The sequence below is a fragment of the Methylobacterium sp. Leaf94 genome, from assembly GCF_001426045.1.
GTDB lineage: Bacteria > Pseudomonadota > Alphaproteobacteria > Rhizobiales > Beijerinckiaceae > Methylobacterium.
Genome location: NZ_LMRM01000006.1, coordinates 55850 through 112441 on the forward strand (window position 1 = coordinate 55850; position 56592 = coordinate 112441).

51 protein-coding genes, 1 tRNA gene and 2 pseudogenes (2 of these 54 only partly in view) are annotated in these 56592 nt (G+C 69.8%); 27 read left to right on the forward strand and 27 right to left on the reverse strand.

Annotated elements, in window-relative coordinates:
- Positions 1 to 275, reverse strand: partial view of a response regulator gene (locus ASG63_RS05235; protein WP_056189093.1) — the 5' portion only. 196 nt of this gene lie to the left of the window's left edge; the window shows 275 of its 471 coding nt (coding positions 1–275); its start codon is at positions 273 to 275; its stop codon lies beyond the left edge, outside the window.
- A gap of 379 nt (positions 276 to 654) precedes the next feature.
- On the opposite strand from ASG63_RS05235, the gene ASG63_RS26775 reads away from it, so the two are divergent.
- Positions 655 to 1419 carry a cold-shock protein gene (locus ASG63_RS26775; protein ID WP_056212801.1) on the forward strand — a complete coding sequence of 255 codons (765 nt, stop codon included), beginning with the start codon at positions 655 to 657 and terminating at the stop codon, positions 1417 to 1419.
- A gap of 128 nt (positions 1420 to 1547) precedes the next feature.
- Entirely contained in the window at positions 1548 to 1820 is a 273-nt protein-coding gene (locus ASG63_RS05245) for a hypothetical protein (protein WP_056212803.1), read from the forward strand.
- Between the two features lie 95 nt (positions 1821 to 1915).
- Here the strand turns inward: ASG63_RS05245 and rpsD are convergent, their stop codons facing one another.
- Together rpsD and murI are read right to left on the reverse strand one after the other, a co-directional pair.
- A complete protein-coding gene (rpsD, locus tag ASG63_RS05250) occupies positions 1916 to 2533 on the reverse strand; it encodes a 30S ribosomal protein S4 (RefSeq protein WP_055953400.1) in 618 nt (205 codons plus the stop codon).
- Between the two features lie 207 nt (positions 2534 to 2740).
- Positions 2741 to 3619 carry a glutamate racemase gene (gene murI / locus ASG63_RS05255; protein WP_056212805.1) on the reverse strand — a complete coding sequence of 293 codons (879 nt, stop codon included), beginning with the start codon at positions 3617 to 3619 and terminating at the stop codon, positions 2741 to 2743.
- A gap of 213 nt (positions 3620 to 3832) precedes the next feature.
- Between murI and egtB the strand changes: the two genes are divergently transcribed.
- Together egtB and egtD are read left to right on the forward strand one after the other, a co-directional pair.
- Positions 3833 to 5104 carry an ergothioneine biosynthesis protein EgtB gene (gene egtB / locus ASG63_RS05260; protein WP_056212891.1) on the forward strand — a complete coding sequence of 424 codons (1272 nt, stop codon included), beginning with the start codon at positions 3833 to 3835 and terminating at the stop codon, positions 5102 to 5104.
- 43 nt (positions 5105 to 5147) lie between these two features.
- On the forward strand, positions 5148 to 6122 hold the full coding sequence (gene egtD, locus ASG63_RS05265; RefSeq protein ID WP_056212807.1) for an L-histidine N(alpha)-methyltransferase: 975 nt from the start codon (positions 5148 to 5150) through the stop codon (positions 6120 to 6122).
- A 112-nt stretch (positions 6123 to 6234) separates the two neighbouring features.
- On the opposite strand, the gene ASG63_RS05270 is transcribed toward egtD, so the two are convergent.
- From ASG63_RS05270 to ASG63_RS05285, 4 genes are all read right to left on the reverse strand, one after another.
- Positions 6235 to 6498 carry a hypothetical protein gene (locus tag ASG63_RS05270; RefSeq protein ID WP_056212809.1) on the reverse strand — a complete coding sequence of 88 codons (264 nt, stop codon included), beginning with the start codon at positions 6496 to 6498 and terminating at the stop codon, positions 6235 to 6237.
- Positions 6499 to 6739: 241 nt separating this feature from the next.
- Positions 6740 to 9211 carry an ATP-dependent Clp protease ATP-binding subunit ClpA gene (gene clpA, locus ASG63_RS05275; protein ID WP_056212811.1) on the reverse strand — a complete coding sequence of 824 codons (2472 nt, stop codon included), beginning with the start codon at positions 9209 to 9211 and terminating at the stop codon, positions 6740 to 6742.
- Between the two features lie 23 nt (positions 9212 to 9234).
- Positions 9235 to 9663 (reverse strand): ATP-dependent Clp protease adapter ClpS, encoded by a 429-nt coding sequence (gene clpS, locus ASG63_RS05280; protein ID WP_244472762.1) that lies wholly within the window; start codon positions 9661 to 9663, stop codon positions 9235 to 9237.
- Positions 9664 to 9965: 302 nt separating this feature from the next.
- On the reverse strand, positions 9966 to 10415 hold the full coding sequence (locus ASG63_RS05285; RefSeq protein ID WP_082501215.1) for a phasin family protein: 450 nt from the start codon (positions 10413 to 10415) through the stop codon (positions 9966 to 9968).
- Positions 10416 to 10713: 298 nt separating this feature from the next.
- Here ASG63_RS05285 and ASG63_RS05290 point away from each other — a divergent pair, with 298 nt between their 5' ends.
- Positions 10714 to 12210, forward strand: coding sequence for a D-alanyl-D-alanine carboxypeptidase (locus tag ASG63_RS05290; RefSeq protein ID WP_056212813.1), 1497 nt, complete (start codon positions 10714 to 10716; stop codon positions 12208 to 12210).
- Between the two features lie 129 nt (positions 12211 to 12339).
- Here ASG63_RS05290 and ASG63_RS05295 read toward each other — a convergent pair whose 3' ends face one another.
- The 3 genes from ASG63_RS05295 to ASG63_RS05305 all read right to left on the reverse strand — a co-directional run bounded on the left by ASG63_RS05295 (position 12340) and on the right by ASG63_RS05305 (position 14491).
- A complete protein-coding gene (locus tag ASG63_RS05295) occupies positions 12340 to 13017 on the reverse strand; it encodes a J domain-containing protein (RefSeq protein WP_056212815.1) in 678 nt (225 codons plus the stop codon).
- The gene (locus tag ASG63_RS05300; protein ID WP_056212817.1) at positions 13014 to 13268 is read right to left on the reverse strand and encodes a hypothetical protein; all 255 of its coding nucleotides are present in this window, start codon (positions 13266 to 13268) and stop codon (positions 13014 to 13016) included. Before ASG63_RS05300 ends, ASG63_RS05295 begins: the two co-directional genes overlap by 4 nt.
- Positions 13269 to 13333: 65 nt before the next feature.
- Positions 13334 to 14491: a S1C family serine protease gene (locus tag ASG63_RS05305; RefSeq protein WP_056212819.1), complete on the reverse strand. Its 1158-nt coding sequence runs from the start codon at positions 14489 to 14491 to the stop codon at positions 13334 to 13336.
- A 436-nt stretch (positions 14492 to 14927) separates the two neighbouring features.
- Between ASG63_RS05305 and ASG63_RS05310 the strand changes: the two genes are divergently transcribed.
- On the forward strand, positions 14928 to 15143 hold the full coding sequence (locus ASG63_RS05310; protein ID WP_055953370.1) for a hypothetical protein: 216 nt from the start codon (positions 14928 to 14930) through the stop codon (positions 15141 to 15143).
- Positions 15144 to 15629: 486 nt separating this feature from the next.
- Here ASG63_RS05310 and galU read toward each other — a convergent pair whose 3' ends face one another.
- A complete protein-coding gene (galU, locus tag ASG63_RS05315) occupies positions 15630 to 16496 on the reverse strand; it encodes a UTP--glucose-1-phosphate uridylyltransferase GalU (protein ID WP_056212822.1) in 867 nt (288 codons plus the stop codon).
- Positions 16497 to 16664: 168 nt separating this feature from the next.
- On the opposite strand from galU, the gene galE reads away from it, so the two are divergent.
- The 3 genes from galE (at position 16665) to ASG63_RS05330 (ending at position 20344) form a co-directional block, all read left to right on the forward strand.
- Complete coding sequence (gene galE, locus ASG63_RS05320; protein ID WP_056212823.1) at positions 16665 to 17654, forward strand: UDP-glucose 4-epimerase GalE; 990 nt, start codon at positions 16665 to 16667, stop codon at positions 17652 to 17654.
- 29 nt (positions 17655 to 17683) lie between these two features.
- Complete coding sequence (locus tag ASG63_RS05325) at positions 17684 to 18868, forward strand: lytic murein transglycosylase (RefSeq protein WP_082559185.1); 1185 nt, start codon at positions 17684 to 17686, stop codon at positions 18866 to 18868.
- Between the two features lie 72 nt (positions 18869 to 18940).
- On the forward strand, positions 18941 to 20344 hold the full coding sequence (locus ASG63_RS05330; RefSeq protein WP_056212825.1) for an SGNH/GDSL hydrolase family protein: 1404 nt from the start codon (positions 18941 to 18943) through the stop codon (positions 20342 to 20344).
- Between the two features lie 66 nt (positions 20345 to 20410).
- Here ASG63_RS05330 and gor read toward each other — a convergent pair whose 3' ends face one another.
- The 10 genes from gor to ASG63_RS05380 all read right to left on the reverse strand — a co-directional run bounded on the left by gor (position 20411) and on the right by ASG63_RS05380 (position 32962).
- A complete protein-coding gene (gor, locus tag ASG63_RS05335; protein ID WP_056212827.1) occupies positions 20411 to 21808 on the reverse strand; it encodes a glutathione-disulfide reductase in 1398 nt (465 codons plus the stop codon).
- Positions 21809 to 21958: 150 nt separating this feature from the next.
- Complete coding sequence (rpmG, locus tag ASG63_RS05340; protein WP_018044575.1) at positions 21959 to 22126, reverse strand: 50S ribosomal protein L33; 168 nt, start codon at positions 22124 to 22126, stop codon at positions 21959 to 21961.
- Positions 22127 to 22233: 107 nt separating this feature from the next.
- On the reverse strand, positions 22234 to 23415 hold the full coding sequence (locus tag ASG63_RS05345; protein WP_056212829.1) for an MFS transporter: 1182 nt from the start codon (positions 23413 to 23415) through the stop codon (positions 22234 to 22236).
- 84 nt (positions 23416 to 23499) lie between these two features.
- Positions 23500 to 24774, reverse strand: a complete 1275-nt coding sequence (locus tag ASG63_RS05350; protein WP_056212831.1) for an efflux RND transporter periplasmic adaptor subunit — start codon at positions 24772 to 24774, stop codon at positions 23500 to 23502.
- Positions 24775 to 24838: 64 nt separating this feature from the next.
- A complete protein-coding gene (locus ASG63_RS05355; protein WP_056212833.1) occupies positions 24839 to 28063 on the reverse strand; it encodes an efflux RND transporter permease subunit in 3225 nt (1074 codons plus the stop codon).
- Positions 28064 to 28430: 367 nt separating this feature from the next.
- Entirely contained in the window at positions 28431 to 28655 is a 225-nt protein-coding gene (locus tag ASG63_RS05360; protein WP_056212834.1) for a YbdD/YjiX family protein, read from the reverse strand.
- 5 nt (positions 28656 to 28660) lie between these two features.
- Positions 28661 to 30727 carry a carbon starvation CstA family protein gene (locus ASG63_RS05365; RefSeq protein ID WP_056212837.1) on the reverse strand — a complete coding sequence of 689 codons (2067 nt, stop codon included), beginning with the start codon at positions 30725 to 30727 and terminating at the stop codon, positions 28661 to 28663.
- Positions 30728 to 30885: 158 nt separating this feature from the next.
- Positions 30886 to 31518, reverse strand: a complete 633-nt coding sequence (locus ASG63_RS05370; RefSeq protein ID WP_056212840.1) for a TPM domain-containing protein — start codon at positions 31516 to 31518, stop codon at positions 30886 to 30888.
- Complete coding sequence (locus tag ASG63_RS05375; protein WP_056212842.1) at positions 31508 to 32317, reverse strand: TPM domain-containing protein; 810 nt, start codon at positions 32315 to 32317, stop codon at positions 31508 to 31510. Before ASG63_RS05375 ends, ASG63_RS05370 begins: the two co-directional genes overlap by 11 nt.
- A 6-nt stretch (positions 32318 to 32323) precedes the next feature.
- Entirely contained in the window at positions 32324 to 32962 is a 639-nt protein-coding gene (locus tag ASG63_RS05380; protein ID WP_056212844.1) for a LemA family protein, read from the reverse strand.
- A gap of 219 nt (positions 32963 to 33181) precedes the next feature.
- Between ASG63_RS05380 and ASG63_RS05385 the strand changes: the two genes are divergently transcribed.
- From ASG63_RS05385 to ASG63_RS05405, 5 genes are all read left to right on the forward strand, one after another.
- A complete protein-coding gene (locus ASG63_RS05385; protein ID WP_056212846.1) occupies positions 33182 to 33499 on the forward strand; it encodes a SelT/SelW/SelH family protein in 318 nt (105 codons plus the stop codon).
- Positions 33496 to 35733 (forward strand): sensor histidine kinase, encoded by a 2238-nt coding sequence (locus ASG63_RS05390; protein WP_082559186.1) that lies wholly within the window; start codon positions 33496 to 33498, stop codon positions 35731 to 35733. The genes ASG63_RS05385 and ASG63_RS05390 overlap by 4 nt, the downstream gene beginning before the upstream one ends.
- Positions 35734 to 36310: 577 nt before the next feature.
- Entirely contained in the window at positions 36311 to 37684 is a 1374-nt protein-coding gene (locus ASG63_RS05395) for a methyl-accepting chemotaxis protein (RefSeq protein WP_056212848.1), read from the forward strand.
- Positions 37685 to 37788: 104 nt separating this feature from the next.
- Positions 37789 to 39330: a class I adenylate-forming enzyme family protein gene (locus ASG63_RS05400; RefSeq protein WP_056212850.1), complete on the forward strand. Its 1542-nt coding sequence runs from the start codon at positions 37789 to 37791 to the stop codon at positions 39328 to 39330.
- Between the two features lie 171 nt (positions 39331 to 39501).
- Positions 39502 to 39593, forward strand: a tRNA-Ser gene (locus ASG63_RS05405).
- 237 nt (positions 39594 to 39830) lie between these two features.
- Here the strand turns inward: ASG63_RS05405 and ASG63_RS05410 are convergent.
- From ASG63_RS05410 to nthA, 3 genes and pseudogenes are all read right to left on the reverse strand, one after another.
- The gene (locus tag ASG63_RS05410; RefSeq protein ID WP_056212852.1) at positions 39831 to 40175 is read right to left on the reverse strand and encodes a nitrile hydratase accessory protein; all 345 of its coding nucleotides are present in this window, start codon (positions 40173 to 40175) and stop codon (positions 39831 to 39833) included.
- A pseudogene (gene nthB / locus ASG63_RS05415) lies at positions 40172 to 40849 on the reverse strand (nitrile hydratase subunit beta). Before nthB ends, ASG63_RS05410 begins: the two are co-directional and overlap by 4 nt.
- Positions 40846 to 41487 (reverse strand): nitrile hydratase subunit alpha, encoded by a 642-nt coding sequence (gene nthA, locus ASG63_RS05420; protein WP_056212854.1) that lies wholly within the window; start codon positions 41485 to 41487, stop codon positions 40846 to 40848. The pseudogene nthB and the gene nthA overlap by 4 nt, the downstream one beginning before the upstream one ends.
- A gap of 1254 nt (positions 41488 to 42741) precedes the next feature.
- Between nthA and ASG63_RS05430 the strand changes: the two genes are divergently transcribed.
- From ASG63_RS05430 to ASG63_RS05450, 5 genes are all read left to right on the forward strand, one after another.
- Entirely contained in the window at positions 42742 to 43698 is a 957-nt protein-coding gene (locus ASG63_RS05430; protein ID WP_056212858.1) for a LysR family transcriptional regulator, read from the forward strand.
- A 134-nt stretch (positions 43699 to 43832) separates the two neighbouring features.
- A complete protein-coding gene (locus ASG63_RS05435) occupies positions 43833 to 44201 on the forward strand; it encodes an HU family DNA-binding protein (protein WP_082559187.1) in 369 nt (122 codons plus the stop codon).
- A gap of 206 nt (positions 44202 to 44407) precedes the next feature.
- The gene (locus ASG63_RS05440; RefSeq protein WP_156394075.1) at positions 44408 to 45421 is read left to right on the forward strand and encodes an ABC transporter substrate-binding protein; all 1014 of its coding nucleotides are present in this window, start codon (positions 44408 to 44410) and stop codon (positions 45419 to 45421) included.
- An 80-nt stretch (positions 45422 to 45501) separates the two neighbouring features.
- Complete coding sequence (locus ASG63_RS05445; protein WP_082559188.1) at positions 45502 to 46479, forward strand: FecCD family ABC transporter permease; 978 nt, start codon at positions 45502 to 45504, stop codon at positions 46477 to 46479.
- A complete protein-coding gene (locus ASG63_RS05450) occupies positions 46476 to 47252 on the forward strand; it encodes an ABC transporter ATP-binding protein (protein ID WP_056212901.1) in 777 nt (258 codons plus the stop codon). The genes ASG63_RS05445 and ASG63_RS05450 overlap by 4 nt, the downstream gene beginning before the upstream one ends.
- Here the strand turns inward: ASG63_RS05450 and ASG63_RS05455 are convergent.
- On the reverse strand, positions 47249 to 48319 hold the full coding sequence (locus ASG63_RS05455; RefSeq protein WP_056212860.1) for a substrate-binding domain-containing protein: 1071 nt from the start codon (positions 48317 to 48319) through the stop codon (positions 47249 to 47251). The two genes, ASG63_RS05450 and ASG63_RS05455, sit on opposite strands and share 4 nt — an antisense overlap.
- Before the next feature lie 286 nt (positions 48320 to 48605).
- Between ASG63_RS05455 and ASG63_RS05460 the strand changes: the two genes are divergently transcribed.
- From ASG63_RS05460 to ASG63_RS05475, 4 genes are all read left to right on the forward strand, one after another.
- Entirely contained in the window at positions 48606 to 49163 is a 558-nt protein-coding gene (locus tag ASG63_RS05460) for a hypothetical protein (RefSeq protein ID WP_056212862.1), read from the forward strand.
- A gap of 296 nt (positions 49164 to 49459) precedes the next feature.
- Complete coding sequence (locus ASG63_RS05465; RefSeq protein ID WP_056212865.1) at positions 49460 to 50536, forward strand: catalase family protein; 1077 nt, start codon at positions 49460 to 49462, stop codon at positions 50534 to 50536.
- A gap of 58 nt (positions 50537 to 50594) precedes the next feature.
- Positions 50595 to 51101, forward strand: coding sequence for a cupin domain-containing protein (locus ASG63_RS05470; protein WP_056212867.1), 507 nt, complete (start codon positions 50595 to 50597; stop codon positions 51099 to 51101).
- A 73-nt stretch (positions 51102 to 51174) separates the two neighbouring features.
- Positions 51175 to 51573, forward strand: a complete 399-nt coding sequence (locus ASG63_RS05475; RefSeq protein ID WP_056212870.1) for an MAPEG family protein — start codon at positions 51175 to 51177, stop codon at positions 51571 to 51573.
- Between the two features lie 16 nt (positions 51574 to 51589).
- Here the strand turns inward: ASG63_RS05475 and ASG63_RS05480 are convergent, their stop codons facing one another.
- The gene (locus ASG63_RS05480; protein ID WP_056212873.1) at positions 51590 to 52609 is read right to left on the reverse strand and encodes a zinc-dependent alcohol dehydrogenase family protein; all 1020 of its coding nucleotides are present in this window, start codon (positions 52607 to 52609) and stop codon (positions 51590 to 51592) included.
- A 268-nt stretch (positions 52610 to 52877) separates the two neighbouring features.
- Here ASG63_RS05480 and ASG63_RS05485 point away from each other — a divergent pair, with 268 nt between their 5' ends.
- Both ASG63_RS05485 and ASG63_RS05495 read left to right on the forward strand, forming a co-directional pair.
- Complete coding sequence (locus ASG63_RS05485; protein WP_056212875.1) at positions 52878 to 53870, forward strand: catalase family peroxidase; 993 nt, start codon at positions 52878 to 52880, stop codon at positions 53868 to 53870.
- A 566-nt stretch (positions 53871 to 54436) separates the two neighbouring features.
- Positions 54437 to 55537 (forward strand): catalase family protein, encoded by a 1101-nt coding sequence (locus ASG63_RS05495; RefSeq protein ID WP_056212879.1) that lies wholly within the window; start codon positions 54437 to 54439, stop codon positions 55535 to 55537.
- Between the two features lie 80 nt (positions 55538 to 55617).
- Here ASG63_RS05495 and ASG63_RS26780 read toward each other — a convergent pair.
- Positions 55618 to 55815: pseudogene (locus ASG63_RS26780) on the reverse strand (PQQ-dependent dehydrogenase, methanol/ethanol family); the annotation flags it as partial.
- 302 nt (positions 55816 to 56117) lie between these two features.
- On the opposite strand from ASG63_RS26780, the gene ASG63_RS05500 reads away from it, so the two are divergent.
- Positions 56118 to 56345 carry a hypothetical protein gene (locus ASG63_RS05500; RefSeq protein ID WP_156394074.1) on the forward strand — a complete coding sequence of 76 codons (228 nt, stop codon included), beginning with the start codon at positions 56118 to 56120 and terminating at the stop codon, positions 56343 to 56345.
- Between the two features lie 143 nt (positions 56346 to 56488).
- Positions 56489 to 56592, forward strand: partial view of a hypothetical protein gene (locus tag ASG63_RS05505; RefSeq protein WP_056212881.1) — the 5' end (the start) only. The gene runs 184 nt beyond the window's last position; the window shows 104 of its 288 coding nt (coding positions 1–104); its start codon is at positions 56489 to 56491; its stop codon lies off the right edge, out of view.

The window sequence follows — 56592 nt, forward strand, 5'->3', positions numbered from 1 at the left end:
ATCAGGATGATCGGCACGGTGGGGGACGGCGAGGTGGTGGGCGTGCGCGCCAGGCGGATGAACTCCTCGCCCGAGAGGATCGCCAGGTCCCAGTCGATGATGGTGAGGTCCGGCTTGCTCTCGGCCAGGACGCCCAGGGCTTCGGCCCCGTCCGGCGCCTCGAGCACGCGCTTGATCCCGACCCGCATGAGCATGTCGCGCACGATACGGCGGATGTAGAGACTCTCGTCGACCACCAGTGCCGAGAGGTCCGGAAAACTCGGGGTGGCGATCATGGATGCGGCGTCGGGCCCGGCGGCTCGGGGCGGACATGCCCCGTCGGCACCCTACCGTCCGGGACTTTGCGCTTTGCTAACATCGACCCGCAAATCGATTCGATCGTCTGGCGCGAGACAGGCCTCGGCGGCGGGGGCGGGCCGCCCCCGCCGCCGGGGTGCGCTAAAAAGCTACGCATTTTGCCGCAGGAAAGTTACGGAACTCTCGCCAACCGGGGCAGAAGCATCTTGCGATCAAGGCGGCTTTCAGTCAGGACTAAGGCGTTATTCTTGGTCACCGCTGCTGGGAGTAATGATAGAGCGGAGCGTGGGCTGTCTGGGATGGCGCGCACGCGGTTATCGAAACTGATGGTCGGCGGACGGTTTTTGCGAGCTTTCTATGGGACGTGGTCGTGATTTTCGGGGGCCGCAGAAGCGCGGCTTCGATGAGGGTGGAGCCGAGCCGCGTTGGCCGGATCAGGCTCCTCCGAGCGGCGGTGGCTACGGTGGTGGTTTCGGCGGTGGCGGCGGTTTCGACCGTGGTCCGTCGCGCGCCGCTGCGGCACCCTCTGGACCGGAGCGCGATGCGACGGTCAAGTGGTTCAACAAGGAGAAAGGCTTCGGGTTCGTCGAGCTGGCTGACGGTTCGGGCGATGCCTTCCTCCACATCCGCGCCGTCGAAGCTGCCGGCCATGCCGACCTCCTCCCCGGCACGCGCCTGACGGTTCACACCGCCCAGGGCCAGAAGGGTCCGCAGGTGACCGACGTCACCAGCGTGGATACCTCCACGGCCGAGGCCGCGCCCATGCGCGACGCGCGTCCGCCCCGCAGCGGCGGCTTCGGTGGCGGCGACCGCTTCGGCGGTGGCGGTGCCGGCGGTTACGGCGGCGGCGGTGGTGGTTACGGCGACCGCGGTGGCGACCGTGGCGGCGGACGCTTCGCCAGCGGCCCGTCCACCGAGATGACCGGCACGGTGAAGTGGTACGACCCGGCCAAGGGCTTCGGCTTCGTCTCCGTCAACGACGGCGGCAAGGACGTGTTCGTGCACCGTTCGGCCCTCTCCCGCGCCGGCCTCGACTCCCTGGCCGAAGGCCAGCAGGTCGTCCTCGGCGTCGTCGAGGGTCAGAAGGGCCGCGAGGCCCAGAGCATCAACGTCGACGATTGATCGACCCGGGGCTGGCCGCGCTGCGGCAACCTTTCACGGCATGACTGAAGCGGCGGCCCCTTCCGGGCCGCCGTTTCGCGTTTTGAGACATGACCTTTCGAGACACGACCTTGCCTCCGGAGATCGGAATGCGGACCACCCTCCTCGCGCTGATCGGCCTGGCCGGCCTGGCGGCGCCTGCGCCGGCCGCGGCCGAGGACTTCACCGGCTTCTATGCCGGCGTGAATGCGGGCTACGGCTTCGAGACGGGTGGGCGGGACGGACGCGGCTTCGTGCCGGGTGCGCCGGGCGACGCGCCGGGATCTGCCGCCGACACCGGACTTCCGCCGAGCGCCCGGGATGCGTCCCGTGCCCTGCAGTCGCGCAATCGCGCGTCCCCGGGTAGCGCCCTCCCCCGCTGAGACGGGGCGGCCGTTGCGCTGAAGCCGTCGCCCCAACGAGAAAAGGCCGCCCTCGCGGGCGGCCCTTTCGCATCTTCGACGATGATCCAGTGGGATCAGCGCGAGTAGAACTCGATCACGAGGTTCGGTTCCATCTGGACCGGGTAGGGAACCTCGCCGAGGTTCGGCACGCGGGTGACCCGGGCCGTCATCTTGGAGTGATCCACCTCGATGTAGTCCGGCACATCGCGCTCGGCGAGCTGCGCGGCCACGACGACGATCTCGAGCTGCTTCGAGGAATCCTTGACCTCGATCAGGTCGCCCGGCTTCACGAGGTAGCTGGCGATGTTGACGCGCTGGCCGTTGACCTTGACGTGGCCGTGGTTGACGAACTGACGCGCCGCGAACGGGGTCGGCACGAACTTCGCGCGGTACACGACGGCGTCGAGGCGGCGCTCGAGCAGGCCGATCAGGTTCTCGCCGGAATCGCCGCGCAGGCGGATCGCCTCGGCGTAGTAGCGGCGGAACTGCTTCTCGGTGATGTTGGCGTAGTAGCCCTTGAGCTTCTGCTTGGCGCGCAGTTGCGTGCCGAAGTCGGACATCTTGCCCTTGCGGCGCTGGCCGTGCTGGCCGGGGCCGTACTCGCGGCGATTGACGGGGCTCTTCGGGCGGCCCCAGATGTTCTGGCCCATGCGGCGATCGAGCTTGTGCTTCGCCTGAATGCGTTTTGACATCGCGGTTCCTCTCGCAATGGAGATCTATCGAGGAACGCGCCCTCCTCTCTCCGCCGGGCCCGGGAGCCTGGAGCGGAGCGACAGGACGGACATGGCCGCCCACGGGTGCGCTTGAAAAGCATCGGGGCCCCTCGTCGGAGCCCCGTTACCGGCGTCTCGTTAGAGCACGAAGCCGCCGTCGTCAATGCCGAGCCGGCTGCCGGTCGCCTATTGCAGGCCGAGTGGCATCGCCTCCACCGCCACGCGTCCGATCCCGCGCGATTCGAGGGAGCGGCGCAGGGGCGCCGTGAGGCCGGCACCGCTCGTGAAGGCCCCGAGCACCGGCGCATCGTCTCGGCCCAGGGCGCGGGGGCTCGGCCCGATCAGCTGCGTCACCCGCCGGGCGATGGCCGGGGCCGGGTCGATCCAGGTCACGGGCCAGGGGGCGAGGGCCTGGAACCGGGCGAGGAGCAGGGGGTAGTGGGTGCAGGCGAGGCAGACCACGTCGGTGCGCCGGCCGTCCTCCAGGGTGACGAAGCAGGGTGCGATCTCGCGGGCCAGGGCCGCGTCGTCCACGGGCTGGCCGGCCAGCTCCGCTTCCGCGAAACCGGCGAGATTCGGGGCGCCCACCAGGGTGACGGCGCAGGCATTCGCGTAGGTCTCGACGAGTTCGTGGGTGTAGGCGCGCGCCACGGTGCCGGGGGTCGCCAGGAGGCTGACCACCCGCGAGCGGGTCGCCTCCGCGGCCGGCTTGATCGGCGGTACGACGCCGACGAAGGGGGTGGCGAAGCGCTGGCGCAGGGCGGGCAGCACCAGGGTCGAGGCGGTGTTGCAGGCCACCACCACGAGGTCCGGCGCGTGCAGGCCGATCAAGCGCTCCATGACGCCGAGCACCCGCTCGACCAGCACCGGCTCGGACAGGCGGCCATACGGGAAGGCGGCATCGTCGGCGGCGTAGACGTAGGCGGCATCCGGTCGGGCGCGCCGGACCTGCTCCAGCACCGTCAGCCCGCCCAGCCCGGAGTCGAACACCAGGATGGTGGGCGCCGGCGCCACGCTCCGTGCCACGGCCGCCGTGGTCGCTCCTGCCATGAGATCGATCCGCATCCGAGTCCGGCCCGACTGTCCCGCGTGAACGGCGAAGTGTCGGCCCCGGACGGTTAAGGGGAGGTCACCGTGGCCGGAAAAAGGCGATCGATCCGGCGGTGCGAGCGTGGCCGCGACGAAGGACCCCGCTCGGCCTCCGTTGCCGAATGCCGCCGCGGCCATATCTCCCCTCTCACGTTCAGGTTTGCGGGTTCGGATATGGGAGTGGCCGCCATGGCAGCGACGGCAGCGTTTCGCGAGACCTCTGCGGCCGAGGCCGTTCGATCGGCCTTCCCGCCCCCGCCCCTCTCGGCGACGCCGGTGGATCGCGCGGCCTGGATCGCGGCCTTCCACCACGTCCGCGACGAGACCGAGCGCCGGGCGGCACCGCTTTCGCCCGAGGACCAGCAAATCCAGTCGATGGCGGATGCCAGTCCGACGAAGTGGCATCGCGCGCACACGACATGGTTCTTCGAGCAGTTTCTGCTGCGCGAGCACCTGCCGGGCTACGCCATCTACGACGAGCGGCTGCACTACCTGTTCAACTCGTACTACGTCGCCGCCGGCCCCCGTCAGCCGCGGATCATGCGCGGGCTGATCACCCGCCCGACGGCGGACGAGGTCGCCGCCTACCGCGCGCATGTCGACCGCTCGGTCGACGCCCTCCTGAGTCAGGCGTCCGCCAGCGCCCTCGAGGCGGTGCTTCCGGTCCTCGAGATCGGGCTCTATCACGAGCAGCAGCATCAGGAATTGCTGGTCACCGACATCCTGCACGCCTTCGCCCAGAATCCCCTCGGACCGGCCTACGACGCGGATTGGCGCTTTCCCCGGCCCCAGAGCGCAGGGGGACGCGCGGAGCTGCGCCGGGGCATCGTGCCCATCGGTCATGCCGGTGAGGGCTTCTCCTTCGACAACGAGTCGCCGCGCCACGATGCGCTGATCCAGGGCGGCACCATCGACCGGGCCCTGGTCACCAACGGGCAGTGGCGCGACTTCATGGCCGATGGTGGCTACGCGCGGCCGGAGCTCTGGCTCTCGGATGGCTGGATCGCCGCCCAGGCCGAAGGATGGGAGGCGCCGGGCTACTGGCGCGAGGCCGAGGGCGGGTGGGCGAGCATGACGCTCGCCGGCATTCGGCCGGTCGATCCCGACCTGCCCGTCACCCATATCAGCTACTACGAGGCCGATGCCTATGCCCGCTGGGCCGGGCGTGACCTGCCCACCGAGTTCGAGTGGGAGGTGGCGGCCCGTGAGGACCTGCTGCCCGACGCCTTCGGGCTGGTTTGGCAATGGACCCGCAGCGCCTACACCGCCTACCCGGGCTACCGCCCGGTGGATGGCGCGCTCGGCGAGTACAACGGCAAGTTCATGTCGAACCAGTTCGTCCTGCGCGGCTCCTCGGTGGCGACCCCGCAGGGCCATGCGCGGGTCGGCTACCGCAACTTCTTCTATCCCCATCAGCGCTGGCAGTTCACGGGCCTGCGCCTGTCGGACGCCCGGTCCTGATCCAAGACCCGTCCCTGAATCGTCGCGTAACCGGAGACGTTCCTTGACCATCAACCCCGTCTTCACGGACGCGACCCCGATCGCGGCCATCGATGCCGAGCGTCAGTTCCTGGACGATGTCCTGGCTGGTCTCTCGGCACCCCAGAAATTCCTGTCGGCGAAGTACTTCTACGACGCGGTGGGCTCGGATCTGTTCGAGGCCATCACGCGGCAGCCGGAATATTATCCGACCCGCACGGAGCTCGGCATCCTCGACGCTCAGGGGGCGGCCATCGCCGCGACCCTCCCGGACCGGGCGAACCTCGTCGAGCTCGGCAGCGGCTCGACCGTGAAGGTCCGGCGCCTGATGGTGCACCGGCCGGACCTCGCCGCATACGTTCCGGTCGATGTCTCGGAGAGCTTTCTCCGGAGTGAGGCCGAGGCCCTGGCCCGGGACTTCCCGAACCTGACGATCACCCCCGTGGCGGCCGATTTCACCCGCGCCTTCACCCTGCCGGCCGGCCTGTCGGATGGCCCCGTGGCCGGGTTCTTCCCCGGCTCCACCATCGGCAATTTCGAGCCGCCGCAGGCGACCCGGCTGCTCGCGCATTTCGGGCGGGTGCTCGGGGCCGGCGCCACCCTGATCATCGGCGTCGACCTCGTGAAGGAGAAGGCGGTGCTGGATGCCGCTTACGACGATGCGGCCGGCGTGACCGCGGCCTTCAACCGAAACCTGCTCGTGCGGATGCGCAGCGAACTCGGTGCCGAGGTCGATCTCGACGCCTTCGCCCACCGCGCCTTCTTCAACCCCGAGGCCTCCCGCATCGAGATGCACCTCGTCAGTCTGAAGGCGCAGACCATCCGCATTGCGGACCGCGACATCGCCTTCGCCGAGGGTGAGACGATCCACACCGAGAACAGCTACAAGTATACGGTCGAGCGCTTCCGGGCCCTGGCGGCCGAGGCAGGCTGGCGCGCCGAGGCGGTCTGGACCGATCCCGGCCGGCTGTTCTCGATCCACGCCCTGCGGCGGAGCTGATCGCCCGAGCTCGATGCCGGCGATTCCCTCGGGAAGCCGGCGTCGGTGCTTCGCACGAGCGCCGCGCAGGTCAGGAGGATACCGGCGCCGGTTCGATCGACCGGCGTCCGTATCAGCTTCGCTTCTCCATCATCGCCTTGACCTGCATCAGCTGGTCCCAGAGCTGGCCCGGTGAAGTCCCGAGGAAATCGAGGCTCGCGGTCACGCCCCAGTAGATCCCGAAGACGATCAGCGGAACCAGGATCCAGCCCAGGATCTCCTCGCCGCGGCGCCGGCGCCGGCGCCGCAGCCGGCGCTGCTCCCGAGCCGTGAGTTTCGGTGAGGGGGCCTGCTTGGTCGCGATGGGCGTGAGGGGACCCTCATGCAAGTCGTTCATCGGGGACGCCCCTCCTCAACCGATCTCAGCGATGGGGAAGCGTATCCGGCCAGTCTCTCGCAGTGCCCGCTCTCCATTCCCGCGCTTGCTAACCATCCAGCGCCCGCGTGTCGACCGCCGGATGCGGTTTTCCGCCGCCCTGAGGACGTGAAAGAACGGCCCCTCCCGTCGGGGAGGGGCCGCTTCGACTGGGCCTGTCTGCCCTAGCCAACAGACCTGGCGGATCTCAGGCCCCGACCTTTCAGGCCTTGACCAGCGGCACCTTCGGAACGGTGCGGACGCCGGAGCCGCCGCTCGGGCCACCCTTGTCGTCGCGCTTGTCGTTCGTCTTGCGCGCCGAGGCCTTGGCCTTGGTGCGCTTGTGCTTCTTGGCTGCGTTGGCCACGTCCTTCTCGGGCTTCGGCGTGACCGGACCGGCCGGAAACTCGAAAGCGAGGCCGTCCTTCTCCGCGCCCTCGCCCTTGCGCAGGACGACCTGCACAGCGCCGCCGTCCTTTAGGCGCCCGAACAGCACCTCGTCGGCCAGCGGGGTCTTGATGGTCGACTGGATGAGTCGGGCCATCGGACGGGCGCCCATCGCGTCGTCGTAGCCGTTCTCGGTCAGCCACTCCCGCGCCTCGTCGGAGAGCTCGATGGTGACGTTGCGGTCGGCGAGCTGGGCCTCGAGCTGGAGGACGAACTTGTCGACCACCTTCGCCACCACATCCTTCGGCAGGTGCCCGAAGGAGATGATTGCGTCGAGACGATTGCGGAATTCCGGCGCGAACAGCTTGTTGATCGCCTCGACATCGTCGCCCGTGCGCTTGGCCTGGGTGAAACCGTAGGCCGAGCGCGCGAGGTCGGAGGCGCCCGCATTCGTGGTCATGATGATGATCACGTTGCGGAAATCGACCTGCTTGCCGTTGTGGTCGGTGAGCTTGCCGTGGTCCATGACCTGCAACAGGATGTTGAACAGGTCCGGATGCGCCTTCTCGATCTCATCGAGCAGCAGCACGCAATGCGGGTGCTGGTCGATGCCGTCGGTGAGCAGGCCGCCCTGGTCGAACCCGACGTAGCCGGGGGGCGCGCCGATGAGGCGGCTGACCGTGTGCCGCTCCATGTACTCCGACATGTCGAAGCGCAGCATCTCGACGCCGAGGGACGCGGCGAGCTGCTTGGCGGCTTCGGTCTTGCCGACGCCGGTCGGTCCCGCGAACAGGTACGAGCCGATCGGCTTGTCGGGATCGCGCAGGCCTGCGCGGGCCAGCTTGATCGCCGAGGTCAGCGCGTCGATGGCGTTGGGCTGGCCGTAGACCACGCGCTTCAGGTTCTCGGTGAGGTTCTTGAGAACCACCGCGTCGTCCTTCGAGACGGTCTTCGGCGGGATGCGGGCCATCGTGGCGATGGTCGCCTCGATCTCCTTGACGCCGATGGTGCGCTTGCGGCGCGCCTCCGGCACCAGCATCTGCGAGGCGCCGGTCTCGTCGATGACGTCGATCGCCTTGTCCGGAAGCTTGCGGTCGTTGATGTAACGCGCCGACAGCTCGACCGCGGCCTTCACGGCCTCGGTGGTGTACTTGAGCTTGTGGAATTCCTCGAAATACGGCTTCAGACCCTTCACGATCTCGATCGCGTCGGGGATCGACGGCTCGTTGACGTCGATCTTCTGGAAGCGGCGCACCAGGGCGCGGTCCTTCTCGAAGTACTGGCGGTACTCTTTGTAGGTGGTCGAGCCGATGCAGCGCAGGGAGCCGTTGGCCAGGGCGGGCTTCAGGAGGTTCGAGGCGTCCATCGCCCCGCCGGAGGTCGCCCCGGCGCCGATCACCGTGTGGATCTCGTCGATGAAGAGCACCGCGTTCGGGTGCGCCTCGATCTCCTTCATCACCTGCTTCAGCCGCTCCTCGAAATCGCCCCGGTAGCGGGTGCCCGCCAGCAGGGTGCCCATGTCGAGGGAGAAGACCGTGGCCTCGATGAGGACCTCGGGCACCTCCTTGTTGATGATCTTGCGCGCCAGGCCCTCGGCGATGGCGGTCTTGCCGACGCCGGGCTCGCCCACGAGGAGCGGGTTGTTCTTCTGGCGGCGGCACAGGATCTGGATCGTGCGCTGCACCTCCGCCTCGCGGCCGATCAGCGGGTCGATCCGCCCGTCGCGGGCCTTCTTGTTCAGGTTGACGCAGTAGGCCTCGAGGGCATCGCCCTTCTTCTTCGCGCGGCCCTCGCCCTCGTCGCCGCTCGGACGCTCGGAGGCGGATTCCTCGTCCGCGCCGCGCACGGGCTTGGCCTCGGAGGCGCCCGGCCGCTTGGCGATGCCGTGGCTGATGTAGTTGACCGCGTCGTAGCGCGTCATGTCCTGCTCCTGCAGGAAGTACGCGGCATGGCTCTCGCGCTCGGCGAAGATCGCCACCAGCACGTTCGCGCCGGTGACCTCCTCGCGCCCGGAGGACTGCACGTGGATCACGGCACGCTGGATCACGCGCTGGAAGCCGGCCGTCGGCTTGGCATCCTGGCGGCCGTCCCCGATGAGGTTCGACAACTCGGTGTCGACGTACTCGACGAGGCTGCGCTTGAGGGTGTCGACCTCGACGTTGCAGGCCCGCATGACCGCGGCCGCGTCCTGATCGTCCACGAGGGCGAGCAGGAGATGCTCCAGCGTCGCATATTCGTGCCGGCGCTCGCCGGCGAGCGCCAGGGCGCGGTGGAGAGCTTGTTCTAGGCTGCGAGAGAAGCTGGGCAAAGCGTGGCCTCTGTGTGGGGTGCCTATTTCTTTTCCATAACGCACTGGAGAGGATGTTGGTGTTTGCGGGCGAAGTCCATGACCTGCGTCACCTTGGTCTCCGCAACTTCGTACGTGAAGATCCCGCACTCGCCGACACCGTTGTGGTGTACGTGCATCATGATCTGAAACGCGACTTCCTGCGACTTGTTGAAGAATTTCTCGACGACGTGGACGACGAACTCCTGGGGAGTGTAGTCGTCGTTCAGCAAGAGAACCCGGTAGAGGCTCGGTCGCTTGGTCTTCGGCTTGGTGCGGGTGATGATGGCGGTTCCGGACCGGCCGTCATCCGTACCACCCGGTTCGCGTGGCTCGTCCGTCGCCCGCACATCGGTGACGCGACGCTGGAGCGTGAAGGTCTCGGGGCCGTCCGCGCGTGAGGATTCGCTGCCCCGTATCAGGACGTCGGTCATCTGAATCGCATCGACCCCTTGGTGCGGCATGCTGCTTGGTGGCTGCTTCATCCGCGGGTCGCGCCGGCGAGGCGCGCTCGCATCGCTGATAATCTATAGGGCCATCGGCTGCTTCGCCAGTCGGCTGCGCGCACTTGTCCGAGACGGCCGCGGACCGGCGTTCCGAACCGCCCGGACGGTGCTCCGCGATCGCCCGGTCCCGAACACGAAAATGGCCCCGTGCGATCGATCGCACGGGGCCGGACTGGCAAAACGTCTGGGCTCGCGGCGGGACCGTTCGCCCGACGCGGGAAAGCCGTGTGTCAGGCTGCCTTCTGGTCGGGCGTGGAGAAGCCGGGAAGCTTTGGGAAAGCCTTGAGATCGAAGGCCTTCGGATTGAAGAACGTCTTCGGATCGAACAAGGTCTTCGGATCGAAGAAAATCTTGAGGTCGAACGGCGCCTTGGTCTGGAGCGGCGCGCCGACCTCCTGGGCGAGGCCCTGGTACAGGTCGGTCATCACCTTGGCCTGGTTCTGGAGGCGCTCGTAGGACGCCTTGAGGTACTCGGCCTGGATCTCCAGGGCGGACTGGAGCGTGCGCGCGGTGGCGAGCTTCTTCATCGCCGCGGCGCCGGCGCTGTAGGATTCCTTGGCGAAATCGGCCATCTCGATGCTGGCGGTCTGATGGGTCTTGGCGAGCGAGGAGACGCTCTTCATCACAGTGGCGAGGCCGGCCTTGTTCATTTCGGCGGCCTTCTCGTACATCTGCGTCATCTGACGATCCTTCCGCCCCCGCGGGGCTACCCTGATGTGTCGGGCCATTGCCCGCGAGGCCGAGACCGGCCGGGGCCTTTTGTGTGCGATGCAACATAAGACGTCAAGCGATATATTGCATCACAATATGACGGTCGGATCCGGCGAATTGGTCTCGCTGCATTAACCGGGCCGTAACTGCGTCCACCTAGCCTGATTGACAGATGTTGCGGGGTTACGGCGGCACGGCCGCACCCCCGCCGAGATGTTGCGGTGCAAGCCGGCCCGCGGGTCGTGCATGTCGAGGCAGTGAGTCGTGATGCGTAGCCATACTCCCCGCGTCGGCCGGGTGCCTGCCCTCTCGGCCGCGATCGCCGCAGCCGCCGTCCTGGCCGCCCTCGCCTCCCCGGCCGAGGCGCGACGTGGCCATCATCACCGCGGTGGCGGCGGTGGCGGCGGTGGCGGCTACAATCCGCCCTACGCCGCCATGGTGGTGGACGTGAAGACCGGCAAGACGCTGCACGCGATCAACGAGGATTCGCTGCGCCACCCGGCCTCCATCACCAAGGTGATGACGCTCTACATGCTGTTCGAACAGCTGGAGCGCGGACGCTACACCCTCGAGTCGCCGCTCACCATCTCGTCCTTCGCGGCCTCCCAGGCCCCCTCGAAGCTCGGCCTGCGGCCGGGTTCCACCATCGAGGTCGAGGACGCGATCAAGGCGATCGTGACGAAGTCGGCCAACGATGTGGCCTGTGCCATCGGCGAGAACATCGCCGGCTCGGAACCCCGCTTCGCCGAGATGATGACGCAGAAGGCCAAGGCCCTCGGCATGAGCCGCACCCACTACGCCAATGCCTCCGGTCTGCCGGATGCCGACCAGATCACCACGGCGCGCGATCTCACGATCCTCGCTCGGGCGATCCAGGATCGCTTCCCGCGCTATTACAAGTACTTCCAGACCCGCTCCTTCGCCTTCCGCGGCCGGGTCATCGGCAATCACAACCGCCTCCTCGGCAATGTCCAGGGCGTGGACGGGATCAAGACCGGCTACACACGCGATTCCGGCTTCAACCTGATGACGGCGGCCAAGCTCGACGACCGTCAGATCGTGGCGATCGTGCTGGGCGGCAAATCCGGCGCCAGTCGCGACCGGATCATGGCCGACCTCGTCCGCCAGTCCCTGCCCCGCGCCTATGCCGGTGCCCGCCAGGCTCCCTCGACCATCGAGGTCGCGGAGCGCGCCCGCCCGGCCGTGGTCGCCGACGGCGCCTCGCGCACCCGGACGCAGGTGGCTTCCGCCGACGACGAGGATGTTGAGACCACGGCGTCGACCCTGCGCGCTGGCCAGCCTCTCGATATCAGCCCCGCCCGCACCGCCACCACGACGCCCGGCAGCGCCAGCATGAGGTGGCGCTCCGGCGCGCTCCCGGCCTCGGCGCAGGCCTATGCGCCGGCGGGCGGCCAGGCCGCCTTCCCGGCCGGCGGCAAGACCGATGCCCGCTTGGCGTCCATCGACGGTCCTCGCGCCGAGGCGGCGAAACCGGTTTCCGGCGCGCGGATCACCCCCACGGCCTGGGTCATCCAGCTCGGCGCCATGGACGACGAGGACAAGGCGAAATCCATGCTGTCCGAGGCCCGCAGCCGGGCCGGCGGCGCACTCTCGAAGGCTTCGCCCTATACGGTGAAGGTCGAGCATGGCGGCGCGACCCTGTTCCGCGCCCGGTTCTCGGGCTTCGCCGAGCAGGACAGCGCACAGGATGCCTGCAACGCGCTGAAGCGCAACGGCTTCAATTGCTTCGCCACCCGCAGCTGAGTTCGCGCTGACGGGTTCGCAAGGGACCGGCGCCCCTTCGGGCGTTCCGGCTCAGGACACGGGCGCCCGGTTCGTATCGCCGGACGGCCGTACTCTCGACATTCCCTGTCTGACAACGCGCGTGGAGTATCAGCGATGTCGGTTGTTAAGCCTGTCACGGGCCGCGTTGACGCGGGCCGCCTGCTCGGCCGTGCCTCCTTGGTCGGGGTGCAGCCGCTTCATCAGCGTCCGGTGAGCCGCGCGGACCTGCTCCAGGGACGCCCCGCGCTCAAGCCCCAGGATCTCATAGGCCTCCTGCTCCGTCATCGCCCCTGGATACGCCGCGCGGCGCGGCCCCGGGTCGGGATTGCCCTGAGCGTCTACACGCCAACCGGGATGCCGGCGGTCGAGATACGCCTCTAGCCGACGGGCGGTGTCGGCATCGCGTCCGAACAGGGCGACGAGGGCGGGCAGCGGAATCGCCGACAGGGGTTGGCCGGCATAGGGACCTGCCAGGGCGATCCCCTCCCCCGCCGCATCGAAGCGGATGGTGGCCCCCGAGAGTCGGCGCGGATCGTAGCGGGCGGCAAGGCCCCGGACCCGGCGGTTCAAGCCCGCCGACCCCTCCAGCAGCCAGATGGCACCGCCCCCGAGCAGGATGGCGAACTCGAGCCGGCCCCGCACCAGGAAGAGGGCCGCCAGCGCGAGGGCGGCGTAGCCCCCCACCTGCCGCAGGACGCGCGCCGTCAGGGCCGGATGGCGGATCTTCAGGTTCCGCCCGAACCACCACAGGAGAAGGAGCGCGACCGCTCCGGCAAGGAACGTCACCGGGCGAACCCGTACTCGGCACCGATCCGGCCGCCGACGCGCAACTTCACCCCGCCGACGTCACGGAACCCCTGGCTGTCCGGCGCTGCCGGCTTCGGGCCCGCCACGCCGCAGCCGGGCTGGGGCGGCAGGCGGACGCCCTCGGGGGCATTCTGCGGGCAGAGATGGGGCTTTGTGCGCTCGGCGGCACCGGCGGCGAGGACACCGGCCAGCCAGAGCAGGACGGCGCAGGAGGGACGGTGGCTGACCATGGGTCACTTTCACTGGGCGATGGGTCGCTTTAGCGAGCGCCGCGCGGCGTGACGAGGGCCCGGCCTCAGAGCCGGCTCTCCGCCACGTCCGTGGTGGTGACGCGGACCCGGCGCGTGCGCCCGTCCCGCTCGACGATCAGGTCGATCGAGGCGCCGAGACCGGCCGCCTCCATGGCGGCGGTGAGATCGGCGAGGCGGTGGACCGGCCGGTCGCCGGCCCCCACTATGATGTCGCCGATCTCGCCCGTCTGCGCGTCGACGCCCTGCAGGCCGGCCGCGGCGGCCGGAGAGCCGCGCAGCACGCGCAGGACCACCACCCCGTCGATTCCGAGGCGGGCCGCGGTCGCCTCCTGCCCCGCGATGATGCCGATGCCGGGATTGCGCGTCCGTCCGTTGCGGATGAGCTCGGGCACGACCCGGTTCACGACATCGACCGGGATCGCGAAGCCGATGCCGGCGCTCGCCCCGGAGGGCGAGAAGATGGCGGTGTTCACGCCGATGAGGCGCCCGGCGGAGTCGAGGAGCGGACCGCCGGAATTGCCCGGGTTGATCGCCGCATCGGTCTGGATGACGCCGGAAAGCTCGCGTCCCGCGCTGGTGGGCAGGCGACGCTGCAGGGCGCTGATCACGCCGGTGGTCAGGGTGTGGTCGAGGCCGAACGGGTTGCCGATGGCGAAGACCGACTGGCCGACCTTGAGGTCGGCCGAAGTGCCGATGGCCAGGGGCTGCAGGGCCACGGTGGTGCGCCCCAGGCGAATGACGGCCAGATCGTAGCTCGGGGCGGCGCCGACGAGGCTCGCCGACACGACCTCGCCGGAGGACAGGCGGACCGCGATGGCACCCCCACCCTGCGCAGCCGCCGCGACCACGTGGTTGTTGGTGACGATGTGCCCGGCCGCATCCCAGATGAAACCGGTCCCGGTCTGCGAGCCCCCGCCCGGCTCACCGCCCTCGTTGTCGACCCCCATCAGGGCCCGCCCCTGGGCCGCGGCCTGCACGAAGACATGAACCACGGACGGGCTGGCGCGGGCGAAAAGCTCCACCGTCGCCGTCTCGGCGGGCGCCAGATCGCCGCGGGCGGTGATCGCCCGCGCGGTGTCCGCCGAAAACAGGAAGCCGGTCAGGTAGGGCTGCGCCACGAAGAGCGCGAGCAGGCCGAGGGCTGCAGCAGCGGCCCAGCGCAGGAAGCGATCCGCCGGCCGCGGGGGAGACCGATCGGGCATGTGTCATCCTCTTCACCATGCTGCGAAAACCGCATCGCGTCGCATCGCCATTAACTGGGCGGTGACGCAATGGCCTTCAACTGGCTCGGTACCGTGACGGGCCAGGGTGCGTCAGCACACCGAAACCCGTTTTGGCGAAAGATAAACAACGGCTCGACATGGTCAGCCGAGGCGACAAACAGAACGAGAGGGCGTCCAAAAGCAGCCATATTCTGCGCGCTGATCAGCAACGGCGCGCTTTGTATGAGGGAGGGAGCGTTCAGGTGCGGATGAGCATTTCATCCCTGTCTGAAATGACCTCAAAGCTGCCTTAGAGATGCTTCCATTCACCCGGATAGACGTCCCGCAGCAAATGTTCAGGTTCGAGGTCGTACAGACCTTTCGCCGGGCAGCCGGCATCGCGGGGAACGACCCTCACGATCAAAGGAACACACACATGGAAACCCAAGCCCTGGAACGTCCCGCCGATCTGACGATCTGGCGTACCGCTCCGGTTCCGGCTCCCCTCGCTCAGCCCGCGCGCTACCGGACCCTGCGTGAGGCCATCGAGGCTGCCGCCGGCGCCCTGTCCGATCCGGCCAAGCAGCCCTGGATCATCACGGAGGATGGCGAGGTGCTGTCACCGAACTGGATCCGGACCTACCTGAACTGAACCGACCCGCCGGCGCCGTCGCGTCCGTCGTCCCGCGAGCCGACCGCAGCCCTAGGCGCGGCCGGCTCCGCCTCCCAGAGGCGCCTCCACCGATATCCTGCGGCCTGAGGCCGAGCCCTCGCTCCGCGATCCCGAATGCCGGATCGCGTGCAAATCCTTCCACCCGTTTCACAGGCATGCGTGTGCGCGTGATCGCGCGCCCGAACCCCGGGTCGCGCGCGGAGCCCAAGGCGCGTCGTGCCTGGGGCGTCCGTCTGCACCGTCCGGAGCAGGTACAAAAAAAGGCCGCTCCGAAGAGCGGCCCGAAGTCTAGGGAGGAAACGCCCAAGAAGGGCTGCCGAACCGCGACGCCATCGCGGTCCCGCAACGCACAATCTAAAGTGCGACGCACAAAAATCAAGGCCTTTGCACGTCGTTCAACCCGTTTTCTGGAGCTTGAGTTCGGCGTTCCCTGAGGCACCGAGCAGGCCGCGCCGGGGCGCGATCTCAGTGCTCGCTCAGAAGCTGCGCGATCTCGGCCTTGAGGGCCTCCGAGAGGTCCTTGCGCTCGAGGGCGTAGGCGATGTTCGCGGTGAGGAATCCGAGCTTCGAGCCGGTATCGTAGGTCCGGCCCTGGTAGTGCATGCCGAAGAAGGCCTGGTCCTTGGCGAGCTTGATCATGGCGTCGGTGAGCTGGATCTCTCCGCCGGCGCCCGTCTCCCCCGCCGACAGGATGTCGAAGATCTCGGGCTGGAGGATGTAGCGGCCGGAGATGATGAAGTTCGAGGGCGCGGTACCGGCCTTCGGCTTCTCCACCATGCCGTTGATCTCGAAGGTCTGGCCGAAGGTCTGGCCGACGCCGACGATGCCGTACTGGTGCGTCTCCTCGGGCTTCACCTCCTCGACCGCGATGACGTTGCCGCCGTGGCGCTCGTAGGCGGAGAGCATCTGCTGCATGCAGCCGCGGCTCAGCATGTCGGGCAGCAGCACCGCGAAGGGCTCGTCGCCCACGATCTCGCGGGCGCACCAGACGGCGTGCCCGAGGCCGAGCGGCGATTGCTGGCGCGTGAAGCTGGTCTGGCCCGCGGCCGGGAGGTCGCGCTTCAGGGCCTCGTAGGCCTCGGTCTTGCCCCGCTCCTGCAGTATCCGGTCGAGCTCGAAGGCAACGTCGAAGTGGTCTTCGATGACCGCCTTGCCGCGTCCCGTGACGAAGATGAAGTGCTCGATCCCCGCTTCGCGGGCCTCGTCGACGACGTGCTGAACGACCGGCCGGTCGACGACGGTGAGCATCTCCTTCGGAACGGCCTTGGTGGCCGGAAGGAAGCGGGTGCCCAAGCCGGCGACGGGCAGGACGGCTTTGCGAATCGGTTTCATCAAGCGAGACCCGGTAGCGAGGGGAGGTGAGGAAAACCCCGAGTGGATTGACGTTGCCTCGGTACAGCCTCCGCCCAGGGAAGGCGATAGAGCCATCGACGTAACGGGCATAACCGACAAGCTCGTTTTCCGATATATCGTCAGTGAAACGTTTGGGGAGAAGGTGTCATGGCGGTTCTTGTGACGGGCGGTGCGGGCTATATCGGCAGCCACATGGTGCTGGCACTGCTCGACGCCGGGCACGAGGAGGTTGTGGTCCTCGACGACCTTTCAACCGGGTTCGACTGGGCGCTTCCACCTGAGGTGAAGCTCGTCATCGGCGATGTCGCCGACCAGTCGCTCCTTACGGAAGTCATCCTCCAGCATCGTATCGACGCCATCGCGCACTTCGCCGCGCGCATCGTCGTGCCGGATTCGGTCGCGGATCCCCTACAGTATTACTTGGCCAATACCGTCAAGACCCGGGCCTTGATCGAAACGGCGGTTCGCTGCGGGGTCAAGCACGTGATCTTCTCCTCGACGGCTGCGGTCTACGGCGAGCCGGAGGTCGTGCCGGTGCCGGAGGATCTGCGGCCGTCGCCGATCAATCCGTACGGACGCTCTAAGCTGATGAGCGAGTGGATGATCGCCGATGCGGCCAAGGCCCACGGCTTCTCCTACGTCATCCTGCGCTACTTCAACGTGGCCGGAGCCGACCCGCGGGGCCGCACGGGGCAATCGACGCCCAACGCCACCCACCTCATCAAGGTCGCGACCCAGGCCGCCCTCGGGCAGCGGACGCATCTCGAGGTCTTCGGCACCGATTACCCGACGCGGGATGGTTCGTGCCTGCGGGACTACATCCAGGTTTCCGACCTCGCCGAGGCCCATCGCGTCGCCCTGAACCACCTGCGGTCCGGCGGCGAGAGCCTGACCCTGAACTGCGGCTACGGGCGCGGCTACTCGGTCCTCGAGGTGATCGACGTGGTCAAGCGGGTCTCGGGGCGCGACTTCGAGGTTCGGCTCTCGCCGCGCCGTCCCGGCGATCCGGCCCAGATCGTCGCCGAGGCCCAGCGGATCCGCGATCTCGGCTGGACGCCGCAGAACGACGACCTCAACCGGATCGTCGCCCAGGCTTTCGCCTGGGAAGAGACCCTGACCCGGCGCAACCGTCTGTGAGGGGCTGGGCGCCGCTCGCCCTTGCGGGCATGCTCGGGGCCGGCCCGGTGCTGGCGGCGGGCGGTCAGCCTGTACCGGCCGCAACGACGGCGGAAGCACAGTCCCGCTTCGCCGCCTTCATCGCCTCGCTGCGACCGGAGGCCGAGGCGCGGGGCGTCTCGGCCCGGACCTTCTCGGCGGCCTTCGCGGGGATGTCCGGACCCGATCCCGACATCCTCGCCCGCACGCGCAAGCAGGGCGAGTTCGGGCGTCCGGTCTGGGACTACCTCGTCGGCGCAGTCTCGCCCGGCCGGATCGCCCGGGGGCAGGCCCACGCCAAGCGGCTCGCGTCCGTCCTCGCGCGGATCGAGGCGCGCTACGGCGTGCCGCGCTGGATCGTGCTGGCGTTCTGGGGCGTCGAGTCGGATTTCGGCGCAAGCGGCGGCAGCGTCCCGACGATCCGGGCCCTCGCGACCCTGGCGGAGGCGCGGTTCCGCGGCACGCTGTTCCGCGATGAACTCCTGGCCGCCCTCACCATCCTGGAGCGGGGCGACGTCACGCCGGAGCATATGAAGGGTTCCTGGGCCGGGGCCATGGGGCAGGTGCAGTTCCTGCCGTCCAGCTTCCTGGCCCACGCGGTGGATTTCGACGGCGACGGGCACCGCGACATCTGGGGATCGGAAGCGGACGCCTTGGCCTCCATCGCCGCCTACCTCAAGACCCTGGGCTGGAACCCGGCCTTGTCCTGGGGCTACGCGGTCACCCTGCCGGCGGGGTTCGATCTCGCCCGTTATCGCGGCGGCCTCGCGGATTTCGCCCGGCGCGGGGTTCGACGCACCGACGGTCAGGCCCTGCCGGATGCGGGCACCGCCAGCCTGTTCCTGCCGGGCGGCCTCGGGGGGCCGGTCTTCCTGATCACCGACAATTTCGAGGTGGTCCGCGCCTACAACACCTCGGATTCCTACGCGTTGGCGGTGGGGCATCTCGCCGACCGACTGGCCGGTGGGCCGGTCCTCGCCGCGCCCTGGCCGGTCCGCGACGCACGCCTCGACAAGGCGGGGCTGCAAGCCCTCCAGGCGGGCCTCACGGAGCGCGGCCTCTACGCGGGCGAGGCGGACGGGCGCGCCGGACCGAAGCTGCGGGAGGCGGTGCGGCAGTACCAGATCGCCGAGGGCCTGCCGGCGGACGGCTACGCGACGCCGCGGTTGCTGGAACACCTGCGGGGGCGGCCTTAGACCTCGGCGGCATCCTCCTCTAAGGTGTCGGCCACCCGACCGGTCCTCCGGTCCGATTGATCGAGGCGTCCCATGACCTTGCCGGCATCACGCGCGGCCTGGTGTTTCCTCTCCGGTCTGTCCCTGCTCCTCGCCGGCGCCGGGCCGGCCTGTGCGCAATGGGGCGATTCCTACGACGCGCCCCGGGGCGGCGACTACCAATCCCCCCGCCGCCGGGCCCGGGACTATTACCGGGACGACGACGGCTACGCCGCCCGACAGGCGAACCGGCGCTACGCGCCTCCGCCCCAGGAGGCGCCGCGCCAGTTCTACTGGCCCTGGGAGGATCGCCCCGCCCCGCCCCAGGTCGCCCCCGTGCCGAGCGCCCGCCCGGCGCCGCCGCGCAATCGGGGCTATGCCGATGACGGGCGCTCAAGCCACGATGACGGGCGCGCCGTCCGACGCCGTCCCCGCCCGGCCCCGGTCGTGGCCCAGCCGAAGCCGGTCGCGCCGAAGGCCGAGCCGACGACGCGGATCGCGGTCTTCGGCGATACCCTGGCCGGCCACCTCGGCGGCGGCCTGTCGAACGTCTTCGAGGACAATACGGAGATCGGCGTGGTCGATCGCTCGAAGGCCGATAGCGGCCTCGTGCGCAAGGACGTGGTCGACTGGCCGAAGGCCGCCGAGGAGTTCCTGAAGGCCAACCCGAAGACCACCTATGCCCTCGTCATGATGGGATCGAACGATCGCCAGCCCATCCGGGAGGGAGACCAGACCCTCGATCCCTTGAGCGACCGCTGGCGCACCCTCTATGCCGAGCGCGTCGACGCCCTGATCAAGGTGTTCACGGACGCGAAGATCCCGCTGATCTGGGTCGGGGCTCCGCCCATGCGCAGCGAATCCCTGACGAAGGACATCGCCGCGATCAACGACATTTACCGCGAGCGCGTGGCCAAGGCCGGCCAGACCTACGTCGATATCTGGCCCGGCTTCGTCGACGACCGCAACCGCTACACCGCGACGGGGCCCGACCTGGAAGGTCAGGAAGCCAAGCTGCGCACGGCGGACGGTGTCCACTTCACCAAGGCGGGCGCGCGCAAGATGGCGCATTTCGCCGACGTCGAGCTGAAGCGGATGATGGGCACGGGGGCGCCGCCGGCCCAGCCGGCGCTCGCCGCCCCCGTGGCGGTGGCGCCGCAGCCGCCGCTGGAAGGCGAGGCGGCCAAGCTCGACGATGCCGCCGCCATCGACCGGCAGATCACCGCGATGCTCCCGAGCCTGCCGGAGCCGCCCGGCATCCCAGCCCTGCCGGTCAAGCCCCTCGCCGGCCCGGTGGTGCCCCTCGGCCGCGCCGAGGTGACGCCGGGGGGGACGCTGATCAGCGGACGCCCCCGCGACACCGATCCCTCGGGCACCGTCGAGCGCGCCCTGGTGCGGGGCGCCGCCCCCCTGCCCCAGCCCGGCCGGGCCGACGACTTCAAGTGGCCGCCGGGCTGACCGCTCGTCCATCCTCCAACCTGTCCAGGTGGCGGATCGGACGCGGGGATCTCGGCCCCCGGGGCGCTAGCCGACCCCCACCGGATGCTTCGTCACCACGGGGCTGCGCATGGTGACGAGTTCCTCGCCGGCCGTGGGATGCACCGCGATGGTGCGGTCGAAATCCGCCTTGGTGGCGCCCATGGTGACGGCGATGCCCACGGCCTGGATGATCTCGCCGGCATCGTGGCCGAGGACGTGGACGCCGACGACCCGGTCGCTGGCGCGGTCCACCACGACCTTCATCAGCACGCGCTCGTCACGGCCGGACAGGGTCGCCTTCATCGGGCGAAAATGCGAGCGGTATACGTCGATGGTGCCGTAGAGGTCACGGGCCACATCCTCGTTGTGGCCAACGACCCCGATCTCCGGGGTCGAGAAGACGGCCGTGGGGATGAGGCCGTGGTCGACGCACCACGGTTTGTCGCCGAATACCGTGTCGGCGAAGGCGTGGCCCTCGCGAATCGCGATCGGGGTCAGCGCGGCCCGGTCGGTGACGTCGCCGACCGCGTAGATCGACGGCACGCGGGTCCGCGAGAAGGCGTCGACCGGAATCGCGCCGCGGGCATCGGGGGCGATCCCGACCGCCTCGAGACCGAGGCCGGCGATGTTGGGGCGCCGGCCCGTGGCGGTCAGGACCTGATCGACCTCCAGGGTGCTGCCGTCGTCGAGGGTGACGCGGATGCCGCTCCCGGCCCGGTCGAGGCGCTCCACCGTGCGGTTGAGGCGCAGGTCCATGCGCTTGGCATAGGCTTCGCCGAGGGCGTTGCGGAGCTCGTCGTCGAAGCCCCGCAGGAGCCGGTCGCCCCGGTGCAGCAGGGTGGTGCGGCTGCCCAGATGGGCGAAGACGCCGGCGAACTCGACGGCGATGTAGCCGCCGCCCACCACGAGGATGCGCTCGGGCAGCGTTTCCAGTTCGAAGACCTCGTTGGAGGTGATGGCGAGCTCGGCGCCCGGGATCAGCGGCTCCTTGACCGGATGGGCCCCGACCGCGACGAGGATGAAGCGGGCGGTGACGCGGCGGTCCGATCCGACGAGGCGCACGGTGTGCGCATCCTCGATCACCGCCCGTTCGGGGATGACGGTGACGCCGGCCCGGCCGAGATTGGCGTCGTAGATGCCCTCCAGGCGCGTCACCTCGGCATCGCGCCGGGCCTTCAGGATGTGCCAGTCGAAGCGCGGCTCGGGCACCGACCAGCCGAAGCCGGCGGCATCCTCGAATTCGTCGGCGAAGCGCCCGGCATAGACCATGAGCTTCTTCGGCACGCAGCCGCGGATCACGCAGGTGCCGCCGACCCGGTACTCCTCGGCGAGCTGGACCCGGGCGCCGTAGCCGGCCGCGATGCGGGCCGCCCGGACGCCGCCGGAGCCGCCGCCGATGACGAACAGATCGACGTCGAAGGTGCGGTCCAGATCGTCTGCCATGAACTCATCCTGCGGGTGGGAGCGCCGAGGGCTCTCCATCGCCCGAACGGGGCGGCACATCAACCGTCCCGCGGCGCAAACGAAAAGGCCGCTTCCCCACCCGGAGAAACGGCCTCGAAGACACCGATGCGGCGCGAGGCGCCGGCGGGCTTACTTGATCTTGGTTTCCTTGAAGTCGACATGCTTGCGCACGACGGGGTCGTACTTCTTCATCGACAGCTTCTCGGTCTGCGTACGGGAGTTCTTCTTGGTGACGTAGAAGTAACCCGTGTCGGCGGTCGAGATCAGCTTGACTTTAACGGTGACGGCCTTGGCCATGGACGCGGCGCTCCTGTGATCGCGGCATTCCGCATCAGCGAAACGCAAAAGGGCCGGCGGTGGCCGGCTGAATACCGGCGGGTGATTGCCCCATCGGCCGGGATTCGTCAAGGCGCCTCATACGTCGGATGCCGGACGATGCCCAGGGCGACGACCATCGCGTAGCCCAGGAACAGCAGGCAGAGGCTGTAGGCGAACCCCTGGGGCGGGATCAGGTCCATCCCCCCGCCGATGAGCGGCGGACCGAGCATCAGACCGACATTGTAGAGGACTACGAAGGCGGCGTTGGCCCCCGCCAGTTCCGGCCCCCGCACGGTGGCGCCGAGATGGGCGAGGCCCACGGTGTAGAGCGTCCCGGCGATGCCGCCCCATAGGAACAGCAATCCGAGGAGGGCCGGAAACCAGGTCGACGCCAGGGGTATCAGCATCGACCCGAGGGCCCCGCCGAGCCCGGCCATGAGCAGGACGAGGCGCCGGTCGACCCGGTCGGCGAGCCAGCCGAAGGGGATCTGGAAGAGGACGTTGCCCAGCGCCAGCGCACTGACGAGGCCGGCCGCCGTCTCGGCGTCGTAGCCGAGGCGCAGGCCGTAGAGGGGCAGGATCGCGAAGCCGCCGGTCTCCACCGCCCCGTAGACTAGGGCCGCGGCGGTGGCGGCGGGCGCGAGGCGCAGATAGGCGTGGAAGGGGCGCGACGCGCCGTGCCCGATCACCGGGGACAGGCCCCGGGCCAGCAGGAGGGGGACCAGGGCGACGAGGAACAGGCCGGCCCCGCCGAGATAGGGCGCGTAGCCCTGCGTCCCCAGGACGGTGAGCAGGGTCGGTCCCACCGCGAAGCCCAGCGCCAGGACCGTGGCGTAGACGCCCATCACCAGGCCGCGCCGCTCCGGCGGGGCCGCCGCGTTGATCCAGAACTCCGAGAGCACGAACAGGGCGCCGAGGCTCGTGGAAAACACGAAGCGCAGCACGAACCACCAGGCGATGCCCTGGAGGAGCTTGAAGGCGACGAGGCAGAGGGCGCCGAGGACGATGGCGCCCACGAGGAGCGGCAGCACGCCGAGCCGGGCCGCCAGGCGCGGTACGAACGGCACCGTCAGGATGGCCGCGAGGCCCGCCACGGCGGTGTTCACCCCGATCAGGGTGCTCGACGCGCCCATGCGCGCCATCTCGATGGAGAGCAGCGGGATCGTCAGGCTAAGGCCGATGCCGACCACCGCCACGCAGGTGATGGCCGCGGCGATCGAGGCGAAGCGGGAGCCGTCGCGCGACTCGGCGTGGGGAGGGGCCGGCATGAAGGGGTCCGCTGCGGGTCGCTGGCGCGACGCCGGGACCGCCTTGTCTACGCCGGGGCGGGCCGGCGCAACCGGGGCCTGCCCTCAGCGCGCGGCCGATTTCAGCGGCTTGCCGTCGGCGGTCGGCGGCTTGCGCTCGATCTTCTGGCCGTCCTGCAGGTCGGCGGGGGGGCTGAGTACGATCTCCTCGCCGCCCTCCAGGCCCTGGTCGAGCTCCACCGTGGTACCGAGGTCGCGCCGGATCGTCACCGTGCGCCACTGTGCCGTGCCGTCGTCGCGGGCCACCGCCACCTGGGTGCCGCGCTGGTTGAAGACGAGGGTCTCGGCCGGCACCCGCACGTTCGGTTCGGTGCGCGGCACCTTCAGGGTGACGTAGACGTAGAGCCCGGCCCGCAGGGCGCCGTCGGTGTTCGGGACGTCGACCTGCGCCGTCAGGGTGCGCGACGAGGTCAGCAGCGCCACCGAGCTGCGCTCGACCTTGCCCGAGAAGGTCCGGTCGGCGATCTGCGGCACCTTGATGGACGCATCCACCCCCGGCTTCACCCCGACGGCGACGTTCTGGGGTACGTTGACCGAGACGCGCAGGATGTCGTCGCGGTCCATGGAAAGCAGGGCGGTCCCTGTGCCGTCGGCGTGCACGAGGTCGCCGACATCGACGCCGCGCTGGGTCACCACGCCGTCGAAGGGCGCGATGATGTCCTTGAAGCCGGTGAGCGCCCGCAGGCGCTCCACCGTGGCCGCCTGGGCCTTGATGTTGGCCTGGGCCACCTTCACGCCGGCTTCCGCCGAGGCGAGGGTCGCGGCCTGGCTGAGCACGCTGGCCTGGGAATTGTCCGCGTTCTGCTTCGAGGCCCAGCCCTGCCCCGCCAGGGTGGAGGTGCGGCTGTTGGTGACGTTGGCGAGGTTCACATTGGCCTTGGCCTGGTCGACCATGGACCGGGCCTGGAGGAGCGCGGCCTCGAGCTGTCCCGTCTGCGCCTCCGCCTGGGCCAGCTGCTGGTCGAGGTCGGGCGCCGCGATGCGCATCAGGATGTCGCCCTGGCGGACACGGCTGCCGATATCGACCCGGCGCTCGGCGATGTAGCCGGTGGCGCGGGCGTAGAGGGCCGCCTTGGCGAAGGCGTCGGTCTGCCCCGGCAGGGTGATGTCGATGGGCTTGTCCGCCCGCTCCGCGGTGGCGGTGCGCACCACCGGCACGAAGCTGTTCACCTTGCGCTGGGTCTCGGAGGCGGCGGCGCGCCGCTGCATCTGGCCGTAGCCGCCCCAGGCGAGGAGGCCGATGGCCGCCAGGGCGGCGATCACGAACGGTGCCTTGCCGGGCGGCGGCTGGATGTCGGACGGATCGTGGGTCTGATGCATCACGCCTGTCCCATCGCCGAACCGGGCCTCATCCTGCCATCCCTGTTCCAGACCCGCCAACGGCTCACGCGTAATCCTCCAGCGGCTTGACCGCGCCCCGGCGCAGGAGCGTGTACAGGAACGGCACGAAGAGCAGCGTCGCCGGCGTGCCGATGGCGATGCCGCCCATGACGGCCCGGGCCAAAGCCGCGTTCTGCTCGCCGCCCTCGCCCGTGCCGAGGGCCATCGGGATCAGGCCGAGGAACATCGCGCTCGCGGTCATCAGCACCGGCCGCAGGCGGGTCTCGCCGGCGAGCAGGGCCGCCTCGACGGCGCCGCATCCCGTGGCCTCGCGATGCTCCTTGGCGAAGGTCACCAGCAGGATCGAGTTCGCGGAGGCGATGCCCACCGACATGATCGCCCCGAAGAGCGAGGGAATCGAGAACGTCGTCCCGGTGATGAACAGGCTCGCGACGATGCCGCAGAAGGCCAGCGGCAGGGCGGCCAGCACCACGAAGGGATCGCCCCAGCTCTGGAAGTTCACCGCCATCAGCAGGTAGACCGCCACCAGGGCGATCGCGAGGCCGACCTGAAGCCGGAAGAAGGCCGATTCCATGTTCTCGATCTGGCCCCGGACCGTGATCTTGTCGGGGGCCGGCAGGGCCTTCTGCTCCTCGGCGACGATCTGGCGGATCGCCTTCGACACCGAGCCGAGATCGCTGTCCTGCACCGCTGCGTAGACGTTGAAGGTCGGCTGGGTGTTGACGTGGTTGATCACCGTCTGCGACCCCTCGCGGCGCAGGGTCGAGACGCTGGAGAGGAGCGTCAGCACGCCCGGCGCATCCGCATTGCCGTTGACGAGGAGCGGCGTGTTCTGGAGCGCGGTGAGCGAGTCGTTGCGGTATTCCGGCGTCTGCACCCAGAGCTGGTAGGGGATGCCGGTCTTCGGGTCGGTCCAGAAGTTCGGCGTCACCTGAAACGAGCCCGACAGCGAGACGTTCAGCCCCTGGGCGATCTGCTGCTGGGTCAGCCCGAGCTCCGAGGCGAGCCGCCGGTCGACGTCGACGAAGAATTGCGGCGTGCCGACGATCTGGTGCAGGTGCACGTCGACCGCCCCGCGCACCGCCTTCAGGCGGCGGACGATGCTCTGGGCCACCTCGAGGTCCTTGGCGGTGTTGCGGCCCGAGACCTGGATGTCGATCTGCGCCAGGGTGCCGAAGTTCAGGATCTGGGTGATGATGTCCGAGGGCTGGAAGTAGAACACCACGTCGGGGAAACGCTCGCGCAAGACCTCGCGCAGGCGCTTGGTGTAATCCGCCACCGAACCGTGGCCCTCCTTAAGGTTGATGAGCATCTGGCCGTCGTTGTAGGCGACGAACGAACCGTCCGAGAACGCGAAATTGTAGTTGTTCGCCGGCAGGCCGATATTGTCGAGGATCTGGTCGATCTCGCCCTCGGGGATCACCTCGCGGACCACGTTCTCGACCTGGGCGAAGACCTGCTCGGCCGTCTCGATGCGCATGCCGGGCCGCGTCCGCAGATGCAGGGTCATCTGGCTCGAGGCGACCTGCGGGAAGTAGTCCTGCCCCACGAAGACGAAGAGCCCGGCGGTGGTGGCGAAGACGACGGCCACCAGGGTCAGCGTCGCGGCGCGGCGGGCGACGACGACGTGGAGCAGGCCGAGATAGCCGCGCTGGAAGCGCGCGAACCGCGCCTCGAAGCCGTGGCGGACCCAGCCGGCCAGCCGAAAGACCGGGCCGCCGATCCACGCGAGGGCGCGGGCGACGCGTCCCCGCCGCGGCGCGGCGCCCGCCCCGTGCTTGGCGTCGTATTCCCGCGCCACCAGCACGTCGATCAGCACCGGGACCAGGGTGCGCGACAGGACGTAGGAGGTCAGCATGGCGAACACGACCGCCAGGGCCTGGGGCGTGAACAGGTATTTCGGCGTGTCCGTGAGGGCGAAGACCGAGACGAAGGCGGCGCAGATCGACAGGGTCGAGATCAGTGCCGGCTTGGCGATGCCGGCCGCGCCCTCTACCACCGACTTGCGGAAGGGCTCGCCCTCCTCAAACAGCCGGTAGGTGTTCTCGATCGCCACCGTCGCATCGTCGACCAGGATGCCGACCGCCAGGGCGAGGCCGCCCAGCGTCATCACGTTGATGGTCTCGCCGAGCGCCGCCAGGATCGCCAGGGAGGTCAGGATCGAGAGCGGGATCGAGACCAGCACCACGATGGTGGAGCGCCACGACCCGAGGAACAGCAGGATGGTGAGGCCCGTCAGGCCCGCCGCGATGATCGCCTCGTGGATCACGCCCTCGATGGCGGCGGAGACGAAGACCGACTGGTCGAACAGCGGCTTCAGGCTCATGCCCTCGGGGGCGGCGGCCTGGATGTCGGGCAGCGCCTTCTTCACGTTGTTGACGACATCCAGCGTCGAGGCGGTGCCGTTCTTGAAGATGCGCATCAGCACCGAATGCAGGCCGTCCGCGCGCACGATGTTGACCTGCGGCGGGCCGCCGTCGCGCACGTTGGCGACGTCGCGCACCAGGATCGGCTGGCCGCCCACCACCTTGATGGGGATCTGGTTCAGGGCCTCGATCGCCTCGGGCGAGGCGTTGAGCTGCACCGGGTATTGCTGCTCGCCGATCTTGGCGAGGCCGGAGGGGATCGTCAGGTTCTGGGCCGTCACCGCGTTGGTGACGTCCAGCGCCGTGAGCCCGAGGGCCTGGAGGGCGTGCAGGTCGAGATCGACCATGATCTGGCGCGGGGTGCCGCCGAAGGGCGAGGGCAGGGTCGAGCCCGGCACCTGGGTCAGGCGCTGGCGGATGCGATACTGGGCGTAGTCGAAGACCTTGGTCAGGCTCTCCCGGTCGGACGAGAGCGCGAGCTGGATCACCGGCACCGAGGAGGCCGAGAAGCGCAGGACGATGGGGGGCTGCACCCCGGGCGGCATCGTCGCGCGGATCGAGTTCATCGCCGAGACGACCTGCGCGATGGCCAGATCGATGCTCACCGCGCCGTCGAAGTAGATCTTCTGGATCGCCGTGCCCTGCAGGGTCGTCGATTCCATCCGGGCGATGTTGTTGACGTTGTTGGAGAGCGAGAACTCCGCGTAGGTCGTGATGCGACGCTCCATCTCGGAGGTCGACAGGCCGTTGTAGGTCCAAACCACCACGACCACCGGGATATCCACGGTGGGCAGCACGTCCTTGGGCGCGACCACGACCGCCGCCGCGCCGCCGAGCATCATCAGCACGGCCAGCACGTAGATCGTGATGCGGAACTTCAGAGCATACTGGACGAGGCCCATGCGGCTCCCACGCGATCGCGTTCAGGCTGGTGTACCACGGTGGTCGCATGCCACCGGTTCCTCTGTAGCCGTGACGCCGCGACGCAATCGAGGTTTCAAGCCGGGATTTTTGTTTCCGGGTGTAAACCGGGGGCCGCATCGCCGGCGCCGCGGCCCGAGGTCTGGGCAGGCTTCGTCGGGACGTCGCGGTCGAGGCCCCTCGGCACCGCGTCACCCGAGCCCGTGGGGATGGCCCACGCGGCGGGCTCGGGGCCGGGCCAGGGGGCGGCATCCGCCGGGCGCGTCTGCGTGTGATCGGATGGCTGCGGAGGACGCGCGCGAGGCCGTCCGTCCGGTGAAGACCCGCCGGTACGGCAGGCGGACGCGTTCAGCAGCAGCGGAAGCCGCTGCGGTTGCCGACGCCGAAGCGGGCGTTCTCCCGGTTCCGGAAGAACTCCCGCTCGCTCATGGGCTCCTGGTCCGCATGCGTCCTGCGGATATGGGCGGCATAGGCCTCGTAATCGCCCTGCCCCACCATCAGTCGGGCGCCGTCGCAGACGCATTTCGAGAAGGTCTTGAGACGGTCCCGCAATTCGGTCGACGACAGCGCCATGGGCTTTACTCCGCGGGAACGGCGGCCGGGCCGCCGCTCTCCAGGGCGGTCCAGCGATCGGCCCGATAGGCCTTCACGCAGGCCATGATGCCGAAGGTGGCGATGGCGAGCACGAGGCCGACGAACAGCACCGCGAGGGCGGCGTCGATCCGGTCGTTGAAGACGATCTTGTGCATGTCGGCCATGCTCTTGGCCGGCGCCAGCACCTTGTTCTCGGCGATGGCCGCCGAGAAGCGATCGGCGTGGGACAGGAAGCCGATCTTGGGGTCGGCCGAGAAGATCTTCTGCCAGCCGGCCGTGAGGGTGCAGACGCAGAGCCAGACGGTGGGGATGATCGTGACGAAGGCATAGCGCTCGCGCTTCATCTTGAAGATCACCACGGTGGCGAGCGTCAGGGCCACGGCGGCCAGCATCTGGTTGGAGATGCCGAACAGCGGCCACAGGGTGTAGATGCCGCCGAGGGGATCGGTGACGCCCTGGTAGAGGAAGTAGCCCCAGGCGCCGACGCAGAGGGCGGTGGCCAGGATGCTCGGCGCCCAGGCCGTCGTGTCCTTGAAGCGCGGCGAGACGAGGCCGAGCAGGTCCTGCAGCATGAAGCGCCCGGCGCGCGTGCCGGCATCCACCGCGGTCAGGATGAACAGCGCCTCGAACAGGATCGCGAAGTGGTACCAGAACGCCATCATCGCCTTGCCGCCGATGGCCGAGGAGATGATGTGCGCCATGCCGACCGCGAGGGTCGGCGCGCCGCCGGCGCGGGAGATGATCGAGTGCTCGCCGACGTCCTTGGCCGTCTGGGCGATCTGCTCCGGCGTGATGGCGAAGGCGGGATCGAGCTTCGTCACCGCGGCCGCCGCGCTCTCCGGCGTCGTGCCGACGAGGCCGGCGGGCGAGTTCATGGTGAAGTAGATGCCCGGCTCGATCACGCTGGCGGAAACCAGCGCCATCACGGCCACGAAGCTCTCCATGAGCATGCCGCCGTAGCCGATGAAGCGGGCATCGGACTCGCGGTCGATGAGCTTGGGCGTGGTGCCCGAGGAGATCAGCGCGTGGAAGCCCGAGACCGCGCCGCAGGCGATGGTGATGAACAGGAACGGGAACAGCGACCCGGCCCAGACCGGCCCGCTGCCGTCGACGAACTTGGTCACGGCCGGCATCTGCATGTGCGGGGCGACGTAGGCGATGCCCAGCGCCAGGCCGATGATCGTGCCGATCTTGAGGAAGGTCGAGAGGTAGTCGCGCGGGGCGAGCAGGAGCCAGACCGGCAGGATCGAGGCGATGAAGCCGTAGCCGATCAGCAGCCAGCAGAGCTGCGTGCCCGTGAAGGTGAAGACCGGGCCCCAGTAGGGATCGGCCGCCACGTTGCCGCCGTAGACGATGGCCAGCATCAGCAGCACGAAGCCGATGATCGAGACCTCGCCGACCTTTCCGGGCCGGATGTAGCGGGCGTAGAGGCCCATCAGCATCGCGATCGGGATCGTCGCCGCGACCGTGAAGGTGCCCCAGGGGCTCTCGGCCAGGGCCTTCACGACGATCATCGCCAGCACCGCCAGCAGGATGACCATGATCATGAAGGTGCCGAACAGGGCGATGACGCCCGGAATGGTGCCGAGTTCGGAGCGGATCAGCTCGCCCAGCGAGCGGCCGTCCCGGCGCATCGAGATGAAGAGGACCATGAAGTCCTGCACGGCGCCGGCCAGCACCACGCCGGCTAGGATCCAGAGCAGGCCCGGGAGGTAGCCCATCTGCGCGGCGAGCACGGGGCCGACCAGCGGCCCGGCGCCGGCGATGGCGGCGAAGTGGTGTCCGAACAGCACGTTGCGGTTGGTAGGGACGTAGTCGAGCCCGTCGTTGTGGACGTGGGCCGGCGTCCGGCGGCTGTCGTCGAGCCGCATGACCTTGGAGGAGATGAAGAGCGAGTAGTAGCGATAGGCGATGAGATAGACGCAGACCGCCGCCACGACGATCCAGAGGGCGTTGACCGTTTCCCCGCGCGTCGTCGCGACGATGGCGAGGGCGGCCGCCCCCAGCGCTCCCACGAGGGCCCAGGGCCCGTGCTTCGTTACCGCACTCATAGACGTCTCGCTCCTGCGACCTGTCCTTCGTGGCCGGTCGTCAAGGGCTCTTCTTGCGCAAATTCTTCCGCAGGGCCAGAGGCCCGCGATTTCAATCGGTAGGGATTGAATAACCCATCCCCCGTTTGTCACCGCGGGTTGCGAAAGGCCCGCGATCCTCAATCGAGTTCGATGACGCGGTTCGGCAGGGCGTCGAGGGGTCTGGCTTCCGGCGGAAGCGACCCGGCCAGGATGGTGCCGACCTGCCCGACGGCTTCGGTCAGGCCCGCCGCGGCCTCGCCGCGGCGCAGGGCGGCCAGGAGCGCCTCGATCGCGCCGGACCAGGCGCCGGGCGGGACGCGCGCGGCAACGCCGTGATCGGCGACGATCTCGGCATGGCCCTCGGCCCGGGCGACGTAGATCAGCACCCCGGTCCGCCCTGCCGTCCGGCTGAGGCCGCGGGTCGTGAATTCGCGCAGGGCCTGTTCGTGGGCGCGATCGCGGCGGATCGCCGGTGGGACCAGGGCCATCCGCACCCGGGGATGGAGACCCGCCAGGAGCGCCAGCAGGACCACGGCGACCTGCGCCAGCGCGATCGTGGCCGCGCTCCACGGGGTCAGGACGATCAGCGGCCAGGGCAGGACGAGGCCGGCGGCCAGGGCGAGCAGCAGCGGCGCGGAGCGGTAGAGTCCGGCACGGGCGGCCACCAGCACGACGATCTCGCCGGACGTCGCGGTCTCGGCCCGGCGGATCGCCTCCGCGATCCGCGCCCGCGCCGGCGCATCGAGAAAGGGCGGTCGCTTACCAGTCACCGGAGGCTCCTCCCCCACCCGACGAGCCGCCCCCGCCGGAAAAACCGCCCCCATCGAAGCCGCCCGAGACGCCGCCGCTCCAGCCCCCCGAGGATGGCCCCGGCAGGATGATGAAGCCGCCCCCACCGCCCCGCCGCCCGCGGTTCATCCGGTAGACGACGAACAGGACGACGAAGAACAGCACGATGAAGATCACCACCTGTCCGGAATCGGCCTCGTCGCTGCGTACCTGCGCCTTGCGTTGCCACTCCTCGGCGTCGCCCGCGAGGATCGACAGCACCGCGTCGACGCCCGCGTTGATGCCGCCGGCGTAGTCGCCGGTCTTGAAGCGTGGTGTGATCGCGGTGGTGATGATGACCTTCGAAAGGGCATCGGTCAGGGCCCCCTCGAGGCCGTAGCCGACTTCGATCCGGACCTTGCGCTCGTTGGGGGCGACGAGGAGCAGCGCCCCGTTGTCGGTCTTGGCCTGCCCGAGCTTCCAGGCGCGGAACAGGCGGTTGGCGTAGTCCTCCACCGTCCGGCCCTGCAGGCTGGGGACCGTGGCGACCACCACCTGATCGGAGGTCTTGTCCTCGTAGGCCTTCAGCTTGGTCTCGAGGGCCGTCCGGTCCTCGGGCTTGAGGAGGCCGGCGCCGTCGACCACCCGCCCGGTCAGGGCGGGGAAGGTCGGTTCGGCGCCACCGGCCTGCGCGTGCGCGAGGCCGGTGGCGCCGACGACGAGCCAGAGCCCGAGGATCAGCCGCGCGGCGATCGACCGGATGGCGTCTGTCCCGGCGCTGCCCGGGCGCGGACGGTCCATGGCGGGCTAGAACTTCACGTTCGGCGGGCGCTCGGCGTTGGGCGTCGCCGTGAAGGTCTCCATCGGCTTCGCGTCCGGGTAGAAGATGGCGGCGATCCACCGGCCCGGAATGGTGCGGACCTCGGTGTTGTAGTCCTGGACCGCGGCGATGTAGTCGCGGCGGGCGACGGCGATCCGGTTCTCGGTGCCTTCGAGCTGCGACTGCAGGGCGAGGAAGTTCTGGTTCGACTTAATGTCGGGGTAGCGCTCGACGGTGACGAGGAGGCGGCCGAGGGCGCCCGAGAGCTGGTTCTGCGCGTCCTGGAATTCCTTGAACTTCTGCGGATCGCTCACGGTCGAGGCGTCGACCTTGACGCTCGACGCCTTGGCCCGCGCCTCGGTCACGCCGATCAGCACGTCCTTCTCCTGCTGCGCGTAGCCCTTCACCGTCTCGACGAGGTTCGGGATCAGGTCGGCCCGGCGCTGGTACTGGTTCTGCACCTCGCTCCACGAGGATTTCGCCCGCTCCTCGAGGGTCGGGACCCGATTGATCGCTCCGCAGCCGGTCAGGGTCGTGCCCAGGGCGAGAGCCGCGACAGCGATCCGAACCCTGCCGAGCCAGGCCCGGACGGGACCCGTCGTCGGGGTGACGACACCTGAACGCATGCTTGAACTCCTTGGCCATCGGCGCGCCGCGCGAAGATCGGTCCCTCACCGGCCCGTGAACACACATAGGCGCATCGGCGCTGCGATAAAGGCGCACAGGGAAAAACTTGGCCGGGTGACGGGAAAACGTCGCCGAACCCCACCGAACACCATCGCCGTGCGGTGCCCGGGCGCGCGTTTCGGTTGACAAGCCGGGAGCGATCGGTCGCTTTACCCGCCATGGACGAAACGCCCCGCCCATCGCCCGAGAAGCCGCGGGTTTCGATCACCTACTGCACGCAGTGCCAGTGGCTGCTGCGGGCGGGATGGATGGCGCAGGAACTCCTCTCCACGTTTCGCGACGACCTCGGGGAGGTGGCGCTGATCCCCGGCACCGGCGGCGTCTTCGTGATCCTGTGCGGACCGCACCTGATCTGGGATCGGACGCGCGACGGCGGCTTCCCCGACGTCAAGGTCCTCAAGCAGCGCGTTCGGGATCACCTCGCGCCGGATCGCGACCTCGGACACATCGATCGCGCGGGCGTCGCGCGCTCATGAGCTATCCGCCTCCCGGAGAGACCCCGCCTCCCGGAGAGACCCCGACCGGGCGCCGCACTTGGCGCCGGGGGTGGGGGTCGCTCGCCTCCGCCTTCGCGCGTGTCCGACAGCGCGGTTTCTCGACCCAGGTCTACCTGGTCGCCCTGGTGATCGCGCTGATCGGACCGGGATTGCTGTTCACGGCGATCCTGCTCGCGCGCTACGCGGGAACCGAGCGGGCCCGCTTCGAGCAGGATGCCCGCGAGAACGTGCGGAGCATCGCCCTCTCCGTCGACCGCGACACGGCGGGCCTCGTCTCGGTGCTGCAGACCCTCGCCACATCGCCGCGACTGAAGGACGGCGAGTTCGACAATTTCGACGCCCAGGCGCGCCTCGTGCGGGACGCGGTCGGCCTCGACATCCTGCTTCGGCGACCGGACGGACAGCAGGTCGTGAACACGGCGGTGCCGCGCCGGGCCCCGCTGCCGCGCAGCGGGCTGCCCTTCGATCGCGAGATCGCCACGGGCAGCCAGCGCGCCGTCGTCTCGGGCTACGTCAAGGGCATGAAGCCCACGGACGCGACCTATGCGGTCGCGGTGCCGGTGTTCGGCGAGGGCGGCGTCACCCATATCCTCAGCTTCACGGTCCCGATCGGCCGGCTGGACGGCCTGGTCGCCCGGGAAGCCGTCGAGGGCTGGACCACCGGCCTCTCCGACCGGGACGGGGTCATCCTGGCGCGGGTGCCCGATCCGGAGACCAATATCGGCTCGCAGCGCCTCGCGACCCTGCGTCAGTACCAGACCGCGACGCCGAATGTCTGGGAGGGCAAGGATCGGCGCCTCAAGGCCGTGACGGTCGTCGAGGCCCGCTCCCGCCTCACGGGCTGGACCGCGGCCGCGATCATCCCGCAGGCCCTGGTGGAAGCGCGCCTGCGCAACTGGATCTGGGCCTTCTGCGGCTTCGGCCTCCTGGTGCTGGCGACCTCGTCCATCCTGGCGGTTCACCTGTGGTCGCGGGTCTCGCAGCCCCTGCGCCGGCTCGCCGCGACGGGGCCGGCCCTCTCCCGCGGCGAGGTCATCCCGCGGATCACCTCGCCGATCCACGAGATCCGGCGCCTGGGGGACGTGCTCGCGGAGGCCTCCCAGCGCCTGCGCCTGCGCAGCGACGAGCGCGACCGGGCGCTGGCGGAGACCGAGCGCGGCCTGAGTGCCCTGCGCGAGAGCGAAGCCCGCTTCCGCCACATGGCCGATTCCGCTCCGGCCCTGATCTGGATGACCGACGAGAACGCCCGGATCAGCTTCGCCAACATGCATTTCGACCACATGTTCGGGCTGCATACGGCCGCCGTGCTGGCCGGCGAGGATTGGCGCCGGATCATCTTCGCGGAGGACTACGAGGCCTTCGCGACCCGCTTTCGGGACGCCTTCGCGGCGCGGGTGCCCTTCCAGGCCGACGTCCGGGTGGTGGACCAGGACGGCGTCGTGCGCTGGCTGCGCTGCGAGGGGGTGCCGCGGACGGACGATACCGGGAATTTCCTCGGCTACACGGGCTGCAACGTCGACATCACCGACGCCAAGCGCGCCGCCGAGCACCAGCAATTGCTGATCCACGAACTGAACCATCGCGTGAAGAACACCCTGGCCACCGTGCAGTCGATCGCGGGACAGTCCCTGCGCCGGCTCGAGGGGCCGGAGGCCACCGCGGCCCGAGCCGCGTTCGAGGCCCGCCTGCTGGCCCTGGCCCGGGTGCACAACGTCCTCACCCGGGAGAGCTGGGACGGCGCCGAACTCGGAAACGTCGTGGCCGACGCCATCGCGCCGCTGGATGCGACGGAGGGGCAGCGCTCCCGGTTCTTCGTCTCCGGTCCCGCCCTGCGGCTGCCGCCGCGCCTGGCCCTGTCGATCGCCATGGCGCTCCACGAGCTCGGCACCAATGCGGTGAAGTACGGGGCGCTTTCGCAGGAGGGGGGCACGGTGACGATCGCCTGGTCGGTGGAGCGCCAGGCGGAGACCCGCCTGATCCTGCGCTGGAGCGAGGCGGGCGGCCCCCCTGTCGTCCCGCCGACCCGGACCGGCTTCGGCTCGCGCCTGATCGAGCGCAGCCTGGCCCGGGAACTCGATGGCGAGGTCCAGTTGCTGTTCGCGGCCAGCGGTGTCGTCTGCACCATCGAGGCCCCGGTCCCCCCGCCGACTCTGCTGGAACGCAAGGCGGACCTCATCGGCCCGCGCGAGATGCCGCTCTCCCGTTCGGCCTGAGCCGGACTCGATCCGGGCCGGCGGCCGAGCGGCGTCGATCCGACACGCCGCCCGTCTTTCTCCGCACCTGCCCGGGCGCCATCCTGAATTGCATGGGCCGTGCCGTGCCGGACCTCGCGGGCTGGTTCAGCGCCTGAACAGATTTGGTCCAGGCGGACGCTCCTCGGTCTCGCCGGAGGTTTCGGGCGGCGATCCCCCGGGCTGCGCGCGGGCCTCCCGGCATCGCCGGCCTGTGTCGAAGTGGACGTCGCGTTCGGCCGGGTGTCTCACCTGGGCTGGACCGGACGGACGAGCCCTCGGGCCTCCGCGAGGGTTATGAATTCGTCGTAGATATTAACAATCAATATGGAATTTTAACTAAATTATAATGAAAAGCTAAAGCTTGCCGAACCAAAACTGGTGGTAGACAACAAGCACTGATTGCGGCGAGCTGCCCGTTAATTGTTCGCGTTGCACAACAGCGCATCGCGGTGCGAGACGGAACGCTTCTCGATTTTGAGCGGGTGTTTCAGGCCATAAGGATACATTAATGGAAGATCGGTAGATCACATCGCTACGCCTTACAGGACCAACCGCGATGCTCGGCCTTCCCTTCGCTCGTTCCACCCCGAAGTCGCCCGTCACCGAGACGGCGCCGGATGCCGCTGGGATCCGCGACGAAGCCCGTCTGGTACAGGCGGTGGAATCCCTGATGGTGAGCCAAAATCTCGCATCGGTCGATCTGCCCGAGGGGCCGCTCCGCGCCGCGATCGAGCGGTTGCATGCGAATCGCGAAGCCGATCTCCTGCGCAGCCTGGCCACCACCGCCTCCGTGGCCCGCGAGGCCTCGGAAGCTGCGACGAACACGGGTTGGATGACCTACGACGTCGGTGAGGTGGCGAGCGCCACCCAGACGATCGCGGGCGCCGCCGAGGAGATGGCGGCCTCCGTGGCGGAGGTGGCGCAGACCTCCGAGACCGTGGTGACCGTCGCGCGGGATGCCCTCGCGGAGACCCAGGCCTGCATCCAGGACGCGCAGAAGGCGCGCACGGCGATGCACGAGATCGATGTCCGGACCTCGCAGATCTCCGATCGCGTCGTCGTCCTCGAGCGCGCCATCGCGCAGATCGAGGTGATGGCCACCACCATCGCGGCGATTTCGGCGCAGACCAATCTCCTGGCCCTCAACGCCACCATCGAGGCCGCCCGGGCGGGCGAGGCTGGCCGCGGGTTCTCCGTGGTGGCCGCCGAGGTGAAGTCGCTCTCCGCCCAGACCGCCAAGTCCACCGGGGAGATCCGCGGGCTGCTGAGCACCCTCACCGCCGAGATGGGCGCAATCTCGGAGGCGGTTCACGAGAGCCGCAGCGCCGTCACCACGGGCCGCACCATCGTCGATCACCTCGAGCACCGGATCGTCGAGACCAATGCCCGCATCGCGCAGGCGAGCGACCTGAACCAGGCGATCTCGCACATGCTGGGACAACAGCGGGCCGCGACCTCGGAAATCTCCACCAGCGTGCAGAACATCGCCGCGAAGGCCTCGAAGACCCACGAGGAGATCGAGAAGATCACGAGCCGACTCGTGCGCGCCGAGGCCACAGGCCAGACGGCGCTGAACGCGAATGCCCGCGACGTGCCGGTCTACGCCCTGGTGCGCCTGCCGGCCGATCTCGGCGCGTGGAAGCGCAAGCTCGCCCGGGTTCTCGTCGGCATGGCCCAGCCGGATCCGATCCTGGCCACCCCGTCGGGCCAGCCCGGCCGGAGCCTGAAGACGGACCTGGCCGGGACGGCACCGGCCGCCCACCCCGCCTTCGCCCGGCTGGTGGCTGCGGAGAGCAAGGCCTTCGCGGAAGCCGGCAAGATGCTGGAAGCCCTCAAGGCCAGCAACTGGGATGTCGGAACCCCCGCCTACCAGGCCGCCGCGGAAGCGATGAAGGAGATGCTCGTCGCCGCCAAGGAAATCGCCGGCTGAGGGCCGGCCGCGCCGCGGGGCGGCGCGTCGGAAACGGGGAGCGGGTGCCCTTGTCGAGGCGCCCGCTTTCGGCTTCCTTGCGCGGGTCGCCACGGAGCCCTCGCTTGACCTCATCCCTTGCCACCGCCGCCGAGGCCCCGCCGTTCAACGGCGCGCGCTTTTGCCTTGCCGAGAATGCCCGCCTGCGCGCCCACAAGACGGCGCTCATCATGGCGGGAGCCGGCGACGACGTTCGCGTCCTGACCTTCGGCGAGGTCGATCGGGCGGTCCGGGCCATCGGGGCCGGGCTTCGGTCCCTCGGCCTCGCGCCCGGCGCGCGCGTGATGATTCGCATGGGCAACGAGGCGGACTACGTGCTGGTCTACTTCGGAGCCCTGGCCGCCGGCTTCGTGGCCCTGCCGGCCTCGCCGCAACTGACCGAGCCCGAGGCCGCGTTCCTGATGGAGAATGCGGGCGCGTCCGTCGTGGTCGTGGGGGCGGGCCATGCCGTCGATCCGGCCGGGCTCGGGAGGCGAATCCTGCTCCGGCCCGACGACATCGCCGTGATGAAGGCCGGGCCGGTGCTGCCCGATTACGCGGACACCCGGGCCGAGGACCCCGCGACCCTGGTCTACACCTCCGGCACGACCAGCCGGCCCAAGGGCGTCCTGCACGCGCATCGCGCCATCCGCGGGCGCCGGCCGATGCACGCGCACTGGCTCGGCCTGTCGGAGCACGACGTCATGCTCCATGCCGGTACGATGAACTGGACCTACACGCTGGGCGTCGGGATCACCGATCCCTGGGCCTGCGGCGCCACGGCGGTGCTCTACGACGGCCCGCGCGATCCGGCGATCTGGCCGGCCCTCATCGCCCGCCATCGGGCAACGCTCTTCGCCGCCGTGCCGAGCCTCTACCGCCAGATCCTGAAATATGCCGATCTCGGGGCCGTCGATCTCGGCACCCTGCGCCACGGGGTGACGGCGGGAGAGGCCCTGTCGCCCGAGCTCCTCGCGGCCTGGACGCAGGCGACTGGCAAGCCCCTCTACGAGGCCCTCGGGATGAGCGAGTGCTCGACCTACGTCTCGAGCGGCCCGACGATCCCCGTGCGCCCCGGCTCCCCCGGCAAACCGCAGCCCGGGCGCCGCGTGGCGATCCTGCCGGCCGAGGGCCCGGCCGAGCCGCTGCCGCCCGGAGAGGTCGGCCTCCTCGCCATCCACCGCTCCGAGCCCGGCCTGATGCTGGGCTACTGGAACCGGCCCGAGGAGGAGGCCGCGGTGATGCGTGGCGACTGGTTCGTCGGTGGCGACCGCGCGAGCCTCGATGCGGACGGCTACCTGACCTTCCACGGCCGCAACGACGACCTCATGAACGCCTTCGGCTACCGGGTCTCGCCGAACGAGATCGAGGGAGTCGTGATCGAGCATCCCGACGTCGCCGAGGTCGGCGTCGCGGAGATGGCGGTGCGGGCCGACCTCAGCGTCATCACCGCCTTCGTCGTGCCGAAGCCCGATGCCGTGCTGGACGCCGACGACATCATGGCCTGGTGTCTCGATCGCCTCGCGACCTACAAGTGCCCCCGCGAAGTGCGCTTCCTGGATGCGCTGCCGCGCACGGCGAACGGCAAGATCCAGCGCAAGCGCCTCGCCGCCAGCGTCGGCGCCTGAGACGGCACGGCGGCCGCGAGAGCCGCCCTGCCCGGCCCGTCCGGCGGCCCCGGGGCATCGACCGAGCCTGTGGCCGCGACGGCACGCCCGCCCGGAAGGCATCGATTTCCCGGCGGCCGCGCCAATCGCAGCTTGACCCGCCGAATGCGAAATTCTAGATCGACCGCCTGCGGAGACGTGGCCGAGCGGCTGAAGGCACTCGTTTGCTAAATGAGCATACCCCGAAAGGGGTATCGAGGGTTCGAATCCCTCCGTCTCCGCCATTCCTTTCGGTGTTCTCCCAGTCGCTCCCGACGCTGATCCGTGTCAGGCCCGTGCACGCGACGGAGGCATCGCCGATCGTGTCGCCCCGTCCTGTCGGATCGACAAGCGCCGTCATCGCCTCGGGCCGGGTTCAGGACGCTCGACCGTTCGATCCGAGATCGCCTGCTCCGATCCGGCCCCACGTTTGCGGAGCGACGGCTCACGCACCCGCCCGGTTCTCGCGGCGTCTCGGCCCCTCACCCCGGACGGGTGGCCGCGAGCGGATCGTTCGCCAGGAGGATCGGCTCGCCGTGCGGTGTCGCCGCGGCGGCCCGGGCGAAGGCGGCCCGGCGCGCGGCGAGGCGTTCGGGCGCCGCGATGCCGCGGGCCGCGAGCAGGCCTTCGAGGGTCGCGAGCCAGGTGGCATAGTCCGCCGCCTGCCCGGTGCGCCGCGTCTGCGCCCCGAGCGCCTCCGCCCATTCGCTCCAGTCGAACAGGCCGCGGTCGTGGAGCGCCACCACCAGGGCGAAGGCCTGGGCCTCCCAGGGCTCGGCAAAGACCGGATCGGCCCCGTCGTCCCAGGGAATCTGATCGGCGCTCATGCGGAGCGTACCGGTTCGACGGGTTCCAGGTAGCTCTCGAAGGCGTTCACCGAGACGGTGTGGCCGGGTTCGGCCTGGTCCCCCCAGAGGTCGCGGCCCGAGAACCGGACGGTGTAGAGCCATTGCGGCGCCTCGCCGGCGAGCTGCGCGTTCGTGTCGGGAAAGACGAAGCCGCCATGCACCGCCTCGATGGTCCCGATCTGGCCCCGCACGTAGCGCGGCAGGCGCGTGTGTCCCGCCGGATGGATGATCCGGGCGCGGACGCGGTCGCCCGGCGAGAAGCGCGCCGGGTCGGGGACGGGCCGGTCGCTCGGGAAGCCCCGCGCGAAGAGCGGCGCCACCTCTTCCCCCTGAAGGACGCGCTTGACCGGAGCGGCGGGAGCCGACGCGATGCCGGTGGACAGCTCCTCGGGCGTGACGAGGCCGTGGTGCTGCACCTGGCGTTCCAGCGCCTTGAGTCAGATCGCGTAATAGCTGGAAGCGAGGTACTCGCCCGGCGGCAGCGCCTCGCGGGCCGACCGGCTGGCATCGAGGTTCCAGGCGCCGGAGAGGCCCATGGCCATCGCGAGGCCGAAGACGCGCTTCTCCCAGGCCGCATGGAAGCGCGGCTCGTCGGCTTCGGGCGCGACAGGGCCGAAGCCGTGCATGCCGCCGAGGTCCTGCCCCCCGTTCATGCGGTCGTTGCCGGCGCGCGCGGAAGGCCGGTGCCGATCATCGCATCCCGGGTGACGAGGGCCGCGAGGGCTGCCTCGTCCAGTTCTTCCGTTCCGGCGGGACGCATCGGCAACACCATGTAGCGCAGCTCGGCGGTGGAATCCCAGACCCGGATGCGCTGTTCGACCGGCAGCGTCACGCCGAACTCGGCCAGCACCGCGCGCGGCTCGATCACGGCGCGCGAGCGGTAGGGGGGCGACTTGTACCAGATCGGTGGCAGGCCGAGCACCGGCCACGGGTAGCAGGAGCAGAGCGTGCAGACCACGAGGTTGTGTTCCTCGGGGGTGTTGGCGACGACGACCATGTGCTCACCACCCCGCCCGCCGACGCCGAGCTCGCGCATGGCCGGAGTGGCATCCGCGAGCAGGCGGGCGCGAAAGCCGGGATCGACCCAGGCCCGCGCCACCACCCGGGCCCCGTTATGCGGGCCGACCTTGGTCTCGTAGGTCTCGATCAGCGCATCGAGGGCGGCCGGGTCGACGTAGCCCTTGTCCACGAGGATGTATTCCAGGGCGCGCACCCGCAATTCCATCGGCGAGAGTTCGGTTGCCGGGTGCCTCCCATGGGAATGGTCATCATGATCGTGAGGGTGCGCCATGCTCAATCTCCAGGCCGGACCTTACGAGCTGAATCGACGCCCGTCATGCGTGCAGCGGGTCCTGTCGTTCGCCGGGCAAGCCTTTCCCGAACCGTGAAGGATACGGATCGGACGTCATGCGATGCAGGGCGAAACGGCACGGTTCGGCCGATCCTGATCGTCCGCTCGACCTGTTGGCGAGCGAGGGCTCTTCGCCAGCCATGACGGCGCCGCCTGAGGTAGGGGTGGGGCGGGACCTGTCCGCACGTGCTGCGACCGGTCCGAGAAATTGGTCCTCGGTCTGCGGACGCCTCGGGTCGCTCACGCTCATCCGTTGCAGGGCGTCCGTTCCCGGAAGCCGCGCTCCGAGGCTCGGGACCGCCTCCGCCGCCAGTCCGAGTGCGGGATCCGCCACGGCGCCGGCGCCGATGACGTCGGCCTTGTCGGTCGCGTTCTCGCGCAGGGCGATCTCGTCGGAAGGAAGGCTGGGGTTCACGCCGCGCAGAGGGCCGGAACGGCGACCGTGCGGAAGAGGTGCGGGCTCGCGGTGGCGCTCGCCGGATCATCGGCGAGACGGGCTCGGAACTCGGGATCGGTGAAGGCCGCACGGAACGCCGCGACGCTGTCCCAGACGGCGTCGTTCAGGAAGACGCCCCTGCCCGCGCTGCCCGCGCTGCCCGCGCTGCCCGCGCTGCCGCGGTGCCGAGACGAATCCGGGCTGGCGCTTCATGATCTCTGCGTCGGCCGTCCAGGCGGCGAGCAGGGCATCGGCATCCGCGGGCGGGATTTCGAGGAGGAGACTGGTCTAGGCGCGCCGGGGCTGGCGGGGCGTCGGTCCCGCTCGATCGGTCCCAGCCGAGCGGTCATGCGTCGTCCGTCGCAAGATTGAGCGTCGATCGGGGCGCCCGCAGCGCCTGATCGTGAATGCCGGTTCGATTTCTCGTCCGTTGGACGCGATGCCAGGGCCGGGATGCTGGACGGGGCCTCGCGTAGACCTCTGTGGCGTCCTGAGACCGATCCTCTCGAGGCGCCGATCAGTCACCCCTCGTCCTGGCCAAATCCGTCAGCACCGACTCTGGACCCTTCCAACGCCAGTCGTCGCGGGTTCTTCGCGGCACGCCTCCGGGTCGGGGCCGCATACGTCCGATCCCGCCAAGAGCCAGGCCCTAACTCACACGGCCAATGGAAGTCTACGACTTATTGAGCCGATCTCATCGGATGTATACCACCGGTCGTCTCGGAGCCTGACGGCGCCATGCTTCCTCTCCCGGACCCGTGATCGACAAACTCGACCTTCTCCTCGCCCTGTCGCGGGAGCACCATTTCGGGCGCGCCGCGGACGCGTGCTGCGTGACGCAGCAGACGCTGTCGGCCGGTGTGAAGAGCCTGGAGAACCAACTCGGGACCCGGCTGGTGCAGCGCGGCTCCCGGTTTCAGGGATTCACGCCCGAGGGCGAACGGGTTCTGGCCTGGGCCCGGCGGATCGTCGCCGATGCGCGCGCGATGCGCGAGGATGTCGCGACCCTGCGCCGGGGACCGGCGGGACACCTGCGGATCGCCGCGATCCCGACCGTCCTTCCGATGATCTCCGCGCTGACCACCCCGTATCATCTCCGCTATCCGGACGTCCGCCTCAGCGTCCTGTCGGCGACGTCGGCGACCATCCTCGACCTGATCGAGAACCTCGTGGCGGATGCCGGTCTCACCTATCTCGACCGTGAGCCGCTGAGTCGGGTCACGACGATCCCGCTCTTTAAGGAGCGCTACCAGCTTCTCACCGCGGCCGGCGGCCAGCACGACGGGCGCACCAGCATCACCTGGTCCGAAGTCAGCCGGACGCCGCTCTGCCTGCTGACGCCCGACATGCAGAACCGGCGCATCGTCGATCAGCAGCTTCGGGCCTCGGGGAGCGACCCTGCGCCGACCCTCGAGTCGAATTCGATGATCGTCCTGATGAGCCATGTGCGCACCCTGCACTGGTCGAGCATCATGCCGGCCGCGCTGGCTGACGCCCTCGGGCCGATGCCGGGTCTGCGGACGATCCCGATCGTCGAGCCGGAGATCGAGCACACGATCGGCCTCGTCGTGCCGCAACGCGAACCGGCGACGCCGATGGTCGCCGCGCTGGTGGGCATCGCGCGACAGCTGGCGCGGACCCTGGATGAGCGGATCGGGAAGGCGGACGCGTCGCGGGCCTGCGCCGTCGACGTTCGTGAGAACAGTCTCCGATGACACGCGAGCGCACGGCGCCCGGATCCATCGAGCCGGAAGACACTGCTGGGGCGGAAACCGGCCTCTGCGTCCGGTGCGAGAAGACGCGAAACTTCTCCCTCCTCTCGATCACTCGCAGGTGCTGAGTTCCCACCATGATCAAGTCCGGTCTGATCGCCCGCATGTGCGAGCAACACCCGCATCTCGGAGCCGCGGAGGCGGACGCCGTGGTGAACGCCATCCTGGCACGGATCGCCGAAGCCCTGGCTGCGGACGACCGGGTCGAATTGCGGGGGCTCGGCGTCTTCTCGGCCGTCCCCCGGGCGCCGCGCCCGGGGCGAAACCTGGCGTCCGGCGCCCCGGTCCTGGTGGGCGAGAAGCGCATCGTCTCGTTCCGGGCGAGCCGGACGATCGCGGCGCAGTTGCGTGGGTCCGCGGCACCGATTCCCCTGCGGACGAAAGGCCCGGTCGTGACCTTGTCTCTCTTGCCCTCCTGCAACGCCGAGCGATCCCGTGCGGCGTAGCGCCTGTCGTCCCGTCTGCGCCGCATCGGCGCTCTGCGGCCTGCACCGGCCCGGACATCCCGTCCGTAGGCGCCGGCTGCCGGACCCACTACACTGACGCGGACACCCGCTCGTCTGGGGATCGTTCTCCTGTGAACACGGCACCGTTTCCACGTCCGCATGGCGGTCTGCGCCGTGCGCGTCACGCCACCCTTCGCCTCGTTCCCTTGCTGGCGGGGCTCGGTCTCGGCGGCCCCCTCGACGCACGGCCCTTCACCGATGCCGCCGGCCGGACCGTCGCGGTGCCCGAGCGCCCCGCCCGAATCCTGGCGGCCGGCCCGCCGGCCTCCGTCCTGCTCTACAACCTGGCGCCGGACCGGATGGTCGGCTGGATCCGCAGCCCGACCCCGGAGGAGAAGCCCTTTCTCGCTCCCGCGACCCGCGACCTGCCCGTCACGGGGCGCCTGACCGGGCGCGGCGGGACCGCGAACGTCGAGGCGGTCCTCGGCCTCAAGCCCGATCTCATCCTCGATGTCGGCAGCACGGCGCCGACCTACGCGTCCCTCGCCGACCGGGTCCAGGCCCAGACCGGGATTCCCTACGTGCTCCTCGACGGGCATTTCGAGAAGACCGCGGAGAGCTATCGGCGCCTCGGCGCCCTGCTGGGCCTGGACGCGGCGGCGGCGGACCTGGCGGGCGCGGCCGAGGCCGCGGTGGCGGATGTGGCCCGGGTGATCGCGACGGTGCCGGAGGCGCGGCGCCCGCGGGTCTACTACGCCCGCGGTCCGAAGGGGCTCGAGACCGGTCTCGGCGGGTCGATCAACGTCGAGCTCCTCGGCGTGGTCGGAGCCCGGAACGTCGCGGCGGCGGCCGGCCCCGGCGGGATCGCCACCGTCTCGCCGGAACAGGTGCTGGCCTGGGACCCGGACGTGATCCTCACCCAGGATGCCGGCTTCCGGCGTGGGATCGCGCAAGACCCGCTCTGGTCCGGCCTCCGGGCCGTCCGCGCGGGCCGGGTCTACCAGGTGCCGGCCCTGCCCTTCGGCTGGTTCGATGCACCGCCCGGGGCCAATCGCCTGATCGGCATCCGCTGGCTGGCGCAGGTGCTCTACCCGGACCTGTTCCCGACCGGCCTGGAGGCGGCGACGCGGGACTTCTACCGGCGCTTCTACCATGTGGATCTCGATGACGGGCAGGTGGCGGCGCTGCTCTCGGGCGCCGCACCCGGTCCGAAGCCGTGACGCCGGAGACGGAGGCCCTCGCCCTGCCGGAGAAGGCGGAACGCCGGCGATGGGCGCGGATCTGGCCCGTCCTGGCGCCCATGCTGGGGCTCCTCGCCCTGGTGGTGCTGGCGCTGGCCACCGGGCGCTTCGCCGTTCCCCTCGGCGACGTGGTCGAGATCCTCGGGGCCCGGCTCGTCGGCCTGCCCGCGCGGGCCGACCCGGCAATGCAGACCGTCATCCTCCAGGTCCGCCTGCCCCGTGTACTCGCCGCCCTGGTGGTGGGGGCGAGTCTCGCGGCGGCCGGGGCGACCTACCAGGGCCTGTTCCGGAACCCCCTGGTCTCGCCGGACATTCTCGGGGTCTCGGCGGGGGCGAGCCTCGGGGCGGTGCTCGGCATCTTCCTGTCCCTGCCCGTGGCGGCGATCCAGGGGCTCGCCTTCGCCGGCGGCCTCGGCGCGGTCGCCGCCGTCTACGCGGTGGGCGCGGCGGTGCGCGGTCAGGACCCGGTGCTGACGCTGGTCCTGGCCGGCGTCGCCATCGGGGCCGTGCTGGGTTCGGCCATCGCGCTCCTGAAGGTCCTGGCCGATCCCTACAACCAGTTGCCCGCCATCACCTACTGGCTCCTCGGCAGCCTCGCTTCGGTGACGTCGGGGGATGTCGGTGCGATCCTGCCGGCGATCGGCCTCGGTCTGGCGCCCCTGGTGCTCCTGCGCTGGCGCATGAACCTGATGAGTCTTGGCGAGGAGGAAGCGCGCGCCCTCGGGGTCGAGACCCGGGTCCTGCGCCCGGTCCTGATCGCCGCCGCCACCCTGGTCACCGCCGCCTCGGTGTCGGTGACGGGGGTGATCGGTTGGATCGGCCTCCTGGTGCCGCACGTGGCCCGGCTGCTGGTGGGCCCGGATTTCCGCCGCCTGCTGCCGGCTTCCCTGGTTCTCGGCGCGGGCTACCTGCTCGCCGTCGACCTCGTGGCCCGCACCATCGCCCCCATCGAGGTGCCGCTCGGCATCCTGACCGCGCTCATCGGCGCGCCGTTCTTCCTCTGGCTCCTTGCCAGCGGCCGGCGGGGCTGGGCCTGATGCTCAGCGTCGAGGATCTCGCCTTCGGCTACGGGCGCCGTCGCATCGGCGCCGGCCTCGCCCTCACCGTGGAGCCCGGGGAGGTGCTGTGCCTGCTGGGCCCGAATGGCGGCGGCAAGACCACGCTGTTCAAGACGCTCCTGGGCCTGCTCCCGCCCCTCGGCGGCCGCATCCGCCTCGACGGGGAGGAGCTCGGCCGCTGGTCTCGGCGCCGGCTGGCGGCGAGCCTCGGCTACGTCCCCCAGGCGCAGGGCGGGTTCTTTCCGTTCCGGGTGCGCGACGTCGTCCTGATGGGGCGCGCGAGCCGGCTCGGCGTCTTCGCGAGCCCCGGCCCGGCCGACCACGCCGTGGCCGAGCGAGTTCTCGAAACCCTGGAGATCGGGCACCTCGCGGAACGGATCTACACCGAGATCAGCGGCGGCGAGCGCCAGATGGTGCTGATCGCCCGCGCGCTCGCCGGCGAACCCCGGATCGTCGTGATGGACGAGCCCACCGCCAGCCTCGATTTCGGCAACCAGGCCCGGGTGCTCGGCCAGATCCGTCGCCTGTCGCGATCGGGTATCGCGGTCGTCCTCTCGACGCACGACCCGGACCACGCCTTCCTGTGCGCCGACCGGGTGGCCCTCCTGCACGAGGGCCGACTCCTCGCCCTCGGGACTCCGGCCGCGACGATCACGCCCGAGACCCTGGCGCGGATCTACGGCGTCGCCGTGGCGGTGGTCGCACTGCCGGGCCATGGACATGCCGTCTGCGCGCCGATCCTGCCGGATTAGAGAAGCGGCGCCCCGGGAACGGCAGTCCCTTGCCCGATGCCCCGCACGGTCTCGGGCGGGCGGTAGCCGGATGTCCGGCACGCGCGCTCGGCCAGGGCCTCCGCGAGGGCGTCGAAGGTCGCGTCGATCCGGGATTGGGCGGTCGCGAGGTAGTAGCGCTCCCAGCCCACGGAGAGAAAATCGAGTCCGAACCGGTCGGCCGCCGCCCGCGCACCGAGCCCGGCATCGGCCGCGCCGTAGGCAATCACGGCGGCGACCGCCTGATGCGTGAATTCCTCGGTGGCGTAGCCCCGGATCCGTTCGGCCGGAATGTCGTGCTGGGCGAGAAGCCGATCGAACCACACCCGGGTGCCCGACCCCTTCTGGCGATTGACGTACCGGGCATTTCCGGCGGCGAGGTCGTCCACGCCGCGGATGCCGAGGGGATTGCCGGCCGCGAGCATCAATCCCTGCTCGCGCTCGAACAGGATCCTGACCCGGAACCCGGGATCGGCCGCGAGGTCCGCGAAGGCGGGACCGGCCGTCGGCCAGTCGACGGCACCGCAGTGGAATCCGGCTGCATCGGCACGGGCCTCGGTCAGGCGCGCCACGGCATCCTCGCTGCCGGCGATCGCCAGGGCGAGCTTCGGCCAGGTCGCGGCGACGTCCATGATGAGCAGGTCGTGGCTGGCGACCAGCGTGACGGGGCGCAGGGCCCCGGTCAGGACCGGCGCGAGGCGGGCACCGATGGCGCGTGCTTCCCGGGCCATCGGCGCCGCGAGACCGGCCGCGGCCGTTCCCAGGGACTCGCGCAGCAGCACACCCGTGGGCGTCAGCGCGCTGCCGTGCCCGCGCGTCTTCTGCACGAGCTGGTGCCCGAGGCCGGCTTCGAGGGCACGAAGACGCTCCCAGGCCGCCCGGTAGGAGAGGCCGAGCGCGGTCGCGATGCCCTGGACGGAGCCCGTCTCCGCGATCGCGTCGAGCACCGTGACGGCCTCGGCGACCGAGATGCGGTGCGACCCGACGGTGATCGTGCCGCCCAGGGCGAGGTCGATGGCGAGAGGTGGATTATCGGATGCGTGCATCATATTGCGACGATCGTAACATCTTTCTACGTATTTGCGACGGGTGCCCGCGCTCAGGGCTGCCGCGGATGACGGGATTCGATGGCATGAGGCGCGACCACGAAACTCCGACAGGTGCTGCCCGCGTGGCGGTTTCAGCCGCTCGCGAGGCGGCTTTTGGGCGCCGCGACGCCGTGTCCTCCAGATCGTAGACCTGATCTTGGCCCTCGCGCTCCGAGCGACGCGTGCCGTCGGACGATCGCGCCCGGAGTGCGACGCCGCAAGACCGCTCCGCCTGCAATTCTCACCCTTGGAGATTCCACGCCTCGCGGCAGCCTATCGGATCGACGTGAAGGAGCGGGCGGCCCTCGCCGCCGGCGCGCGCATCCGGCACGGCGCCTGCACGCGTGAGAACCTCGCCCCGATCCTGACCTGGAAGGTCAGCGACCGTGGCCGGAGTCGTCAACGGAGGAACAGCGACGAGGAGGTCGCCGACGCCCTGCGGACGGCGCTGCTCGCCACGACCCCGCGGGTGGCCGTGTCGGTCCTCACCGGTCTCTCTGGCGTGGCCGTGCCCGTCGCGTCGGCGATCCTGGCCGCGATCCGTCCGGACCATTACGCCGTCATCGACCCTCGGGGCCTCAAGGCCCTCGGCTGCGGACCGCTCGAGATCGGTGCGAAGGCGTCTCTGCCGCTCGACCTCTACCTCCGCTACCTCGCGTTCTGCCGTGACCTCTCCCGAAGCTTCGGCGTCACCCTTCAGGATCTGGACCGCGCACTCTGGGAATGGGCGATGGCCGCCGACCTGCGACCCGGGCTTCCGCCCGGCCTCCTCCGCAGCCGCAAGGACATCCACGCGCCGCGCTGAGCCGGAGGCAGGACGGCGTCCGGGTCGGACCCGCAGCCGGGATCGAGAACGGCGATCGCTCGATTTGGACCGGGCCTGTCTCCCCCGAAGCCTCCGCGAGACCGCGAACCGGAGGAATCCGGCTTCCGCGGGCGGTTCGGGTTCTGGGACGACCGCCATCCCGCGTGAGACCGGCGGGATCGGCGCCTGACGCCGCCTCGGCGGCGCGTTCACGGAGCGTTGAAGGGGACCAACCCGGAACGGAGACCGGACCGGTCCGTTCATCTGCAAACCGATCCCGACCGGAGTTCCTGACCTTGCAAGCCCCCGTTCGCTACAGTCCCGATGTCGAGACGGTGACGTCCGATGAGAACGAGACCATCGCGCAGCTCAACCAGACCTTCGACAAGATCCTGCAGACCGTGGCCGAGGATTCCGGACATGCGGTGCGTTCGGTGCATGCCAAGTCGCACGGCATCCTGGAGGGCGAGCTCCGCATCGATGACGCCCTGCCCGCAGAACTCGCCCAGGGCCTGTTCGCCCGCCCCGGGACGCACAAGGTCTTCATGCGCCTGTCCACCAACGCGGGCGATATCCTCCCCGACGCCGTCTCGCTGCCGCGGGGTCTCGCGCTGAAGGTGCTCGACGTCGAGGGCGAGCGCCTGGCCGGCGCCGACGGCGCCACCCAGAACTTCATCATGGTCAACGGCAAGGTCTTCCAGGCCCCAAGCGCCCAGAAGTTCCTCGGCAGCCTGAAGCTGTTGGCCGGCACCACCGACCGGGCCGAGGGCCTGAAGGTCGCGGCCTCGACGGTGCTGCGGGGCGTCAACAAGGCGCTTCAGGCCGTGGGCGTCGAGAGCACGACGCTGGCGTCCCTCGGCGGCGCACCCAACGTCGACCCGCTCGGCGAGACCTACTACAGCGTCACGCCGTTCCGGTACGGCGACTACATCGCCAAGTTCTCGGTCGCTCCGGTTGCCCCGGCGCTCACCGCGCTGACCGGGAACGAGATCGACGCGTCCGGTCGTCCCAATGCGATCCGCGAGACGGTGCAGTCCGAGATGCGCGGCATCGAGGGCGTCTGGGAGTTCCGCGTCCAGCTCTGCCGCGACCTCGCGCGCCAGCCCGTCGAGGATCCGACGGTGGAGTGGGACGAGGTGGAAGCTCCGTTCCAGCGCGTCGGGCTGATCACCGTCCGGCCGCAGGACAGCTGGGATCCGTCGCGCGTCCAGGCGGTCGACGAAGCGATGCGCTTCAGCATCTGGACGGGCCTCGCCGCCCATCAGCCCCTTGGCAACATCAATCGTGCCCGCAACGCCCCCTACAGGCACTCGGCCGAGTTTCGCCAGCGCTTCAATGGATGTCCCATCCATGAGCCCGGCGCCGGGCACTGAGGCTTGGCCGGTGCCTTCCCAAGACCGCCTCCTCCCGCTCCTCGCAGCTAGGACATCCATGAGCCCGCTCGCACGAACCCTCGCCGCCGCATTGCTGGTGATCCCCGTTGCGGGCACGGCCGTCGCGGCGGCGGGCGACCATGCGGGGCATGGCAGCGTCACCGTTCCGGACGCGGCCAGCGTGGTCTACGAGGCCGGTCCGGCGAACCTGCCCAAGGGCACGCAGATCAGCCGGGTGGCGGGTGATCCGGCCAAGCCCGGGCCCTTCGTGCTTCGCATCAAGTTTCCCGCCGAGACCGTGATCGCCCCGCACACGCATGCGCAGGCCGAAACACTGACTATCCTGGCCGGCTCCATCTACCATCAGCACGGTGCGACGCTGGACAAGAGCGCCGGCAAACCGCTGCGCGCCGGCGGCTTCGTCTACCTGCCGCAGGACATGCCGCACGCCCTCTGGACTACGAGCGAGCCCGTGGAACTGCAGGTCAACGGGACCGGCCCCTTCGGTCTGAACTACATCGACCCGGCCGACGATCCGAGCCGCACCGCCCAGGGTCCCCGCTGAGCTTGGGTTCAAACGTCCTGCCGTCGACCCTGTCCGCGCACGCCATCGAGATCCGACCTACCGGAGTGACCCCGTGATCTATCCTGCCCTCACGGCTTTCTACGCGACCGCGTTCGCCCTTCTCTATGTCGGCCTCTCGTCCTGGGTCGTTGCGGGCCGCCTGTCGGCGGACGTCCTGCATGGGGACGGTGGGAATCCGAACCTGGAGAAGCGCATCCGCGCGCAGGGCAATTTTGGGGAGTACGTGCCGCTGGCGCTGATCCTCGTCGCTCTGCTGGAAGCGGGCGGGGGGAGCCCGACCCTGGTCCGCAGCCTCCTGATCGCTTTGCTGGTGGCGCGGGTGCTGCACCCGTTCGGGATGTTCGCCCCGAAGAATTCGCCACGCCAATTCGCCTGCCGCGGGGGCGGGATCCTCGCGACCTTCGCGGTCATAGCCGTGGCGGCCGTCGCCCTCCTGTTCCGGGTCGGCTGAGGCGCGCGGCGGCGGATCAGATCTCGATACAGATCTTGCCGAAGTGCCGGTTGCTTTCCTGGTGCCGGAACGCCGCGACGAGATCCGCCAGGGGATAGCGGCGGTCGACGATCGGACGCAGCCCGCAGGCCTCGATGCCCCGGACCATCTCGATCTGCTGGCGTCGACTGCCGACGAGCACGCCCTGGAGGCGGATCTGCCGAAGCAGGGCCGGCACCAGGGGGAGTGGGCCGGCGACACCGGTCAGGATGCCGATCACCGAGATGTGCCCGCCCACCCGCACGGCGGCCATCGACTGCTCCAGGGTCGCCGGCCCTCCGACGTCGAGGACGTGGTCGACTCCACGCCCGTCGGTCAGGCGTCGGGCCGTTTCACCCCAGCTGGTGTCGGACCGGTAATTCAGGACGTGGTCCGCCCCCAGGGCGCGCAGGCGCTCGAGCTTCTCCGCGCTCGACGAGGTGGCGACCACCGTGGCGCCGGCGGCCTTGGCGAATTGCAGGGCGAAGAGCGAGACGCCTCCGGTGCCCTGAACCAGGACGACGTCGCCGCTCTTCAGGCCCGCATCCCCGTGCAGGGCCCGCCAGGCCGTGAGCGCGGCCGTCGTCAGGGTCGCCGCCTCGGCATGGTCCCATCCCCGCGGCGCGTGGGTGAACGCCATCGCGGAGGCCGTGACGCGCTCGCGGGCATACCCGTCGATGCCGTCGCCCGGCACGGTCGCGAATCCCTCGACCTGGGGGCTGCCTTCCGTCCAGGTCGGAAAGAAGGTGCTGACCACGCGGTCGCCGACCACGAAGGCGTCGACCCCCGGACCCACGGCTTCGACCTCACCGGCCCCATCCGACATCGGCACGCGCGGTTCGCTCGGGCCCCACATGCCGCTCACCACGGCGTAGTCGTGATAGTTGAGAGAACTCGCCCGCAGGCGGACGGTGATCTCGCCGGGGCCGGGTTCCGGAACCGGTCGCTCGCCGAAGCCGACGGCGTCGAAGCCGCCACCGGGTTGAACGATCACCGCGCGGGAGGCCGATACACGCATTCTGAACCTGTTCGTCTCGCCGGCGCGACGCACCGGCCCTGCATGGGGCGGGATCGAGCAATGGTAAAGGTCCCGGGCCGGAATCCGATGGTGGCAGCGGGCTCGGCCCCTGTCGAGACCATGTCTTCGTGACGCGATGGTGATGGGCCGGCCGGGTCCGGATCGCGTAGCAATCCCGGCATTGTCGACCGTCGTCGTTCGCGCTTAAGAACGACTCCAAGCCCAGCCGGTCGACGCGTCCAGCGTCGACGCTCCCCTGAGGATCGTCATGCGTTCATCGAGCATCAAGTACACCCTCGCGGCCGGTGTTGCCTTTGCTGTCGCCACAGTAACGCCAGTCTTCGCCGAGGAGGCGACGACCGCCGAGCAGACCATCAACGTCATGAACAAGCTGTTCGGGTCGCATCCGGGCAAGCGCGCCAACCATGCCAAGGGCGTGGTGGCGGAAGGCAGCTTCATCCCTTCGGCCGAGGCCGCGGGGATCAGCAAGGCGTCGCTGTTCCAGGGGCCGCCCGTCCCGGTGACGATCCGGTTCTCGGATGCGACCGGCGTGCCGACGATCCCCGACGGCTCGAAGAACGCCAATCCGCACGGGATGTCGCTGAAGTTTAAGCTCGTTGACGGCTCGGAGATGGACGTCGTCCTGAACGCGCTCAAGTACTTCCCGGTCGCGACCGGTGAGGCGTTCCGCGACCTGCTCCAGGCCGTCGCCGACAGCGGCCCGGACGCGGCGCACCCGACCGCGCTCGAGCGGTTCACCGCCGCCCATCCGGCCGCAGCCACGGCCGGCGGCACGGCCAAGACCCCGTCGAGCCTGGCGCGACAGACCTATAACGGCGTGAACGCCTTCGTTTTCGTCGACAAGGACGGCAAGCGCCAACCGTTCCGCTTCCGCTTCGTGCCGGTTCAGGGCGAGGACATCCTCTCGCCCGAGGACGCGGCCAAGCGTGAACCGAATTACCTGATGGCGGAGATCGGTCCCCGCATCGCGGTGGAGCCGGCACGCTTCACCGTTCAGGCGCAGCTCGCCGCGCCGGGCGACCCGACCAACGACGCCACCAAGCCCTGGCCCGAGGACCGGAGAATCGTCGACCTGGGCGTCCTCACCGTCTCCAAGGTCGTGCCCGACAGCGCCGAGGCCGAGAAGGCGCTGCTGTTCATGCCGAACGCGCTCACGGACGGCGTCGAGGTCTCGGACGATCCCCTGATCGACGCGCGGGTCCAGGCCTACGCCGTCTCGTTCGGACGCCGGAGCCAGTAGGCTCGTTCGCTGCCGGATCCCCGCTATCGGGTGGTTCCGGCGGCCGGCGCCCCCGGGGCGCCGGGGCGCGACGGCGCGGGCTCCTTGTCCGAGGCTGCATCTGGGCCGGCCCGGTGGCTGCCCTCCTCAATCGCCCCAGAGCCGGTCAGCCCGCCGGCTCCGACGCTCGTCGTCCCGGAGCCCGCCGGGGCGTCCGACCCCGACCGGGGCCTTTCCCCGGCCTTGCCCGAACCGTCCGCGGCCGCTGCGGAGCCCGCGAGGCCGATCAGGATCGCGCCTGCGATGAGGGGGGCGTGCCTGAGCATGACTTCGAAGCCTCCGTCGTCCGTCGGACCGTTCCGACCTGAGAAGCGCAGCGCCTCCCCGGGTGTTCCCGGAATCCCTCGGGAAGACATGACCGGCCCCGCGTCGAGGTCCCGTCCGGCAGGCTGCTCGACATCGTCGGACCTTCCGCGGATGCCGGAGACATCGGGTGCCGCGATTGTGAGGCGGGCCCGGCGTCACGGCCGGAAACCCGGGCCGAGCGCCGAGGTTCGCTTGGACACGCACCCCGATAGGACTTCGGTATGGCCGAGACCCGCCCACCCCTCCGCTACAGCGATAGCATCGAAGTGAGGGCGCCTGACGAGGACGCGACGATCGCCAAGATCATCGCGGCGATGACTCACGCGAGCGAGAAGGTCCAGGCGCGCGAACACCGTGCGGTCCGGGCATCCCATGCCAAGGCGTCGGCCTTCCTGAAGGGCACGCTGCAGGTGCGCGACGATCTCCCACCGGAGTTGCGTCAGGGCGTCTTCGCGAAACCGGGCGGCTACGAAGTTGCCGTTCGTCTCGCCCAGGGGCCGGGCGAACACCTGCCGGACAAGGTGCACACCCACCGCGGCATGGCGATCAAGGTGTTCGGTGTGGAGGGCGAGACACTGCCGGACCATGACGCCGACACGCAGGATTTCGTCCTCGCCACGGGGCCGGTCTTCCCCAACGGCACGGCCGCGAGCTTTCTCGGTGCCATGAAGGGATTGGAGGCCGGCGCGGGTGGAAGCGTGCCCGACGGGATGAAGGCGGCCGTGTCGGCGACGGCAGGCGCCCTCAACAGCGTGGTGAAGGCCGTGACCGGCGGCGACAGTTCCCTCCTGGATTTCTTCGGCCACTCGGCCCGCCATCCGCTGGCCGACTGCTACTATTCGCAGGCTGCCCTGCGCTACGGCGACTACATCGCCAAAATCGTCGCCGTACCGGTTTCGTCCGGGCAGGACGGCTTGAGCCGGGACCCGTTGGATACCCGCAATCCGGACGTCTTCCGGGACGCCACCGTGGCATATTTCCATGAGCAGGAGGCCGCCTTCGAGATCCGGGTTCAGCTCTGTACGGATCTCGCGACGATGCCGGTGGAGGATGCCTCCGTGCCGTGGCCGGAGGCGGAGAGCCCGTATCGGCCGGTGGCCCGCCTCGTGCTCCCCCGGCAGGAGGCCATGGGCGCGGCGCGCAGGACCTTCATGAACGACGTGATGTCGTTTCGCCCCGGACACAGTCTGGCGGCGCACCGCCCGCTGGGCTCACTGATGCGGGCCCGCCTGCGGACCTATCCCGCTCTCTACGCCTTCCGGCAGCGACAGAACGGCAATCCGCAGCGCGAGCCGAGGCGCGCAGCCGAGATCCCGGACTGAGGTTGGCGTTCGGGCCGCCGGCCGGCGGCCCGCCTCGTGGTGCGGGCGCAGGCCTTCCCCGCCCGGGATCCGATCGTTCGACGTGCGACGACGGTCTTCGGCAGCGTGGAGGCCCGGACGCTGCCGCCCTGGGTGATGCCGGGGGTGAGTTTTGCCACCTCGCCGCCCCAGAGCGGAACCGCCCCGCCCCGCCCCGCCCAGCCCCAGCCCGCCGTGATGCCGACCCCCCGCTCGCCATCCGGCTCCCCGGTGATCGGCGCGCAGACGAGGCCGGTCCCATTGGATTTCATCTCGGCGCTTCCGGACGCCGCCGTTGGCCGAACGGAACGCGCGGATCGGCTCTGTGGTCGGTTGTTCTCAGACGTCTTGCCGCCTCCGAACCGTGCCAGCGTACGGCGTACGGCGTGCACCCAGGCCGGGCGGGAAAGCGGTCGGACTGCACGGATCCCCGCCCGGGGGCGCGGCTTCGTCACAGGAACAGCCCCCCGCCCATGCAGGTTGAAGCGTCAGACCTAACCCTCGGGGTTTTCCCATGAAGATGTCCGCTCCCCTGTTGAGCGCGGGTGCGCTCGCGATCGTGATGACGTCATCCGTGCAGGCGCAGGGGGTGCTGGCCCCGCACGACCGTCGCGGCGTCATTATCCAGAACCAGCCCAACACCACCGGCAACAGCCGCGACCTGGTCATCTCGTACGGGGCCACGGGCGCCGATACCGTGACCACGAACTCAGCCGCGGGGGGCAATGCGAGCCGGCCGGAGCAAGCCTTCCCCAACGGTAGCGCCAATGGGGGACCGGGCGGCCGCTGAGGTCCATGGCAGGCAGAGACCCCGTCCAGCCGCCGCTGCAGCGGGGTGTTTGGTCGCCGATCGGCGGGCGACCTACGCGATTCCGACACCCGATCGGCAGCGTCGGCCGTTGTCGGAGCCAGGGCGCCCTGGCATGATGCGGCATGCCGCAAACGTCCTACCCCCGCTGGTCGCCCGCCGAACTCGTCGATGAATTGCGCGAGGCGGCCGAGGAGATCGCCCCGGAACTGAACGGGATCAGGGCCGA

Excerpts from the sequence above, each read along its gene's own strand:
- ASG63_RS05345 (WP_056212829.1), bottom strand. The coding sequence starts at position 23,415 with ATGCCGGCCCCTCCCCACGCCGAGTCGCGCGACGGCTCCCGCTTCGCC.
- ASG63_RS05325 (WP_082559185.1), top strand. The coding sequence starts at position 17,684 with ATGCTCGGGGCCGGCCCGGTGCTGGCGGCGGGCGGTCAGCCTGTACCG.
- rpsD (WP_055953400.1), bottom strand. The coding sequence starts at position 2,533 with ATGTCAAAACGCATTCAGGCGAAGCACAAGCTCGATCGCCGCATGGGC.
- ASG63_RS05480 (WP_056212873.1), bottom strand. The coding sequence starts at position 52,609 with ATGCGTGTATCGGCCTCCCGCGCGGTGATCGTTCAACCCGGTGGCGGC.
- rpmG (WP_018044575.1), bottom strand. The coding sequence starts at position 22,126 with ATGGCCAAGGCCGTCACCGTTAAAGTCAAGCTGATCTCGACCGCCGAC.
- ASG63_RS05390 (WP_082559186.1), top strand. The coding sequence starts at position 33,496 with ATGAGCTATCCGCCTCCCGGAGAGACCCCGCCTCCCGGAGAGACCCCG.
- ASG63_RS05285 (WP_082501215.1), bottom strand. The coding sequence starts at position 10,415 with ATGACGCAGATGTACGAGAAGGCCGCCGAAATGAACAAGGCCGGCCTC.
- gor (WP_056212827.1), bottom strand. The coding sequence starts at position 21,808 with ATGGCAGACGATCTGGACCGCACCTTCGACGTCGATCTGTTCGTCATC.
- ASG63_RS05245 (WP_056212803.1), top strand. The coding sequence starts at position 1,548 with ATGCGGACCACCCTCCTCGCGCTGATCGGCCTGGCCGGCCTGGCGGCG.
- galE (WP_056212823.1), top strand. The coding sequence starts at position 16,665 with ATGGCGGTTCTTGTGACGGGCGGTGCGGGCTATATCGGCAGCCACATG.
- galU (WP_056212822.1), bottom strand. The coding sequence starts at position 16,496 with ATGAAACCGATTCGCAAAGCCGTCCTGCCCGTCGCCGGCTTGGGCACC.
- ASG63_RS05485 (WP_056212875.1), top strand. The coding sequence starts at position 52,878 with ATGCGTTCATCGAGCATCAAGTACACCCTCGCGGCCGGTGTTGCCTTT.
- ASG63_RS05360 (WP_056212834.1), bottom strand. The coding sequence starts at position 28,655 with ATGGCGCTGTCGTCGACCGAATTGCGGGACCGTCTCAAGACCTTCTCG.
- ASG63_RS05385 (WP_056212846.1), top strand. The coding sequence starts at position 33,182 with ATGGACGAAACGCCCCGCCCATCGCCCGAGAAGCCGCGGGTTTCGATC.
- ASG63_RS05435 (WP_082559187.1), top strand. The coding sequence starts at position 43,833 with ATGATCAAGTCCGGTCTGATCGCCCGCATGTGCGAGCAACACCCGCAT.
- ASG63_RS05350 (WP_056212831.1), bottom strand. The coding sequence starts at position 24,774 with ATGCATCAGACCCACGATCCGTCCGACATCCAGCCGCCGCCCGGCAAG.
- ASG63_RS05355 (WP_056212833.1), bottom strand. The coding sequence starts at position 28,063 with ATGGGCCTCGTCCAGTATGCTCTGAAGTTCCGCATCACGATCTACGTG.
- clpS (WP_244472762.1), bottom strand. The coding sequence starts at position 9,663 with ATGACCGACGTCCTGATACGGGGCAGCGAATCCTCACGCGCGGACGGC.
- ASG63_RS05300 (WP_056212817.1), bottom strand. The coding sequence starts at position 13,268 with ATGGTCAGCCACCGTCCCTCCTGCGCCGTCCTGCTCTGGCTGGCCGGT.
- murI (WP_056212805.1), bottom strand. The coding sequence starts at position 3,619 with ATGCGGATCGATCTCATGGCAGGAGCGACCACGGCGGCCGTGGCACGG.
- ASG63_RS05380 (WP_056212844.1), bottom strand. The coding sequence starts at position 32,962 with ATGCGTTCAGGTGTCGTCACCCCGACGACGGGTCCCGTCCGGGCCTGG.
- ASG63_RS05470 (WP_056212867.1), top strand. The coding sequence starts at position 50,595 with ATGAGCCCGCTCGCACGAACCCTCGCCGCCGCATTGCTGGTGATCCCC.
- ASG63_RS05410 (WP_056212852.1), bottom strand. The coding sequence starts at position 40,175 with ATGAGCGCCGATCAGATTCCCTGGGACGACGGGGCCGATCCGGTCTTT.
- nthA (WP_056212854.1), bottom strand. The coding sequence starts at position 41,487 with ATGGCGCACCCTCACGATCATGATGACCATTCCCATGGGAGGCACCCG.
- ASG63_RS05270 (WP_056212809.1), bottom strand. The coding sequence starts at position 6,498 with ATGAACGACTTGCATGAGGGTCCCCTCACGCCCATCGCGACCAAGCAG.
- ASG63_RS05500 (WP_156394074.1), top strand. The coding sequence starts at position 56,118 with ATGACGTCATCCGTGCAGGCGCAGGGGGTGCTGGCCCCGCACGACCGT.
- egtB (WP_056212891.1), top strand. The coding sequence starts at position 3,833 with ATGGCAGCGACGGCAGCGTTTCGCGAGACCTCTGCGGCCGAGGCCGTT.
- ASG63_RS05365 (WP_056212837.1), bottom strand. The coding sequence starts at position 30,727 with ATGAGTGCGGTAACGAAGCACGGGCCCTGGGCCCTCGTGGGAGCGCTG.
- ASG63_RS05495 (WP_056212879.1), top strand. The coding sequence starts at position 54,437 with ATGGCCGAGACCCGCCCACCCCTCCGCTACAGCGATAGCATCGAAGTG.
- ASG63_RS05290 (WP_056212813.1), top strand. The coding sequence starts at position 10,714 with ATGCGTAGCCATACTCCCCGCGTCGGCCGGGTGCCTGCCCTCTCGGCC.
- ASG63_RS05330 (WP_056212825.1), top strand. The coding sequence starts at position 18,941 with ATGACCTTGCCGGCATCACGCGCGGCCTGGTGTTTCCTCTCCGGTCTG.
- ASG63_RS26775 (WP_056212801.1), top strand. The coding sequence starts at position 655 with ATGGGACGTGGTCGTGATTTTCGGGGGCCGCAGAAGCGCGGCTTCGAT.
- ASG63_RS05455 (WP_056212860.1), bottom strand. The coding sequence starts at position 48,319 with ATGATGCACGCATCCGATAATCCACCTCTCGCCATCGACCTCGCCCTG.
- ASG63_RS05375 (WP_056212842.1), bottom strand. The coding sequence starts at position 32,317 with ATGGACCGTCCGCGCCCGGGCAGCGCCGGGACAGACGCCATCCGGTCG.
- ASG63_RS05310 (WP_055953370.1), top strand. The coding sequence starts at position 14,928 with ATGGAAACCCAAGCCCTGGAACGTCCCGCCGATCTGACGATCTGGCGT.
- ASG63_RS05395 (WP_056212848.1), top strand. The coding sequence starts at position 36,311 with ATGCTCGGCCTTCCCTTCGCTCGTTCCACCCCGAAGTCGCCCGTCACC.
- ASG63_RS05305 (WP_056212819.1), bottom strand. The coding sequence starts at position 14,491 with ATGCCCGATCGGTCTCCCCCGCGGCCGGCGGATCGCTTCCTGCGCTGG.
- ASG63_RS05445 (WP_082559188.1), top strand. The coding sequence starts at position 45,502 with ATGCTGGGGCTCCTCGCCCTGGTGGTGCTGGCGCTGGCCACCGGGCGC.